The sequence below is a fragment of the Gilvimarinus gilvus genome, from assembly GCF_030518155.1.
In the GTDB taxonomy this organism is placed as follows: domain Bacteria; phylum Pseudomonadota; class Gammaproteobacteria; order Pseudomonadales; family Cellvibrionaceae; genus Gilvimarinus; species Gilvimarinus gilvus.
This window is the reverse complement of record NZ_JAULRU010000256.1, coordinates 1-57,671: the sequence shown is the minus strand read 5'-3', so window position 1 is coordinate 57,671 and position 57,671 is coordinate 1. Positions and strand designations below refer to the sequence as shown.

At 51.8% G+C, this 57,671-nt stretch carries 45 protein-coding genes (1 of these 45 running past the window's edge); 30 read left to right on the top strand and 15 right to left on the bottom strand.

Annotated features, from left to right (window positions below; translation table 11 throughout):
* Nucleotides 1-684: the start of an amidohydrolase family protein gene (locus QWI17_RS03545; RefSeq protein ID WP_302721127.1), read on the bottom strand. The gene continues 891 nt to the left of window position 1, outside the view; only the first 684 of its 1,575 coding nucleotides appear in the window; it begins with the start codon at nucleotides 682-684; the stop codon falls past the left edge of the window.
* A gap of 96 nt (nucleotides 685-780) precedes the next feature.
* On the opposite strand from QWI17_RS03545, the gene QWI17_RS03540 reads away from it, so the two are divergent.
* Nucleotides 781-1,185: a YibL family ribosome-associated protein gene (locus QWI17_RS03540; protein ID WP_302721126.1), complete on the top strand. Its 405-nt coding sequence runs from the start codon at nucleotides 781-783 to the stop codon at nucleotides 1,183-1,185.
* 473 nt (nucleotides 1,186-1,658) lie between these two features.
* On the opposite strand, the gene QWI17_RS03535 is transcribed toward QWI17_RS03540, so the two are convergent.
* Nucleotides 1,659-2,504 carry an alpha/beta hydrolase gene (locus tag QWI17_RS03535; protein WP_302721125.1) on the bottom strand — a complete coding sequence of 282 codons (846 nt, stop codon included), beginning with the start codon at nucleotides 2,502-2,504 and terminating at the stop codon, nucleotides 1,659-1,661.
* Nucleotides 2,505-2,939: 435 nt separating this feature from the next.
* On the opposite strand from QWI17_RS03535, the gene QWI17_RS03530 reads away from it, so the two are divergent.
* A complete protein-coding gene (locus QWI17_RS03530; RefSeq protein ID WP_302721124.1) occupies nucleotides 2,940-3,485 on the top strand; it encodes an RNA polymerase sigma factor in 546 nt (181 codons plus the stop codon).
* The gene (locus QWI17_RS03525; RefSeq protein ID WP_302721122.1) at nucleotides 3,482-5,443 is read left to right on the top strand and encodes a vWA domain-containing protein; all 1,962 of its coding nucleotides are present in this window, start codon (nucleotides 3,482-3,484) and stop codon (nucleotides 5,441-5,443) included. The genes QWI17_RS03530 and QWI17_RS03525 overlap by 4 nt, the downstream gene beginning before the upstream one ends.
* Nucleotides 5,444-5,521: 78 nt before the next feature.
* Here the strand turns inward: QWI17_RS03525 and QWI17_RS03520 are convergent, their stop codons facing one another.
* A complete protein-coding gene (locus tag QWI17_RS03520; RefSeq protein ID WP_302721121.1) occupies nucleotides 5,522-9,166 on the bottom strand; it encodes a ThuA domain-containing protein in 3,645 nt (1,214 codons plus the stop codon).
* 347 nt (nucleotides 9,167-9,513) lie between these two features.
* Between QWI17_RS03520 and QWI17_RS03515 the strand changes: the two genes are divergently transcribed.
* Nucleotides 9,514-11,070 carry a phospholipase D family protein gene (locus tag QWI17_RS03515; RefSeq protein ID WP_302721119.1) on the top strand — a complete coding sequence of 519 codons (1,557 nt, stop codon included), beginning with the start codon at nucleotides 9,514-9,516 and terminating at the stop codon, nucleotides 11,068-11,070.
* Between the two features lie 4 nt (nucleotides 11,071-11,074).
* Here the strand turns inward: QWI17_RS03515 and QWI17_RS03510 are convergent, their stop codons facing one another.
* A complete protein-coding gene (locus QWI17_RS03510; protein ID WP_302721118.1) occupies nucleotides 11,075-11,692 on the bottom strand; it encodes a hypothetical protein in 618 nt (205 codons plus the stop codon).
* Between the two features lie 125 nt (nucleotides 11,693-11,817).
* On the opposite strand from QWI17_RS03510, the gene cls reads away from it, so the two are divergent.
* Complete coding sequence (gene cls, locus QWI17_RS03505) at nucleotides 11,818-13,266, top strand: cardiolipin synthase (RefSeq protein WP_302721117.1); 1,449 nt, start codon at nucleotides 11,818-11,820, stop codon at nucleotides 13,264-13,266.
* 204 nt (nucleotides 13,267-13,470) lie between these two features.
* On the opposite strand, the gene QWI17_RS03500 is transcribed toward cls, so the two are convergent.
* Complete coding sequence (locus QWI17_RS03500; RefSeq protein ID WP_302721116.1) at nucleotides 13,471-14,100, bottom strand: SDR family oxidoreductase; 630 nt, start codon at nucleotides 14,098-14,100, stop codon at nucleotides 13,471-13,473.
* A 99-nt stretch (nucleotides 14,101-14,199) separates the two neighbouring features.
* Here QWI17_RS03500 and QWI17_RS03495 point away from each other — a divergent pair, with 99 nt between their 5' ends.
* Both QWI17_RS03495 and QWI17_RS03490 read left to right on the top strand, forming a co-directional pair.
* Nucleotides 14,200-14,859: an SDR family oxidoreductase gene (locus QWI17_RS03495; protein ID WP_302721115.1), complete on the top strand. Its 660-nt coding sequence runs from the start codon at nucleotides 14,200-14,202 to the stop codon at nucleotides 14,857-14,859.
* Nucleotides 14,853-15,365 carry a DUF6942 family protein gene (locus tag QWI17_RS03490; RefSeq protein WP_302721114.1) on the top strand — a complete coding sequence of 171 codons (513 nt, stop codon included), beginning with the start codon at nucleotides 14,853-14,855 and terminating at the stop codon, nucleotides 15,363-15,365. Before QWI17_RS03495 ends, QWI17_RS03490 begins: the two co-directional genes overlap by 7 nt.
* A 40-nt stretch (nucleotides 15,366-15,405) precedes the next feature.
* Here QWI17_RS03490 and QWI17_RS03485 read toward each other — a convergent pair whose 3' ends face one another.
* Complete coding sequence (locus tag QWI17_RS03485) at nucleotides 15,406-16,122, bottom strand: DUF599 domain-containing protein (protein ID WP_302721113.1); 717 nt, start codon at nucleotides 16,120-16,122, stop codon at nucleotides 15,406-15,408.
* Nucleotides 16,123-16,682: 560 nt separating this feature from the next.
* Between QWI17_RS03485 and QWI17_RS03480 the strand changes: the two genes are divergently transcribed.
* The gene (locus QWI17_RS03480; protein WP_302721112.1) at nucleotides 16,683-19,019 is read left to right on the top strand and encodes a hybrid sensor histidine kinase/response regulator; all 2,337 of its coding nucleotides are present in this window, start codon (nucleotides 16,683-16,685) and stop codon (nucleotides 19,017-19,019) included.
* 11 nt (nucleotides 19,020-19,030) lie between these two features.
* On the top strand, nucleotides 19,031-20,998 hold the full coding sequence (locus tag QWI17_RS03475) for an EAL domain-containing protein (RefSeq protein WP_302721111.1): 1,968 nt from the start codon (nucleotides 19,031-19,033) through the stop codon (nucleotides 20,996-20,998).
* 155 nt (nucleotides 20,999-21,153) lie between these two features.
* On the opposite strand, the gene QWI17_RS03470 is transcribed toward QWI17_RS03475, so the two are convergent.
* The 3 genes from QWI17_RS03470 to QWI17_RS03460 form a co-directional block, all read right to left on the bottom strand.
* Nucleotides 21,154-21,432 carry a YebG family protein gene (locus QWI17_RS03470; protein WP_302721110.1) on the bottom strand — a complete coding sequence of 93 codons (279 nt, stop codon included), beginning with the start codon at nucleotides 21,430-21,432 and terminating at the stop codon, nucleotides 21,154-21,156.
* 73 nt (nucleotides 21,433-21,505) lie between these two features.
* Nucleotides 21,506-22,684, bottom strand: coding sequence for a PepSY-associated TM helix domain-containing protein (locus QWI17_RS03465; protein WP_302721109.1), 1,179 nt, complete (start codon nucleotides 22,682-22,684; stop codon nucleotides 21,506-21,508).
* A 10-nt stretch (nucleotides 22,685-22,694) separates the two neighbouring features.
* Nucleotides 22,695-24,827, bottom strand: coding sequence for a TonB-dependent siderophore receptor (locus tag QWI17_RS03460; protein ID WP_302721108.1), 2,133 nt, complete (start codon nucleotides 24,825-24,827; stop codon nucleotides 22,695-22,697).
* 93 nt (nucleotides 24,828-24,920) lie between these two features.
* Here QWI17_RS03460 and murJ point away from each other — a divergent pair, with 93 nt between their 5' ends.
* The 6 genes from murJ (at nucleotide 24,921) to ispH (ending at nucleotide 32,446) form a co-directional block, all read left to right on the top strand.
* Nucleotides 24,921-26,537 carry a murein biosynthesis integral membrane protein MurJ gene (gene murJ, locus QWI17_RS03455; RefSeq protein WP_370659602.1) on the top strand — a complete coding sequence of 539 codons (1,617 nt, stop codon included), beginning with the start codon at nucleotides 24,921-24,923 and terminating at the stop codon, nucleotides 26,535-26,537.
* A gap of 123 nt (nucleotides 26,538-26,660) precedes the next feature.
* Nucleotides 26,661-27,605 (top strand): bifunctional riboflavin kinase/FAD synthetase, encoded by a 945-nt coding sequence (ribF, locus tag QWI17_RS03450; RefSeq protein ID WP_302721106.1) that lies wholly within the window; start codon nucleotides 26,661-26,663, stop codon nucleotides 27,603-27,605.
* 15 nt (nucleotides 27,606-27,620) lie between these two features.
* Nucleotides 27,621-30,422, top strand: coding sequence for an isoleucine--tRNA ligase (gene ileS / locus QWI17_RS03445; RefSeq protein ID WP_302721105.1), 2,802 nt, complete (start codon nucleotides 27,621-27,623; stop codon nucleotides 30,420-30,422).
* A 10-nt stretch (nucleotides 30,423-30,432) separates the two neighbouring features.
* The gene (gene lspA / locus QWI17_RS03440; protein ID WP_302721104.1) at nucleotides 30,433-30,945 is read left to right on the top strand and encodes a signal peptidase II; all 513 of its coding nucleotides are present in this window, start codon (nucleotides 30,433-30,435) and stop codon (nucleotides 30,943-30,945) included.
* Nucleotides 30,938-31,387 carry an FKBP-type peptidyl-prolyl cis-trans isomerase gene (locus QWI17_RS03435; RefSeq protein ID WP_302721103.1) on the top strand — a complete coding sequence of 150 codons (450 nt, stop codon included), beginning with the start codon at nucleotides 30,938-30,940 and terminating at the stop codon, nucleotides 31,385-31,387. The genes lspA and QWI17_RS03435 overlap by 8 nt, the downstream gene beginning before the upstream one ends.
* A 126-nt stretch (nucleotides 31,388-31,513) precedes the next feature.
* A complete protein-coding gene (gene ispH / locus QWI17_RS03430; protein ID WP_302721102.1) occupies nucleotides 31,514-32,446 on the top strand; it encodes a 4-hydroxy-3-methylbut-2-enyl diphosphate reductase in 933 nt (310 codons plus the stop codon).
* Between the two features lie 4 nt (nucleotides 32,447-32,450).
* Here the strand turns inward: ispH and QWI17_RS03425 are convergent, their stop codons facing one another.
* Nucleotides 32,451-32,966: a GspH/FimT family pseudopilin gene (locus QWI17_RS03425; protein WP_302721101.1), complete on the bottom strand. Its 516-nt coding sequence runs from the start codon at nucleotides 32,964-32,966 to the stop codon at nucleotides 32,451-32,453.
* A gap of 161 nt (nucleotides 32,967-33,127) precedes the next feature.
* Here QWI17_RS03425 and QWI17_RS03420 point away from each other — a divergent pair, with 161 nt between their 5' ends.
* The 6 genes from QWI17_RS03420 to QWI17_RS03395 are packed head-to-tail and all read left to right on the top strand — an operon-like array spanning nucleotide 33,128 to nucleotide 40,380.
* The gene (locus tag QWI17_RS03420) at nucleotides 33,128-33,721 is read left to right on the top strand and encodes a GspH/FimT family pseudopilin (protein WP_302721100.1); all 594 of its coding nucleotides are present in this window, start codon (nucleotides 33,128-33,130) and stop codon (nucleotides 33,719-33,721) included.
* A 3-nt stretch (nucleotides 33,722-33,724) separates the two neighbouring features.
* The gene (pilV, locus tag QWI17_RS03415; RefSeq protein WP_302721099.1) at nucleotides 33,725-34,114 is read left to right on the top strand and encodes a type IV pilus modification protein PilV; all 390 of its coding nucleotides are present in this window, start codon (nucleotides 33,725-33,727) and stop codon (nucleotides 34,112-34,114) included.
* A complete protein-coding gene (locus QWI17_RS03410) occupies nucleotides 34,092-35,168 on the top strand; it encodes a PilW family protein (RefSeq protein ID WP_302721098.1) in 1,077 nt (358 codons plus the stop codon). Before pilV ends, QWI17_RS03410 begins: the two co-directional genes overlap by 23 nt.
* A gap of 18 nt (nucleotides 35,169-35,186) precedes the next feature.
* Nucleotides 35,187-35,732 carry a pilus assembly PilX family protein gene (locus QWI17_RS03405; RefSeq protein WP_302721097.1) on the top strand — a complete coding sequence of 182 codons (546 nt, stop codon included), beginning with the start codon at nucleotides 35,187-35,189 and terminating at the stop codon, nucleotides 35,730-35,732.
* Between the two features lie 33 nt (nucleotides 35,733-35,765).
* Complete coding sequence (locus QWI17_RS03400; RefSeq protein ID WP_302721096.1) at nucleotides 35,766-39,983, top strand: pilus assembly protein; 4,218 nt, start codon at nucleotides 35,766-35,768, stop codon at nucleotides 39,981-39,983.
* A gap of 10 nt (nucleotides 39,984-39,993) precedes the next feature.
* Nucleotides 39,994-40,380 carry a type IV pilin protein gene (locus QWI17_RS03395; RefSeq protein WP_302721095.1) on the top strand — a complete coding sequence of 129 codons (387 nt, stop codon included), beginning with the start codon at nucleotides 39,994-39,996 and terminating at the stop codon, nucleotides 40,378-40,380.
* 21 nt (nucleotides 40,381-40,401) lie between these two features.
* Here the strand turns inward: QWI17_RS03395 and QWI17_RS03390 are convergent, their stop codons facing one another.
* Nucleotides 40,402-41,793, bottom strand: a complete 1,392-nt coding sequence (locus QWI17_RS03390) for a sigma-54-dependent transcriptional regulator (protein ID WP_302721094.1) — start codon at nucleotides 41,791-41,793, stop codon at nucleotides 40,402-40,404.
* Nucleotides 41,790-43,400 (bottom strand): sensor histidine kinase, encoded by a 1,611-nt coding sequence (locus tag QWI17_RS03385; RefSeq protein WP_302721093.1) that lies wholly within the window; start codon nucleotides 43,398-43,400, stop codon nucleotides 41,790-41,792. The genes QWI17_RS03390 and QWI17_RS03385 overlap by 4 nt, the downstream gene beginning before the upstream one ends.
* A gap of 131 nt (nucleotides 43,401-43,531) precedes the next feature.
* Here QWI17_RS03385 and QWI17_RS03380 point away from each other — a divergent pair, with 131 nt between their 5' ends.
* A complete protein-coding gene (locus tag QWI17_RS03380; RefSeq protein WP_302721092.1) occupies nucleotides 43,532-45,163 on the top strand; it encodes an NAD+ synthase in 1,632 nt (543 codons plus the stop codon).
* A 66-nt stretch (nucleotides 45,164-45,229) separates the two neighbouring features.
* Here QWI17_RS03380 and QWI17_RS03375 read toward each other — a convergent pair whose 3' ends face one another.
* Nucleotides 45,230-46,129 carry an outer membrane protein assembly factor BamD gene (locus QWI17_RS03375; RefSeq protein ID WP_302721091.1) on the bottom strand — a complete coding sequence of 300 codons (900 nt, stop codon included), beginning with the start codon at nucleotides 46,127-46,129 and terminating at the stop codon, nucleotides 45,230-45,232.
* Nucleotides 46,130-46,273: 144 nt separating this feature from the next.
* Here QWI17_RS03375 and rluD point away from each other — a divergent pair, with 144 nt between their 5' ends.
* The 3 genes from rluD to clpB all read left to right on the top strand — a co-directional run bounded on the left by rluD (nucleotide 46,274) and on the right by clpB (nucleotide 51,094).
* Entirely contained in the window at nucleotides 46,274-47,236 is a 963-nt protein-coding gene (gene rluD, locus QWI17_RS03370; RefSeq protein ID WP_302721090.1) for a 23S rRNA pseudouridine(1911/1915/1917) synthase RluD, read from the top strand.
* A complete protein-coding gene (gene pgeF / locus QWI17_RS03365) occupies nucleotides 47,220-47,996 on the top strand; it encodes a peptidoglycan editing factor PgeF (RefSeq protein WP_302721089.1) in 777 nt (258 codons plus the stop codon). The genes rluD and pgeF overlap by 17 nt, the downstream gene beginning before the upstream one ends.
* Nucleotides 47,997-48,445: 449 nt before the next feature.
* Complete coding sequence (gene clpB, locus QWI17_RS03360) at nucleotides 48,446-51,094, top strand: ATP-dependent chaperone ClpB (protein ID WP_302721088.1); 2,649 nt, start codon at nucleotides 48,446-48,448, stop codon at nucleotides 51,092-51,094.
* 68 nt (nucleotides 51,095-51,162) lie between these two features.
* On the opposite strand, the gene QWI17_RS03355 is transcribed toward clpB, so the two are convergent.
* Entirely contained in the window at nucleotides 51,163-51,597 is a 435-nt protein-coding gene (locus tag QWI17_RS03355) for a DUF4124 domain-containing protein (RefSeq protein WP_302721087.1), read from the bottom strand.
* 120 nt (nucleotides 51,598-51,717) lie between these two features.
* Between QWI17_RS03355 and QWI17_RS03350 the strand changes: the two genes are divergently transcribed.
* The 3 genes from QWI17_RS03350 to ilvN all read left to right on the top strand — a co-directional run bounded on the left by QWI17_RS03350 (nucleotide 51,718) and on the right by ilvN (nucleotide 54,256).
* Nucleotides 51,718-51,930 (top strand): hypothetical protein, encoded by a 213-nt coding sequence (locus QWI17_RS03350; protein ID WP_302721086.1) that lies wholly within the window; start codon nucleotides 51,718-51,720, stop codon nucleotides 51,928-51,930.
* A gap of 96 nt (nucleotides 51,931-52,026) precedes the next feature.
* On the top strand, nucleotides 52,027-53,763 hold the full coding sequence (locus tag QWI17_RS03345; RefSeq protein ID WP_302721085.1) for an acetolactate synthase 3 large subunit: 1,737 nt from the start codon (nucleotides 52,027-52,029) through the stop codon (nucleotides 53,761-53,763).
* A 1-nt stretch (nucleotide 53,764) separates the two neighbouring features.
* The gene (gene ilvN / locus QWI17_RS03340; RefSeq protein WP_302721084.1) at nucleotides 53,765-54,256 is read left to right on the top strand and encodes an acetolactate synthase small subunit; all 492 of its coding nucleotides are present in this window, start codon (nucleotides 53,765-53,767) and stop codon (nucleotides 54,254-54,256) included.
* A 73-nt stretch (nucleotides 54,257-54,329) separates the two neighbouring features.
* On the opposite strand, the gene ilvY is transcribed toward ilvN, so the two are convergent.
* Nucleotides 54,330-55,190: an HTH-type transcriptional activator IlvY gene (ilvY, locus tag QWI17_RS03335; protein WP_441294579.1), complete on the bottom strand. Its 861-nt coding sequence runs from the start codon at nucleotides 55,188-55,190 to the stop codon at nucleotides 54,330-54,332.
* Nucleotides 55,191-55,314: 124 nt separating this feature from the next.
* Here ilvY and ilvC point away from each other — a divergent pair, with 124 nt between their 5' ends.
* Together ilvC and pssA are read left to right on the top strand one after the other, a co-directional pair.
* Nucleotides 55,315-56,331 carry a ketol-acid reductoisomerase gene (gene ilvC, locus QWI17_RS03330; RefSeq protein WP_302721082.1) on the top strand — a complete coding sequence of 339 codons (1,017 nt, stop codon included), beginning with the start codon at nucleotides 55,315-55,317 and terminating at the stop codon, nucleotides 56,329-56,331.
* 111 nt (nucleotides 56,332-56,442) lie between these two features.
* Nucleotides 56,443-57,321 (top strand): CDP-diacylglycerol--serine O-phosphatidyltransferase, encoded by an 879-nt coding sequence (pssA, locus tag QWI17_RS03325; RefSeq protein WP_302721081.1) that lies wholly within the window; start codon nucleotides 56,443-56,445, stop codon nucleotides 57,319-57,321.
* The last annotated feature ends 350 nt before the right edge of the window (nucleotides 57,322-57,671 follow it).

The following is a 57,671-nucleotide window of genomic DNA, read 5'->3' as shown; positions in this document are numbered from 1 at the left end:
CTTTACCCAGTTGTAATTTTTTATAAAGAAGGGGCGCAGTGATTCCGGCAGGCTTGCGTAGTAATCCACCAGCGTTTCGGCTTGCTCTAAGCTGTCGGCGCCGTGCCAGGTTGGCGAGTCCGGGTGCTGGTGGTCAGCTCCGTTTACGGGAAAGGTACCGGACCCGCGAATGCGAGGGCCGATCAGTTGCCCCTGAGCTACTCGCTGGTTCCACTGTTGCTTTTGGGCAAAACACGGGTAGAGCGAAACCCGGTCTTGGTGTGGGCAGGTTAAGTTGCTGCGGATGGAGGTCACACCGTGCGCGATAAACAGTGGGTAGTCCAGCTCGGGCGACAGTCGCGTCAGTACCGTATGCATGTCCCACAGCCCTGGCATTAGGTATTTACCACGCCCATCAATGCGACGCAGGTTTGGGTGTGATGGCGGGTTCAGCTTATGAGTGTCCCAAGCGCTGATTTGAACAATGCGACCGTCGTCGACGGTGACAAAGCGGTTGGTGAGTAACTTCTGATTGACGACATCGATCAGGGTGACCTGCTCAATAATATACCGATCAACAGGCGTTGGTGCGGGAACCTTCTGGTAATAGCTACAGGCACTGACCAAGAGGGTCACGGCCGCAAGGCTAAGAATCAACAGCAGTGTTTTGTACAGCACTGCCTTAAGCGGGGTTGAATTGGGCATATCGGCTTTCCTCCGTTAGGGGAAAGCATGCATCAGAACCGGTGAAATTCAGGTAAAATATGGTCAATGTAGCCAGGCAGGGGGTGTAGCTCAGATATGACCGCCCAGGCGTGCTACACTCCCAATTTCGATAGGTACTCCCCCTTGAATCTCCAGCAGTCTATACAGAACCTCAACAACCAACTCGATAAAGCACGCCGAAAACTAGCCGCCGCTAAGGGGCGGGGAGATGACGTGATGGCTAAGCAGTTGCAAAACGACATTCGCAAGCTCGAAAGCGAGCTGGCCGCCAATAAAGAGATTAAAACCCGCGAGGCCGACAAGGCCGCTCAGGATGTTAAAAGCATGGCCTTTAATCGTGCCTTAACCAAGCAGGAGCAGGCGGATATGGGCAAGCTTAAAAAATCCGTGAAAGGTTTGGTGGTGGTTCACCCTTTAACGGCCGTGGGTAAGAAAATGGGCGTAAAAGTTGTTACCGGTTTTGCGCCTAAAGAGTTTTAAACGATTTTATTGTGTAAGCCATATTCTGCCCTTCGGTTAACCTCGGGGGTGTTGACTTTTGACTCGTCGGCATTGCCTCTTTCCCCTCGCATTAGCGCACATCTGCTGCGCTTTGCCTCTAGGGAGCCTCTGATTAAGTCCTCAGTGGCCTCTGGCTTACAGAGCTTTTCGAGAGGTCAAGGCGGCGATCCGATGGCGTGCCGATGGCTCGGTGAGGGGAGCCAACACAGAGATCGGAAAGCTCTGCAAGCCCCGAAGGGCGCGGCCAAAACGTCCATCCGCTGTGTTACACCTCTTGCCAAGGACTATGGCCATTGCCTGCGAAGCGCGCCTTGCCGAGTGAACGTTTTGACTCGCGCAGAGTCCACTGGAGACTTGATCAGAGGCTCCCTAGCAAAGGGAACCACCCTGTCCGTCGAGACAAGACACAACATCTGCACGCTTCAGGCTACGCTGAGCATGCATGGGTTTTTTCAACAGCCTGCTAGTTCGGTATCAATGTCTTGTAGCGTTGGCGCCAAAAAATGCAGTGGCCAGGCCATGGCAGCCATGATGCGTACATGCCCCACGCCTGAGTATATTTTCTTTGTTGCGGAAACGTTAACCGCAGCGAGTTTGCGCTGCAGCGAGTGCGCCGAGTTGGGGGTGACGGTGTCATCATCCGCGCCGTGCAGAATAAGCGTACGCGGGTTGTTTGCGTGTATATGCTCCACGGTTAAAGCGGAGCGTTGCTGGTCTGCTGCCTCACCGAAGATGCTCACCCAGCGCGGCTTGTCGCTTGGTAGAAAATAATCGTGGGGCCCGGCGAGACTGATGTATCCGTCAATGACGGACTTGTCTAAACCTTGAGAGCGCAAGTAACGGTCATCGTAGCTAATCAGGCCGGCAATCATGGCGCCGGCGGAATGGCCGATGAGTATCAAAGGCCGTTCGTTGCGCAATTCGCTGACTTTTTCACTGGCGATGGCAAGTGAGACGTCTTCGACAAATGTTGGGTACGCAACATCTGGGTACAGTCGGTAGTCGGGTATAACAACGGTGTGTCCGCGCTTGGCGAGCTGCGCTCCCACAAAACCATATTGCTCTTTGCGGCCAGAATCCCAACCCCCACCGTAAACAAATACCACCAGGCAGCTGGCTGATGTAGCATCGGGTTGGCGCGGTTGATAGACGTCCAGCGTTTGGCGCGGCTGCTGCCCATAAGTCAGGCTGGTATGCGTGCGGTAATGCTCCGCCCGGTTTAACGTATTCAGCACATCGGTGCTCGAGCATGCGCTCAGGGTAGCCAGGCCGGTGATAATGCCAAATAGTTTTGTCATTGTAGCTCTTTTTTTCACAGTCTTGATCAGAGGTTCCTAAGTCAATGGGATTGTCTGATATGTTACGTAAGCTACGCATGATTGGACCAGCAGGCTGCTGAAAAACCCCTTACGTACTCAGACTCTCAGGCTGGTTCGTAATCTAGGCGCCACTTTGACGGTGTGTGCCCACCCATCGAAAAGTGGCAACGACGAGTACGGGCAAGCCTGAAAGTCCCGCAGGGCTGGCCGGGCAGGTGGGTCGTATTATTCCACTACGCCCTCGCCGGAGTAACTGGCGGCGTTGCTGGAGCCATTGCTTACCTCTTGCCGCACTGTAGAATACAATTAGCTTGTCGTGCGGTTATGCCGACAGCCTGCTAGAGCCGGTGCATTACCCTACAAAGTTGTTAACTATTTCCAAGGATTTTCACGCCTTAGGCGTCCTAAGGAACGATGACCGACCATCTGACCACAGCGAAAACAGATCAGCTGATACGCGACGCCCAGTCGGGGGATGCGGATGCCTTTGAGGCGTTGCTTGAGCATTACTACGATGCTATGTACCGCTTTGCCTATCGCTGGTGCGGTGATCAAGGAGCGGCCGAAGACGTCGCTCAGAATAGTTGCATGAAAGTCGCGGGCGCTATCAGCCAATACCGGTTTGAGGCGAGCTTTAGCTCTTGGTTGTATCGTTTGGTGATCAACTGCGCGAAAGACTGGCAGCGCCGTGAAAATCGCCACAATGGCGAGGAATACAGCGAAGGTGACGTCGCCAGTTTAGGCGGCAATGCCGAGTCACAGATTTATCTCAGTCAGCTGATGGTACGTATCGACCGCTGGGGCAAAGGCTACAAAGAAACGGCTCTATTGGTGCTGTTCGAGGGGCTGAGTCATGCCGAGGCCGGAGCCGCACTGAGTGTGTCCGAGGCCACCATATCCTGGCGGATTCACGATATTCGCAAACATCTGGCACAGCTCGAACGAGAGCAACTCTCATGAAAGATTTTGACCGACATATCGAGCAAACAACGCCTACCCCCGATCCTTCGGCGCGGAGAAAGGCTATTGCTTTGGCACGCGAAAAGTTTGAACAAGAGGCTGCGCAACAGCAGCACTCGCAGTCGAGTGAAAAAAATTCCCAAGGATTATTCTCCCGCTTGCGTCTTATGGCAACAAACACACTCGGGAGAGTTGCCATGATTATTGAAAATCGTACATTGTTGGGCGGTGTTGCCAGCGCAGGCTTATTGCTGGTGGGCGTTGCATTGGTGTTGCCGACCTTTTTGAACCGAGATGTCGCTAACGAACCCGTAATGTTGGAAGACATTGCTATGGAGGAGGCGGTGATCTACACCGAGCCTCAGGCAATCGAAGTTCGCTATGCAGCGGAGAAGGACGTTGCCGCGCTGGTCATGGACGCCGCACCAGCTCCTGTAAGCTCCCCACCAGTACTGGGTAAAAGACTCGAACGCAAGGTGAATCCCGCGAGGCTATCACTGGCAGATTCCATGTCCTACGAACTTCACCATGGTAAAAAGTTAGAAAATAGAGACGAATTCGAAGAAATTAAACACAATAACGTTAAGTTGACCCAAGAGCAGCCGGTGTCAACGTTTTCAATTGATGTAGATACCGCCTCCTACAGTTTTGTGCGCCGCAGTTTGAACGAAGGTCGTTTACCTCCGGCCGATGCTGTTCGCGCTGAGGAGATGATTAATTATTTTGATTATCGTTACCCGTCGGCAGAGTCAACGGAGCAACCCTTCCGTCCATTAATTCACGTGGTTGATTCACCCTGGGCGCCAGGCAAAAAGTTGGTGCATGTGGGTATTAAAGGCTATGAGCCTTCAGCCATTATTAATAAACGCACCAATCTGGTGTTCTTGCTGGACGTGTCTGGTTCAATGAATGAGCCAGATAAATTACCTCTACTTGTGCAGTCAATGGAGCTGTTGGTCGAGCAGCTGAGCCCGGAGGATACACTTTCCATCGTGGTGTACGCAGGCGCAGCCGGCACTGTACTTGAGCCTACCGCCATTAAAGATAAAACCAAAATTCTTAACGCGCTGCGTCAACTGCGCGCGGGTGGCTCTACTGCCGGCGCTGAGGGTATTGAACTGGCTTACCAACTCGCAGAGCAAAATTTTGATAAAGAAGCTGTTAACCGGATTATCCTCGCCACCGACGGTGATTTTAACGTGGGCATTAATGATACCGAGCAGCTGAAGAGCTTTGTGAAAAGAAAGCGCGAAACCGGAGTTTATTTAAGTGTACTTGGTTTTGGTAGCGGTAATTACAACGATCATCTGATGCAAACGTTGGCGCAAAATGGTAACGGTATTGCCGCCTATATCGATTCGCTTAATGAGGCGCGCAAAGTGTTGGTGGATCAGGCTAATTCGTCCCTGTTCCCGATTGCCAATGATGTAAAAATACAAATTGAGTTCAACCCCGCTCAGGTGAAAGAGTATCGCCTGATTGGTTATGAAACCCGTTTGTTGGACCGCGCCGACTTCAACAACGATAAAGTCGATGCGGGTGACATTGGCGCCGGACACAGTGTGACTGCTTTGTATGAAATTGTTCCCACCGGCTCTGACTTGGCAACCATTGACCCGCTGCGTTATGGTGTTCAGGATGAGCAAGCAGCCGGCAATAAAACCAAAGAGTTTGGGTTCTTTAAATTGCGCTACAAGCTGCCAGAGCAGAGCGAATCACGAAAAATTACCGCATCGATAATTGAGAACTCCATCGCGCCGAGTTTGCGCCAAGAAATAGATTTCTCCATCGCGGTAGCTGCGTTTGCCCAGTACTTAAGTGGCGGTGAGTACATTGGTCAGTATTCACTGGATGATATTATTGCACTGGCGCAGGCTAATAAAGGGTCAGACCCGTTTGGTTATCGGACTGAATTCGTGCAATTGGTGCGTGCCGCAAAACTGGCGAAAGATATATAAATTTTTAGTTTGCGTGTAAAAAGGGGGCACCGTTCGGCGCCCCCTTTTTTTGCAAGTGACGACAGTGCTCCAAGTAAACTACGGCGTTTCTAACTGGTTAATCCAGGTCTCCAATAAGTGTAGGTAGTCCTCATCGGGCAGGTTGCGCCCTAGCGGTGGCATTCGATCGCCAACGTCTGCACTTTTGTCGCGAATGTATAAAATGGAATTGTCTGGACTTCCCGGGCTAACGACGGCGGGATTTGCCAGCCCGTACTCGGTTAGATAGTCGCGCTGGTTGGCCAGCGCACCGTTGACAATGCCTTGTTCGTCCAGTGGTGTCGTCATGCGTGCATCCCACAGGCTGGCAATGCCCTGTACACCATGGCAGTTGGCGCAGTTGACATCCCAGTAACTGCGAACTCGCAACTCAAGGCTCGCGGTGTTGTCATTTACCGCGGCATGGGCTGGCAGGCTTGTTAAGTCGGCTGCGGTTAACACAGTATCAAGTGCGCCCAAATGACTGAGTGTTAACAGCTGATGGTCGGTAACACCGGATGGGTATTGCCATGTGCTGTTTAGCGCAGCCGTTTTAACACCGAGCACACCCTGTGCGTCGATGTTGTGACACGCCAGGCAATCTTCGGGGCCTGGGTACGTCCACGTTTGTTGCCGTTCACCATTGGCTGGGGCAATGGTGATGGTTTCATTTAAAGCGTCGTTGAGCAGGTCGGCGTCAGAGTTGTCGTCGCGCCATTTATAGGTGGCGCCATACACACTGCCGGCAGCCCCGACTACCAGCAGCCGCGTTTCCAGTCGTTGCCTTGCACTGGTGTCGCTTTCGTCGATCGGTAAAGTGAAGTGTTTTACGAAAACGGTGCCCGCTGGCCACTGCCATTTCTCGTTTTCGTTCCAGCCGATGGTGGTGCCTGTTGGCAAAGAAAACCATCGGTCTTTTTGCGCGCCGTCAGACCACAAAGGCGCGATAACCGAGTACGGAATTAAGCTTTGCGCCGGGGTTAAAGTGGCCGTGTCGGCAAACGCGCCGGTTTGCGACAAGAGCGCAGGCAGGTTGCTGAAATCGGTGGCCGGCACCTCGGGCATATTCAGATAGGCGGGGGCGTCGGTTCGACAGGCAATGCCCCGAGACTCATCGAGCGTGCACGCTTGCGCGGCATTCAAGTCAAAGATCTGTAAGTTGCCTACCGTATTGGCATTAGCAGACAAAAATAGATCACTGCTGCCAGCCAGACTCACGTATTGGCATAGCCCCGAGGACTTTAACGCATAGCTGCCGTCTTGATTTTGCTGCAGTTCAAAGGCTTCGGCTTGTGCGGTGTTTGTGGCATCGAGCACCAAAGTGCCGGCGTCATCCAGACGAATGTATAGCCCTGTGGATACTGACTGTAAATAGACATGGTTGCCTGTTGCGCTTTCTAACGAAAAGATACTGGCATTGCCGGCCGGAGCATCGGCAAGGGCCAAATTGTTATTGCCAAGGGCCGTTAGTATTTTGCCATCGATACTAAAGGTTACGCTGTCACCTGCGGTATATGTTGGCGTTGTCGGTGACGGCGTTTCGGGCCCACTACCCGTGTAACGAACTTCTGCCAACATGCCGGAGTTGGCCGGTGAGTCGCAGCAGTTGCCCCCGTAACCGAGTAAGTACAAACGGTGATTTTGCGGTGATATTTTTGCATCAATAATGCCGGCGAGCCGTGAGGTATCGAGCCAAGTGCGGAAGCTGCCCGCATCGTCATCGACGTGCACTTCATACATACGGTCATTGTTAAAATTCCAGAACAGTAGGCGCCCGTCAAAATAGCTGGGCAGCTTGTACTCATCGGCAATGCTGTTGGACCAGCGGTAAACGTCGCCGACCATAAGGGCGCGGTGACTCATGCTTATCCATGCGGGTTGAGCGGGTGGTAGTTCGATGCTTCCAGTATTGTTAACGGACAAATTGCGCAGAGCATGGGCGCTGAATAAGGCACCAGATTGACCCGTGGCAAAGTCGTAATCGTAGTAGGCGATGTTGTTACCGGCCAGATAAGGCCAGCCAAAATTGCCTGCTTGGTATGTTTTATTAATCTCGTCAATACCGCCGGGGCCGCGGGTTGGATTGGAGCCGCCGGCATCGGGGCCGATGTCACCCCAAAACAATTGGTCGGTGAGAGAGTCGAGGGCGGTTCGATAGGGGTTGCGGAGCCCCATAGAAAATATTTCGCCACGGTGTTGATTGTCAGCCACGAACAGATTGCGGTCGGGAATTGTGTAACCGCCATCGGCATTGGGTTTTATGCGCAGAATGCTGCCACGCACGTCGGCGCTGTTGGCTGAGGTGCGCTGGGCGTCGAAGACGTTGCGCCCCGGCCGCTCGTCAATAGGAGCGTAGCCATCGGAGGCGAATGGGTTGGTGTTATCGCCGATGGCAATGTACAAATTATTTAACGAGTCGAAGGCCAGGTCACCCGCTACATGGCAGCACTCAAAGTCTACGGGATATTCGAGCACAACCACTTCAGAGCTTAAATCCAGTGAGTGATCACCTTTGATCGTGATGCGTGAGACTTTCTGTGTGGCTGAATCCGGCGCTGTGTAATGAAAATAAGCGTGACGGGTTTGAGTGAAATCAGGGGCTAAAGTAAAACCAATAAGGCCACCTTCGTGAACACTGTTGGTGGCAATTGTATCGGTTTGCGTCAATTGGTTGTTGCGCATTGCATAGAAGGCGCCACGCCGACCGATAACATACATTTCCCCCTGCTTGGAAATTTCCATAACAACGGGTAAATCCACACCACTGGCAATGACCGTCGTGGAGAAGTCGGTGTCGGGCGGGGCTGCGCCCTGCCAGTCGGGAGTTGAGCTGCTTAGCCTTCCCGCCCAACGCAGTGCGCCCAAGATGTGATTTTGAAAATCTGCGTCCGCGTAGGCTTGTTCGGTGTGACCGAGGCCGGTGTAAAACGCGCGGCCCAGGCCAACGGTGTGGTACCAGGCAATGGGGTGATCCCCCATGGCGCCTTCACCTGGGTCGTAGCTGGTTTCATCCAAACTAAGCACAACCTCAACGCCTTCACGCGGGTTGTTCCTATAGTTGTACCACTCGTCATAGTGCTGCCAGATATCGCCCAGGTGCTGGCTTGCTGGATGTTGAGCATTTTCTACGTGCACAGTGGCCGTTTGATTTTGTGGATGCGAGTGAAAATAGGCTCCGACCAGGTCACCGTACCAAGGCCAACTGTATTCGGTGTCTGCCGCAGCGTGAATGCCCAGATAGCCACCACCGTGCTCGATATATTCTTCAAAGGCCTGTTGCTGAGCGCTGTTAAGTACGTCGCCGGTGGTACTGAGCCAAACCACGGTGTTGTAGTGGTTGAGATTGTCCAATCGAAAGTCGGTGGCGTCTTCGGTGATATCCACGGTCCAGTCGTTAGCTTGTGCGATCGATTCCAGCATTTGCTGGCCTACTTCAATGCTCGAATGCCGAAAGCCTGCTGTTTTAGAGAAGACCAGTATGCGAGCGCTGTTTTCAGGCTTGGTATAGCCGGGCCATAACCGGGTCTTTTGATTTGCAGGGCATGAGCCCGAGGGCGAGGATACGCTCGAAGAGCTAGAGGAGGCTATTGAGGAGCCCGAGCCGCCTGTGTTACCGGAATCGCTGGTACCTGATCCGCCGCCACACGCTGTAAGTATTGTACAAATAGCAAAAAGTATTAAGGTGTTACTCTGTATATTGGCCATGGTCGTCTCAGCATTATTATTGGTGGTTGCTGTGCACCAGAGTTTACTCGCCACTGGCTGAAATATCACTAATGCTGCAGCCAGTGGGCGCTATTGTGACTCAGGGCAGGGTGAGGTTATACGGGCTGGCCGCCGGCATATTGCCGAGCATTGGGCTTTTGTCAGAGCCCGATGTCATGGCTGAGGTTTCTGGCGCCGGTTTGAGCTGGCGTTTCAATGGCAATCTGAACCTGACAAAGCACTACTTGCCTTGGCTTGTAAGGCGTGGATATTTGTGTCGCAATCACAGACTAATGTTTGTCATATCCGCAATTGTACAATGGCCGGAATAGGTACAGGAATACGGTATGAATAAAGGCTCCGGGTGGATTAGGCGTTTGCCGGATGCGAAATGGGTGCTGCTGAGTTGTGCCTTTATGTTGGGCTGTGCCTCGGCGCCCGAGCGAAGTGGTATCAATGCCCATTACGTGGCTGGCACATCTCCGGCGGGATACTTTAAAGATCTCGATGTTGAATTGAGAGCCACTGGGGATCGCCTTGGTACCGGCGTTCGTCTGCTGGCAAGTGGTGTCGATGCGGTAGCTGCGCGTGTTGATCTTATCCGTAAGGCGCAACATACCCTAGACGTGCAATATTACCTATTTCACGGTGACGCCACCGGAATACTTTTGTTTCGCGAGCTATGGATGGCGGCCGAGCGCGGAGTAAAAGTGCGCTTGTTACTGGATGATCTTGAGCAGCGCGCGGGTGATTACCCCCTGAATATTTTGAATAGCCATGCCAATATTGAGGTTCGTCTTTACAACCCGTTTTATTGGCGCCGTGCACGCGCCTGGCAGTTGCTCGGAGAGTTTAGTCGGTTAAATCACCGCATGCACAACAAGTCGCTTACCGCAGACAATCTGGCCAGCGTCGTCGGCGGGCGCAATGTTGGAGACGAATATTTTAGCGCAAACCAGAGCGTGAACTTTGGCGATGCCGATGTGTTTTTAATAGGCGATTCGGTGCCTGCAGTGACCGGTCAGTTTGACGATTATTGGAACAGCGACCTGGTATATCCCTTGAGCGTGTTAAACAGCGAGCCACCCGCACCGGATTTAATAAAGCGTGCGGGCGCGGAAATTGACGCAGCCGTGGCTCAACTGAATGCCATTGAATATCTGCAAGTTGTCAATGCACAAGACTGGCTAGGAAGTATTCGCCGGGGTGAAAGAGCACTTTATTGGGCGCCGGTTGATGTTTGGTCTGACACCCCCGATTTGCAACTGTTCAAACAAAAAGACTCATCTAATGCTTTGGTGGTTAACCGGCTTTGGCAACTTTTCGAAAATGCCGAAAGTGAGCTTTTTCTAATCTCACCTTATTTTGTACCAGCACAAGCGGGTACTCAATTGTTGACCGGGCGCGCACAAGAAGGTGTTACCGTTAGCGTGGTAACCAACGCGTTGGCGGCCACAGATGTGGTTGCCGTCCACAGTGGTTACGCGCAAAGCCGGGAGGCTCTGTTGGCGGCAGGCACCGAGATTTTTGAAATAAAGCGCACTCCTAATACCGAGCGTAAGGTCTGGAGTGTTTCCTCAACATCAAGTTTGCATGCCAAGGTTTTTGTGGTCGATAGACGCTGGGTGTTTGTCGGGTCGTTTAATTTAGATCCGCGTTCGGCTTGGCTAAATACCGAAATGGGGGTGTTGATAGACTCCCCGGAGCTGGCAGAAGCCGTTTTGACTGGGACGCGTCAGCTGCTCAATGATACGTCATACCAGGTGTCGCTGAATGATGAGGGGGAGCTGTACTGGCGAGATCTACACTCGGGTCAGACTTTTAGTAAAGAGCCCAACGCCAGCTGGTGGCGCAGGGCGATGAGCTCGATCCTGTCTTTTTTGCCGATTGAATCCCAACTCTAGAGGGTCAGGGAGCTGAGCGGCTCCAGCCGTCCGCGCTATTACAGAACTCATAAATACCCTTGCTGCGGGAGGTGGTATTGCTAATGACGATAGACATGACGCGGCATTTGCCACGGTCATTGGCAGTGGTTGACAGTGGGGTAATGGCGGCGGAGATGTCTCCGATCACTTGTGTATTGGTTTTGCCGTCTGGGTTTGTTGCTATAACGCGGTTGAACTGCTCATGCAGCGTTTGCCACTGAGCATGGCTAAAATCGCTGGCTTCAGTTTTTTGTAATTCCCATTTGTCCCCGTTTTGGCAGACATTAAAGTGAAAAAAGTCGCGGCGCCCGTCCCGCCCCCGAATATCCAGTATCGCTTTGCGGCACAATATTTCGTTGTGGCGATAGCTGTACTTGATTTTAACCCGACCTTTGGTATCCGCGTCGGGTGATTGCCAGTGTAAAGTCACCAAGTCAGGTGAGTCGTTCAGTGCACTGCTTACGGTGTGAACGAACGACTCCAGCTCTTTTGGGGACAGCTCACTGGAAATACTGCGCCCCATAAAATTGAGATTTGCCGCCGTTGCGGAGCCTGCCAATAGGGTGCACCCGATAAAGGTGGTGAATGTACGAAATAGCATACGATCTCCTTGTAAAATCTGCTGCGTGGTACACTGACGTAGCGCTAAGTTGTACATAATACCTGTTTTGTAACGGCTCGGGGACTGCCTTTGACAAAGTCTGGAGCGGCCCATTAGGAGACTATGTGAACGGATTGTTAACGCTGATTCAACAACTGCTGATCTGGGGCCACCTGATACTGGTGGTGGCAATGGCGGTGCGGGTGATTATGCGTCGCCTCCCGGTAGGGGCAACGCTGGCCTGGATACTCGTGCTGATGGTATTCCCTTATTTTGGCGTGGCGCTTTACTTACTGTTTGGCGAGCGTTTTCTTGGTGTGAAACGGGCGCAGCGCGAGGCTCGGCTACGGTTTGTTTTTCGCGATGCCCCCGTCAGTCCCCCGTCAGCTGTGGCCATTGACTGGAGTGACTACCATGCGTCGGCGGAACCGCTGTCGCGCCTGGAGGCGTTTATATCAGGTATACCTCCAGTCGCTGGCAACAACGTCGAGTTTTTACAGTCTGCCCCTCATATTATTGACTCACTGGCTGCGGATATCAAAAGCGCTGAGTCTTTTTGCCATATGGAGTTTTACATTTGGCAGCCCGGCGGCGAGACCGATAAGGTGGTGGCGGCTATTGAGCAGGCTGCGGCGCGCGGAGTGGTGTTTCGTATCATGCTCGACGCCGTTGGCAGCTCAGCGTTCTTTGGCTCCGAAGCTCATAAACGCCTAAAGGACATAGGCGCTTCAGTGGTTAAGGCTTGCCCGATTGGTATCATTCCGTGGCAGTTGGCGCGCTATGATTTACGTAACCATCGCAAAACCGTGATCATTGATCAGCGCGTGGCTTATATGGGCAGCTTCAATTTAGTTGATCCTAAACTGTTTAAAGTTGATGCCGGTGTCGGCGAATGGATTGACGTTATGGCAAGAGTGTCGGGCCCGGCGGTGCCGCAATTCGATGCAGTATTTCGTTGGTACTGGAGTATTGAACGCAGCGAGCCTTTACTGAAAATGTCGGGACAACCGGTAGTGGTGGTGGGGGAGGCTCTGGTGCAGGTCGCTCCTTCGGGGCCGGATGTCGCCAAAGAGAGTATTCTCAATGCATTGCTGCAGGCGATCTATGGTGCGAAATATTCTGTGGATATTGTCACCCCCTACTTTGTGCCCGGTGAGGCATTGGAGCACGCACTAAAAATAGCGGCGCGACGAGGTGTACAGGTGCGGTTGTTAGTGCCAGAAAAAGTAGATTCGTTTTTGGTTCGTCACGCTAGTCACTCTTATTTTTCGTCTTTGATGGAGGCAGGCGTATCCATAGCGACCTATGGTAAGGGCTTATTGCATACTAAAGCTGTTGTTGTCGATAACAGCTTAGCCTTTTTCGGTACGGTAAATATGGACTTGCGCTCACTGTGGTTAAACTTTGAAATGACCATGATTATTTACGATGTGGCCACGGTAAGAAGTTTAGCGGAAATTATAGAGTCTTACCGTCATGACTCGGAAGTTGTTGAGCTGGCACAGTGGCGACAGCGCCGCGCTGTTTCGCGCTTTTTTGAAAATATCACTCATTTGGTTAGTCCGCTGATTTAGGGAATCTTCGATTAAGTCTCCCGCGGCCTCTGTAAGCCCCGAAAGGCGCGGCCAAAACACTCCTTGGTTGGCGTTTTTTTTCTTGCCAGGGGCTACGGCCATTACCTGCGAAAAACGCCTTACGTACGGAGCATTTTGGATTCGTGCAGACGACTGGAGGTTTAATCAGAGGCTCCTTAGATGTTTGTACGTTGGCCCGGCCGCTTAGGTCAATAGTGCATCACTTAAAGTATTCTCGCCGTTTACTAGCGGATAAATTCTGTTCGCCGCCTGTGTGTTTTGCAAACAAAAAGCAGTGGTGGCGGCCACATCGGCTCTAGTTATAACCTGTTGTTCTGGTGCGTTGGGCATGGTGGTGCTAATTCTCCCCGTTTCTGGGCTGTCTACTAAGCGCCCAGGGCGTAGAATGGTATAAGGCACTGTGCTGCGCATTAGGTGGTCATCGGCTAATTTCTTACAGACCGAATAGTGTTTGATGGCGACCGGCCCCAGGTCTGGATTGTCGGCGCCGCGACTGCTAACCATCACAAAGTGTTCAACGCCCGCGTCGGCCGCATAATCAATGGCTTTCATCGCACCCCATAGATCCACCAATATGGTTTTATCGGCTCCAGTCTTTGCGCCAGATCCCGCGGTGAAAACAACCTTTGCACAGCCATCAATGGCTGTTCTGAAATCTTGTTCTAGATCACCGATGAACAGTTCGGCTCCCATTGCGGCCAAGTTTTGATTGTGCGAGCGCACCATGGCACGGACCGGCTCGCCGGCCTGGCGTAGGTTTGCAGCAATCATTTGGCCTATTTGTCCACCTGCTCCAATAATTAATGTGCTCATCCATCGTCTCCGGTGTAAGTATGAATCGGAGCTATGTTAACCTAAACGGTAAGTATTGCGGCGACTGACGGCCATAAAACACTTTAAGGAGTTTGATGTATGAACGTTGTAATTACGGGTGCGAATCGCGGAATAGGCTTGTCTTTTGTAAAGCATTATCTGGCAAACGGCGCAAAGGTATTTGCGGCTTGTCGCGAAGCCTCGCCCGAGCTTGGGCAATCTGGTGCGCAGATTATTGAAGACGTTGATGTCAGCACGGATCAAGGGATCGAAACATTAAGCGGCGCGTTGCAGGGCGTTAATATTGATGTGCTGATCAACAATGCTGGCATTTTGCGGGACGAACAACTGGGCAATTTGAATATCGAGACTATTCGGGATCAATTTGAAATCAATGCTCTTGCCCCCCTGCGTGTGACAGAGGCCTTGGCAAACAATCTGGGCGACAACGCCAAGGTGGCGTTAGTTACCAGCCGCATGGGTTCAATCAGTGACAACACCAGCGGTGGTCGATATGGCTATCGTATGTCCAAAGCGGCCTTAAATGCCGCCGGCATGTCATTGGCACAGGATTTAAAAGGTCGCGGTGTGGCGGTTGCGATATTGCATCCAGGTTTGGTAGGTACCGACATGATAGGTGGCTATGGTGACATTACCCCGGATCAAGCTGCCGAGCGTTTAATAGCTCGCATCAATGAGTTAAATCTGGCAAATACCGGTACCTTTTGGCATTCCAACGGAGAGGTTTTGCCTTGGTAGCTGGCATAGGTGAAGCGGATTACGGCATCGCCTTTTGTATCGCCAACCGGCCCCCTTTGGATGACTATTCCCGCCGGCGCTGTTTGGTGCCTTTACTGCCTGGCGAGCTTCATCATATCGTGTCCAATAGCAGTAACCATTGGCGCAAATTGTTTAATGTGTACGCCAAGTTTATCTATTCCCTGGCGCCAGAGCTAATCGTTGCTAATAGCTCGCCCCCGACATGGCAAGAATATCGCGATCAACAATTGTTGCAGGCAGGTTCGCGCTTGGCATTGCTTTTTACGGCACCTCCTTGGAAAGACGATGCTTTGCACATAATAGCGGGAAAGGGGTATGCCGCGACTTTAAACATTCCAAAGTTGCAATGGCTCGATGCACATTTTGCAATTGCACCTGCTCAACGGGTAATTGTTTCGCCTTATCTCGATTATCGTCAATTGTCGAATGAGCGCATAGAGCGGTTGGTTAAAATTATTCGTCAGTACTCACTGCTGTCCTTCTAATGCATTTTGAGCACGGTGAGGACGGGGTGTTACACATACGCTAGCTCGAGGCTTCATCTCTTAGTTTTAGATCTCGAACCAAGGCTCTAAGCGTTGTAGAGTGAAACTCCCGGCGATACAACACACCGACCACGGCTGCCACTGCGGCGATAAATATCCAAGTGTTAAAAAACCAAGGCAATATTGCCAGTGAAAAATAGTATGCGCGCAAGCCGTAGTTATAGCTGTGGCCAGCTTGATCAATAATTTTTGCAGTACTGGATGCGTAGCGTGCTTTTTCTTCAGCGGAGATGTTGGCATCGTGAGCGGGAGCGGCACCAAACAAAATGGCGCAAAATCCATACTGGCGCATAGCCCAGGTCAGAGTAAAAAACGCGTAGACATAAATCATTAACAGCAAGATAACTTTTAGCTGCATGTGACGTGGTGTCATGGTCTCATTGGCAAAAGGCAGGGCGCTTAGGGTTACGTATACCTTGTCGATAGATGCCATTATGGTCACCAAACCGGCAATTATCAGGATGGATGTTGATGCCAGGAAGGATACGTTGCGCTCCAGGCTGGCCACCAATGCCGTATCGGCAATGCGGTTCTCGCGGTTGAGTAATTCCATCATCCAGGTTTTACGGTGAATTTGCAGGACGGACGCCAGGCAGTGATCAGTGCGGGCCCTTTTACGGGCAAAGCGGGCATACCCCATCCAGGCCACGAAGAGCCAAAGGGTGGCGCTGAGGTTTATCCAGTCAGTTAAAGTCACGCGTTTCTCCTGTATCGCCTGGGGTATTCTACCCTAATCACAAGGTGCTTCGGTGCTCTCGCCGGGGAAAATAGTACACGTATTGCTTTTATTGAGGTGCGCTGTCGTTGATAAATTAGCCAATTTGGACTTGTTTTTTGACGCCACGGGCGTATTCGCCTATAGATTAGTAGGCTAGCAGGCTGTTGAAAAAACCCTACGTACTCAGACTCTCAGGCTGGTTCGTAATCTAGGCGCTACTTTGACGGTGTGTGCCCACCTATCGAAAAGTGGCAACGACGAGTACGGGCCAGCCTGGAAGTCCCGCAGGGCGAGGCCAGAAGCGCACATGTGCCGCTCCTTGCCTCTAGGAAAGGGAACCACCCTGTCCGTCGAGACAAGGCACGACATCTGCACGCATCGGGCCTCGCTGAGCATGCAAGGGTTTTTTCAACAGCCTGCTAGGGCACTCTGGATCGGGAACTTGGTGCCCCAGAACCATAATATCTACCAGGGATGATTTCGATGGTCTCATTAAGGTTGCCCGTAAATTGCCAATTCTCGTGTGATTTGGTAAGACAATGAAGGATAATACCCCTGCAATAACACATTTTCCGGCGGCTGCGGATGTCAGTACCGGACTTGAGTGGATTCAATGGAAAGTTGATGAGGCCGCCGCTGTCGCCGGTAACTGTGCCAGCGTCTTTTTTTATCGACACAATGACTGCGCTCTTGAGCCTTTGGCTTATAGTGGACTCGATTCAGAAGACTTGTGCCTGGAGTGTTTGCTGGCGGCTAACGCTCAGGCGCAATCATCTTTACGCGCGGTGTGCGTCGAATGGACCCACACGACCGCAGCCGCCTCCCCTCTTTACTATCATGCGTTGCCGTTGTTTGACACCAATGCGGGCGATGCAATGGTCGGTGTGTGGGGTATCGTTTCATCGGCCACTTTTCTTGCGGGTGATTACTGCACCGAGCGGATACTCTGCCGTGCCGGCCACGAAGTGGGGCACGAGTCGGAATTGATTGCCCTGCGTCGCGGTAATGCGCAACTTACCCGTCAACTTGAAAACTCTCCTCTAGGCGCGATTGAGCTCGATCATGCACGCAAGATTACGGCGTGGAATCCTGCTGCTGCTCGAATCTTTGCGATTTCAGCGGATGACGCCATTGGTGCGAACGCGGACACACTATTGTGGGCCGAAGTGACTGAGCAGGAACGTCGAGAGCTGTTTGATCCGCGGGTACGCCACACCCGGCGCAACATTTATCATCGCCTGGGTACCGGAAAAATGATTATTGCCGAGTGGAATATTACACCGCTTGGCGACAATGGGGGGGAGGGCTACATTGCCTTGGTGGGGGATGTAACGCGCCAACGAGAGGCGCTATCAGCGCTGGCCCGCCGCGAGCAGGAACAGTCCGATATTCTCAATGCCATGGCTGATGCAGCGATTACCATTAATGATCGCGGTGTCATTTTGACGTTTAACCAAGCGGCGGTTCATATGTTTGGCTACCAGCAACGTGAGGCTATCGGGAAGAAGGTGAACATGCTGATGCCCAAGGGCATTGCCGATGCTCATGACGGCTATATAAGCAATTACCTGCAAACCGGGCAGGCCAAAGTGATTGGTTTAGGACGTGAATTGGAGGGGCTGCATAAAAATGGAAGCCATTTCCCTCTGCGATTGTCGGTTGCGGAATTACCCAGATCCGACCAGGGAGGTCGCCGTTTTCTTGGCACCTGCCATGACTTAACGGAAGTCAAAGAGCAGGAGCGGCGATTATTTCACAGTCAAAAAATGGAGGCTTTAGGCAAGCTAACGGGGGGCATTGCCCACGATTTTAATAACATTCTGGGAGTGATCGCTGGCTACGCGAACCTGCTGGAAGACGAGGTTGACGAAGATGAGCCCGCTTTTCGCTATATTCGCGAAATAGATCGCGCCGCTGAGCGCGGTGGCAAGCTAACGAAACGCCTGTTGTACCTGTCCAAACATCGAAAAATGGAAACATCTAAGGTCAATCTCGGTGAAATCGTTGAAGCTATGCAATACGTGTTGAGTCGTACCATGACACCGAGCATAACAGTGCACCTGGATATTGATGATACTGGTTATCTTGCCAATATAAATGCTGATTTTTTAGAAGATGCCATCTTGAATCTAAGTATCAACGCTATGCATGCCATGGAGGGCGGCGGCAATTTGTGGATCAGTACGCGAGCTTGCATTGAAGTTCCAGAATCTATGGCCAAATTCTACGATGTCACTCCTGGGGAGTACCTAGCCATTTCGGTTAAAGATGATGGTTGTGGTATTCCCAGTGACATATTAGATAAGGTGTTTGATCCGTTTTTCTCAACCAAGGGCGATAAAGGCACAGGCTTAGGGTTAAGTCAGGTGTATGGCTATATGCGTCAGATGGGTGGTTTTATAAGGCTGAAGTCAAAAGCAGACGTTGGCACCACGTTCATCTTATATATACCTCAGTTGGCTGAAACCGTAACGGTAGCGCCGCAAGCAGTTGAAGTGGAGGCGGCTGTCGGGGGGAGTGAAACGATATTGGTGGTCGATGATGAAAAGGCTCTGATTGAAACTTGCTCTAAAACCTTGCAAAAAGCCGGCTACACTGTATTTACGGCCAACGGTGTGGCCGCTGCGACAACAATATTGGAAACTCAAAGTCTGGACCTATTGCTCTCGGATGTCATTATGCCCGATGGCAACGGTTTTGATCTGGCTGAGCTAGCTTACAAGATTGCCCCAGATATAAAAATTCGGTTGGTCAGCGGTTACGCTGATGTCGCCAATAATACCGTTAATGAGGATTTAGCGGCAAATATACTGCATAAACCCTACAGCCAAATTGAGCTGTTAAATGCTGTTCGCGTAACCTTGGATGTGGATTAGTGGAGCGATGTATGGAGTCAGTCAGTGGTATCAGTAAAGAAATATCCAGTGATGATGTAGAAAAAGCGTTCGCAGAAGATTGGTTTACAGTGGTTTATCAGCCACAGTTTTCCCTGTCTCGCGACACAGGGTTTACCGGTGCCGAAGCGTTTGTGCGGCTCAAACATCCAGAGCATGGCTTGATGATACCTGGCGCCTTTCTTCCTATGGTGGATTCCATGCACAAGATGCGAGAATTGACCGAACGGGTGGTGGCACTAGTGGCAAACGACTGGATTGCCCTATCTGAACAAGGCACCGATATTAATGTCGCGATTAACGTTGATCGTAGCCTGTTACACATTGACGGATTTGGTAAAGCTCTAGGTAAGACGCTTAAACAACATAAAGTTCCACGACAAAAAATCACCTTAGAATTTACTGGTTTGCTGGAGCCGGACTTTCTTTCTGAGACTGTGCGCAAGTCTTTGATGGAGTTACATCTAAAAGGGTTTTGTATTTCTCTCGATGGATTTTCGGTTGCGGAATCAAGCCAGTCGTTGCCGGATGATGTGGTGATCGATGAAATAAAACTCGACCGCGATTTGGTGAAAAGCTTGTTAACCAAAGAGCGATGTAAGGACGCGATGCGCAGTGCGATGCACAACGCGAATAGGTTCAGCATGCGAGTCGTGGCGGTTGGCATTGAAGATGAGGAAACCGCCGATTTTCTGGCGCGCAACGGCTGTGATCGGGGGCAGGGTTACTATTTTGGCACACCAGAGGAATTTAGCACTCTGCGCGATACATACGTAGAGGGGGCGGACGAGCGACACAGTGGCGCCGAACGGGCAAATATTCTGATTGTCGAAGACGATGTACAGTACCTGAACTTGCTCAACGAAAGTTTGAGTGATAATTACAATGTGCGTACGACTGATTGTTTGAGGGGGGCGCGCGAAGCGTTACAAGATTTTTCTCCCGATATTGTCATTATCGACCTGAACTTACCTGATGGTCGCGGCGTTGACCTGTCGGGCAGTGGCGAGCTCGGTGATAACGTCAGTACTATTTTTATTTCTGGCGCGAAGGAGTTTGCCAGTCGGCTGGAGGCTTACGAGGCTGGCGGCATGGACTTCATTGAGAAGCCCTTTTCGATCAGGGAGCTGATGGCAAAAATTCGTCAGATGGCCACTTATCAGTTGCGCAGTCGCGATATGTCTGACCGCAACAAAGAATCGCAGCAAATGGTGATGCGCTCGTTACAGCAGACTGCGTATTACGGGGACATTGTTCAGTTTTTTAAAAACATTCTGGTGTGTACTGACGAAGAGCAATTGTCCCGGGAATTTTTTCGCTTTAGCGCCGGGAAAGGGTTGCGCACGGCGATTGAGTTTAGGAGCAAGAATACGGTCAGTAGTTACGATCAGGATATGGGGGTGTGTAGCCCTACCGAAGTTAATATATTTGAGGTTTTGAAAGAGAAAGGGCGTCTGTACGAGTTTGCCCAGCGCATGATGGTCAATGATGATCACGTATCTTTTTTGGTGAAAAATGTTCCTGTGGATTCTGTCGAGAAAGGTGAGTTGCGTGACTATGTCGCTGTACTGGTAGAGGCGCTGGAGGCGCGCTACCGAGAGATATTAAGGCAACGTATTGTCAACGAGGCGACAGAGGTTATGCAGGAATTAGTTCAGCAGTTGCTAAGCTTGGTGAATGTTGACAGTGGTGAGAAGAAAGAGCTTTTGGATGATTATTCAATGGAGCTGAAAATGAGTTTCCACGTACTGCAGTTGACGCTTGAACAGGAAAATTATCTGACGGACATTATTGAAAAAATGCTTAATCATAACGAAGCGGCTGAGAAGAGTACCGTGGAAATTAGCAACACGGTGGAGTATATTCTCAAGCAAATGGCCACTGATTTAGCTGAGCTTGAGGTGAAAGCCCCTGCTGCGGAAGAAGAATCGGCAGGTGGAAGCACCGTCGAGTTGTTCTAAGGTTCCCTAATACTAAAAAGCCGCCGCACCGTTGAGGGGAGTGCGGCGGTAAAAGCAGCGGTGATGCGTTGTGGAAGCGGTGCACCACCGCGAGCGCCGTGTGGAGTGACGGCGTGGTGGTGCCGTCCGGCGCAGGGGTGAATCCAGCGGGTAAACTATTGATTGGCCACAAGCGGAGTAACGCTGTCGTCACTGGCCTCTTCGAGCAGTAGTTCGGGCTTGCCCTTACAGGCTTTGGCCAGCACTTCACTCTTACCTGCCAGCAGCAGGCCAATGGCTTCGCTGTGTTCCTCGCTAATGCCTTTAACCGAATTTTCAATTAAATCGGTAATATTGGCCGCCAACTCCAGCATTTTGTCGTGAGCTTCAGCGGCTTTTTTATCATCAAACATCTTTCCATCCCGGTCACATTTCCAGACGGCAACTACAGCCATGGTTTACCTCCATTGCGATACTGTTTAAATGTACAGTATCTGTTGTGGGCGTATGTGTCAACCAGAAAATTATTCAGAATATGGCCATTAGGGCAAGTGCGAGGCTGGCGGCCACTAATCCCATTTGTGGCCAGCGGCTCCAGCCCATGTGTTGCCAGGCCTTACCCAATTTTGGCCCGCTGCGGCGTGTGCCGAGTCTGAGGGCGCAGAGCCAAAACCCGCTGGCGCATAGGGCCGTCATCATGGCGCCAAATAAAAACCAGATAAATTTTGTCAAGTAGCCGGCAAAGGTGCCAAAGTGTAGAGGGTCTGCCATTTCAGCTATGCGCTGGTGGACCGTGAGCGACTCGCCTTGCCGCTTCGTTAACGTGGTTGCGGTGTTGGCATCCACAGCCAAAGTGTTGGCCCGGTCGCGCACCAGCCAGGCGCTCGCTTGCCCTTGCAGTAGTAATGGCTTGTTGGGCTGCACAATTATGCCCTTCAATACAAAGTCGGGCCAATTGTTTAGTGCTTGGTCAATGGCGGCATTTAGTTTGACGGCATTGTGGGGCTGGTTGAGGGTCGCCAAATCAGCCAATGGTTTGGTGGCAGAAGGTGCGGCGCCACCCCAGCGTTCGATGAGGTACCACAGCCCGGTAATGGCTATAAGTGCAATGAAAGGCACGCACCATAAGCCAATGAGTCGGTGCAGGTCGCCCCACCAGCGCCTTGGTGGAGTGTTAGGTTTGGGCCGCTTAGCGAAGCCCTGCCACCACTTTTTGTATATCGGAAATGCGGAGGCAAGTGAAAGCAATAGTGGAAGGCTGAGCAAGCACACTATGGTTAGGCCCCACTTGAGTGGCAACATGAGATGGCGATGGGTTTGACGTAAAAATCGGTGGGCGTTAAACCATGGCTGTATCGCTATAACTTTAGCGGTATAGGGGTCGATGTAAATTCGGTTTAGCTCGCCACTGGCCGTTCGCAAAATGGCTTCACTGGCCATAAACGGAGGTAGCAACCGAAGCGAGCTTACCTGCCCATCTTTAGCGGCCGAGTGCGCGGCTGCCAACAACGTGCCTGCGGGCAGTGGAGCCCGGCCTTCGGCACTGACGCGCAGCTCGGGTGTAATCAACCAATCAATTTCATAGGCGAATACCGCTAAAGTGCCGGTTAGCGAAACAAAAAACAGCAGCAAGGCGAAACTCGCGCCGGCAAAACTGTGCAGGCGAAACCATTGCTGTCGAGTTATTGTTTTCCCAGGTTGGCGCACAGAATGTAACTTAGAACGTGCGGCTTAGGGTGGCGACAACGCGGCGAGGCTCGCCGGGAAAGTGGCCAGTGCGATGAATAAACCCGCTCTCTGCGTATTCCTTATTGAACAAATTGCTTACGTTGAGTTGTAGCTTCCACAAGTCCCATTCGCTTTGCCAGCTGGCGTCGAAAGTGGTGTAAGGCTTCACATAATCACCTTGAATGCTGATTTGATCCGATTTGTAATCTGCCCCGAAAGCAATCGCCGAGCTAATGGAGGGAAAATCGTAGCGGGTCCAGAGACCGATTTGATGTTCAGGCGTGTTGGCAAACTTGTCACCAGTGGCGTTGGTAATGCCTGTGGTCGCCTCCAGTACGCGGGTGCGGTTGTAGCCATAGTTTAAAGTCATGGTCCACAGCGGCTGCAAGTCAGCACTGAGGTCGAACTCAAAACCACGGCTGCGCACTTTGCCGATAGCTACTAAGTCATCGACGCCATCGCCGTCTACATCGCCCTCGGGGTTGCCTTGTAGTACATTGCGTTTTTCAGTTTCATAAATCGCCAGATTAAGGCGTGCACGCCCGTCCCACAGGTTGAGTTTTGCGCCCAGCTCCATATTTTCGCTTTCTTCTGGCGCGAATGGCCCGCCTTTGTCGGTGTCTTGGTTTGCGGCCGACTGTGGTTCAAAACCTTCGCTGTAACTGAGGTAAGTGTTTAGATTCTCAGTGATGTGATACACGCCACCTAAGCGATAGGTAGTAGCAGAGTCGCTGTCGGTTACGCCGTTACTGTCACTTTCAAAATCATTGAAGCGAAGGCTGGCGAGTATGTCGAAGCGCTCGGAGACGCGAACCAAGTCCTGAATGTAGAGGCCCGATTGCGTGAGGCTTGAGGTGGTATCGCTCTCCCAGCCACGCAGGTCTAAACCGTATTGCGCGCGCGAGGTTTGGCCATACAGTGGGTCGTACAGGCTTAACGGTGGCACAACACCGCCGGATTCAATTGGGCTGCCCCGCTTGGCCTTGAAGTCACTGTCTTCGTTGTAGTATTCAAGCCCTGTTAGTAGCTGATGCTCGATACTGCCGGTGGCAAACTCAAACACCAAGTTGGCGTAAGCACTGGTGCCTTCACTATTGCGAATCTGATCGCGGAATTGGCGCGCCATCATATCGTCCACACCGTCGCCGTTGGAATCATAAAGGCCGCGTGGTTCATGGTAGTTTTGTTTTTCCTGATTGTCGTAATAGCGCATTGCGACATCAAGACGAATACCATCGGAAAAGCTATGTTCGATTCGAGAGTAAACCGAGTTTGCGCGCAAGGTGAGAAAGTCGGTGGGCTCATTGTGGTTCCAGCTTGGCGCTACCAGAAAGTTGCCGTCTTCGTCGGCCGGCACGCCTCGTAGTCGGTTTGCGCCCAGTGTTTGGTCAACAAAGGAGTACTTTACCTTGATGCTGGTTTTGTCAGAGGGCAGCCAGATAAAGCCCAAATCACCCTGATCATTGTCGTTGGAGCTGTGCTCGCGAAACGGTTGTTCGGTTTCTTTGAGCATGGCCACGCGATAGCCAAAATCCGAATCGCCTATTTGACCGGTGGCGGCTACGTTCACGCCGGTTAAATCAAAATTACCGGCGACCAGTTGCGCGCGTCCATAGTTTTCGAGTGTGGCCTGACTGGTAGCGTAGTTGATGAGTCCGCCGGGGGCGCCTGCGCCATAAAGAGCGCCACTGGGGCCTTTCAGAACCTCTACCTGATCGACGCCAAATAGGCGCGGGACAGTGAAGCCCGCGTATGGGTCGCCGCGCAGACCGTCGTAAAGCACCTCGTCCTGGCGAAAGCCGCGAAAGGTCACGCCCGAATAACTAAAGACACTGACGCCACTGATGGCGCGGTATAAGTCGCGGGCATCGCGAGCTCCTTGATCCTCAATAAGGTCGGCGTTAATGATCTGAACCGATGCAGGTATACGAGTCAGGTCGGCGTTAATGCGGGTGGATACAGACGTTTCATCGACACGATAGAGCGATTGCGCGCGGCCGGTCACCAGCATGGTTTCTACCCTTTGATCGGCCTTGGTGTCCGCCTTAGAGTCGGCAAGTGTTGCATGGGGTAGAGCGATAGTGACGGCCAAAGCCAGAGTCATTCGTTTGGGGGGGGTCATGTGTCCTCCTGTAATTTGATAGTAATGATAAGTATTATCATTTGTATTTGCAAGTAAAGTTGACGCTGTTCAAGAGGTGGTGGGGTATGGATAATGGCGCTACCAACTATCAGTGCAGGACGAAACGTGTCGACAGCCCCCGTTAAACCTAAGCCCGGCTTGCTGAGATCCAGCTCCAAAGTAGGGGTGATGACCATGGCCTCGCGCGTGTTGGGTTTACTACGCGACGTGGTATTTGCTCACACCATCGGGGCCGGTGGCGGCGCCGACGTGTTTATCGTGGCCTTTAAAATCCCTAACTTTATGCGCCGGCTTTTCGCAGAGGGCGCCTTTGCGCAGGCGTTTGTACCGGTGTTGTCTGAGTACCGGCAAAAAGGCCCGCACGCCGCCGTGCAGGCGCTGGTAGATCGTGTTGCTGGTGCTTTGGGTTTGGTATTGCTGGTTGTGACTGCCTTGGCGGTTGCAGGTGCTCCTTTGGTAGCGACGGTATTCGCACCGGGTTTTCGGGTAGATAGCCCGGAGAAGTTCGCTCTGGCTACAGACATGATTCGCATCACCTTCCCCTATTTGATGTTGATTTCGCTCAGCGGATTTGTCGGCGCTATCCTCAACAGTTACGACCGTTTCGCAATACCTGCTTTTACGCCGGTGCTGTTGAATATCACCCTAATTGCCGCCGCTCTTATCATTTCGCCTATGTTTGAAGCGCCAGCCATGGGGTTGGCCTGGGGGGTACTTGCTGCGGGTGTGCTGCAGTTTCTGTTTCAGCTGCCGTTTCTCAAGCCTCTGAATATTACCCCGGTGCCTAAATTGGATTGGCAAGACCCCGGGGTAAAGCGCATTCTTGCTCTGATGGTGCCGGCGCTGTTTGGCGTTTCGGTCAGCCAGATAAATTTAATGCTGGATACCATTATCGCCTCGCTGTTACCCGATGGCAGCCCCTCTTGGTTGTACTACTCGGAGCGCTTGGCCGATTTGCCTTTGGGGGTTTTTGCGGTGGCGATTGCCACGGTTATATTGCCCAATCTGTCGCGCCAGTACAGTGCCAGTAACCCCGAAGCTTTCTCGCGCACGCTGGATTGGGCCATTCGCATCGTGGTCTTGATTGCCGCGCCTGCCGTTGTCGCCTTGGTTATTATGGCGGAGCCCATTTTGACCACATTATTCCAGTACGGTGAGATGACGCCGCGTGATACCTTGATGGCGAGCATGAGTTTGCGAGCGTACGCGCTGGGCCTGATGGCCTTCATGTTGATTAAGGTATTGGCGCCTGGGTTCTATGCGCGCCAGGATATGAAAACACCGGTGCGAATTGGTGTTGTTGCCATGGCGGCCAATATGCTTCTCAACCTTGTGTTTGTGCTGCCGCTTCACAGCTATTATCAGCTGGGCTTTGTGGGCCTAGCGCTGGCGACGAGTCTGGCCGCTTACATCAATGTGGCGCTGCTTTATCACGGCTTGCAAAAGAGGGGCGTATACATCAGGGCCCCGGGTTGGTCGCCGTTTTTGGTGCGGGTGTTGACAGCCAATATTGCCATGGCGGCACTGCTGCTTTGGGGGCTTAGTGTGTGGCCACAGTGGGGCGACTGGAGCGCGCTTGCGCGGGTTTGGCGTCTCGCGGCACTGTGCCTTGCCGGGGCCGCGGTTTACGGCTTTACCCTACTGGCCACAGGCCTGCGTCCGCGAGATTTCCGTCAGGCTTCTTTTTAGTCTGAAAAGCACAGCAAAGCCGCTGCCTGTCTCGCGTACAACCTGCCTGTGCTGTATACTCTCGCGCCGGGATCGGCAGCTTTGGCGGCCGCAGAGGACGAACAAATGAGTTACGACACCTGAGTGCAATTAATACGCGGTTTACATAATCTGCGACCCGATCATCGAGGTTCGGTAGCAACCATTGGTACCTTTGATGGTGTGCACCTAGGGCATCAGGCCATATTGCGCCAGCTTGACGACGCCGCCCGCGACATGGGTTTGCCATCGGTGGTGATCCTGTTTGAGCCCCAGCCGCACGAGTATTTCGCGCGTGATAAAGCGCCGGCGCGTTTAATGCGGTTGCGCGAAAAGCTTCAGGCGTTGGCGGCTGCGGGTGTTGAGCGGGTATTGTGCCTGAACTTTAACGAAGATTTGCGCAGTTTAACCGCCGAACAGTTTGTCAATCGTATCTTGGTAGATGGGTTGGGCATTCAGCACTTAGTTGTCGGCGATGACTTTCGCTTTGGCTGTGACCGCGCCGGGGATTTCCGGCTGCTGCAAGCGATGGGCCTTGAGCAGGGTTTTTCCGTCACCGATACCTGCACGCTTATGATGGGGCCGGAGCGTATTAGCAGCACCCGCATACGCGAGCTGCTGGCCAGTGGTGATTTTGTCAAAGCTGAAGCCTGTTTAGGGCAGCCGTTCTGTATAGCCGGAAGAGTGGGCCATGGTAGAAAGCTCGGCCGGGAGATCGGCGTGCCTACAGCCAATATACGCCTGCAGCGCTACTGCTCACCGTTATCCGGGGTGTTTGTGATCAGCGCCGACATCGCCGGCGAGACGTTCGCAGGTGTCGCCAACGTGGGCATTAAGCCTACCGTGGGGGGTGAACCGGAGCCTTTGCTTGAGGTCCATCTGTTTGACTTTGAGCGCGATATTTATGGCGTTGCAGTGATAATACGTTTTCACGCAAAGTTGCGTGATGAGCACAAGTTTGCATCTCTCGATGCGTTAAAAGCACAGTTACAAGACGATATTCATCGGGGGCGGGCGTTTATTGCCGGCGTCGACATTAACACCGATTAGGTAAGACTAACGACCATGAGTGACTATAAATCGACCTTGAATTTGCCTCACACGCCCTTTGCCATGAAGGCAAATTTGGCGCAGCGCGAACCCCAGATGTTAAAGGCCTGGGATAAGGCGGGGCTGTATCAGGAAATTCGCAACGCCCGTAAAGGCCGCGATACCTATATTCTGCATGACGGCCCTCCCTACGCCAACGGCGATATTCATATTGGTCATGCGGTTAATAAGGTCCTCAAGGACATCATTGTTAAAAGCAAAACCCTAAGCGGTTTTGATGCGCCTTATGTTCCCGGTTGGGACTGTCACGGCCTGCCGATTGAGCATAATGTTGAGAAAAAACACGGCAAGGCCGGCGTCAAGCTCGACGTCAAAGCCTTTCGTGAAAAGTGTCGCGCCTATGCCGCGCGCCAGGTTGATGGTCAGAAAAAAGATTTTGTCCGGCTCGGTGTATTGGGGGAGTGGAACAACCCTTACCTCACCATGGATTTCAAGTTCGAGGCGGACATTATTCGCGCGCTCGGCAAAATCGTAGAAAATGGCCACCTGCAGCGAGGCTTCAAACCCGTTTACTGGTCAGTAGTGGGGGGCTCGGCGTTGGCTGAAGCCGAAGTTGAGTACCAGGATAAAACCTCGTTTAGCATCGACGTTAAGTTTGCCTTTGCCGACCAATCTAAGGCCGCTGGCGCCTTTAGCGAATTGCAGGGTGAGGGTGAGCTTTCGGTTGTTATCTGGACCACGACGCCCTGGACTCTTCCCGCCAATCAGGCGGTGAGCGTGAACCCCGAGCTGGATTACGTTGCCGTACAAGTGGGCGATGAGCGCTTAGTGATCGCCGAAGGTTTGCTGGAGTCTGTAATGGCGCGCGCTGATATCGCCGATTACAAGGTGGTAGGAACAGTTGCGGGTAAAGCCCTTGAGGGCATGGTGTTGCAGCATCCGTTTTACGATCGTCAGGTGCCCGTTTTATTAGGTGATCACGTGACCCTTGATGCTGGTACCGGCTGCGTTCATACCGCGCCCGATCACGGCATGGACGACTTTATTGTCGGCCAGAAGTACGACATAGAAACGCTTAACTATATCGATGATAATGGCCTGTACCGCGATCATGTGCCGGTATTTGCCGGAGATCACGTCTACAAAGTGGACCAAAAAGTTGTCGATTTACTGCAAGAAAAACAAGCGTTGTTTTGCGAAGGTAAAATCACCCACAGCTTTCCCCATTGCTGGCGCACCAAAACGCCATTGATTTTCCGTGCTACGCCGCAGTGGTTTGTAAGCATGAGTAAAAATGATTTGCGCGGCCAGGTTGCCGAGGCGGTCGAAAGTGTTCATTGGGTGCCCAATTGGGGGCGCGCCCGTATCGACTCCATGCTTGAGTCCAGCCCGGATTGGTGTATTTCTCGCCAGCGTACCTGGGGCGTTCCTATTGCGTTCTTTGTGCACAAAGAAACCGGTGATTTGCACCCCGATACGCCAGCGCTAATTGAGCAAGTGGCTAAGGCGGTAGAGGCCGAAGGTATGGATGCCTGGTACGAACTGGATGCCGCGCCCTTGTTGGGGGATGATGCGGATCAATACCAAAAAGTCACCGATACACTGGATGTATGGTTTGACTCGGGCGTGACCCACTACGCGGTGCTGGAGCAGCGCGAAGGTTTGCGTTACCCCGCCGACTTGTACCTTGAAGGGTCGGATCAGCACCGCGGTTGGTTTCAGTCGTCATTGAAAACTGCCATGGCCATGAACGGCACTGCGCCCTATAAAACGGTATTGACGCACGGTTTTACCGTGGATGCCGAAGGTCGCAAAATGTCAAAGTCCATTGGCAATACCGTCTCGCCACAAAAAGTGGTGAACGAGTTGGGCGCCGACGTGCTGCGCCTGTGGGTAGCGGCGACCGACTTCAGCTCAGAGATGAGCGTGAGCGATGAAATTCTAAAACGTACTGCAGATTCTTACCGCAGAATTCGCAACACGGCGCGCTTTATGTTGGCCAACCTCAACGGCTTTGATCCGGCCACTGATATTGTCACTAGTGATAACATGATGGCGCTGGACCGCTGGATTGTGCGCCGTGCCGAGGCGTTGCAGCAAGAAATTATCAGCGCCTACGACAATTTTCAATTGCACCAAATTTATCAGAAGTTGCACAACTTTTGTGTGGTAGAGCTGGGCGGTTTTTATCTGGATATTATTAAAGATCGCCAGTACACCACCAAGGCCGATTCGCGCCCGCGTTTGTCTGCGCAAACGGCGCTGTATTACTTATCGGAAGCGCTGGTGCGCTGGATTGCCCCGATTTTGAGCTTTACCGCAGATGAAATGTGGCAGCAGGTACCGGGCGACCGGGATGGCAACGTTTTTATTGCCGAGTGGTACGAGCTGCCGGCTATGGCCGACGACGAGTTCGGTGATGCTTTCTGGCAGCAGGTGGCGCAAGTGAAAACTGCCGTAAACCGCGTCATGGAAACGGCTCGTGGCGAAGGCGCGCTGGGTGCATCCCTCACCGCCGAACTAACGCTTTACTGCGATGACAATTTAAAGTCGGTATTGAGTAAAGTGGCGGATGAGCTGCGCTTTATTTTAATCAGCTCCACGGCGGCTCTTGCGGATATTGCCGATGCGCCGGCCAGCGCTGTAGCGACCGAGGTTTCAGGCTTGAAAGTTGGGCTGGCTAAGTCAGAACACGCCAAGTGCGAGCGCTGCTGGCACCACCGCGCTGATGTGGGTGCGGTGGCGGCGCATCCGACGATTTGTCAGCGCTGCGTTGATAACATCGATGGTGCCGGCGAAACCCGCCATTACGCATAAGGGGCTGGCAATGAAAAAATATCTGCACCCTTGGGGCTGGTACCTGCTGGCATTGGTGGTCGTTGGGCTCGATCAGTGGAGTAAGGTGATTGCCGTGGAGTCCCTCAGCTACGGGCAGCCGGTTGCCGTTACCCGTTTTTTTGATTGGACGTTACTGCATAACCGCGGCGCGGCATTCAGCTTTTTAAGTGACGCCGGGGGTTGGCAGCGCTGGTTTTTTACCGCCATCGCCTGTGGCATGAGTGTGTTTATTACGGTCTGGCTGTTTCGCATTGCGCGCGAGCGCTGGCTCGAAAGTATGGCGCTCGGCTTTGTATTGGGTGGCGCCATTGGTAATTTGTACGACCGGGTTACTCTGGGCTACGTGGTCGATTTTATTTCGGTGCACTACCAGGATAAATATTTTCCCGCTTTCAACGTGGCGGACGCGGCCATCTGTTTTGGTGCATTTTTAATGATTGTGCATATGTTATTTTTTTCTGAAGAAAGCAAAGTGAAGCGTAAGGAGTCTGGTCGTGCGTGAGTTATCCGTCGGTCCCGGCACTACTGTGACGTTACATTTTTCCCTCGCACTAACCGATGGTGAGCTGGTGGATTCTAACTTCGACAGTGACCCCGCTGAGTTTACAGTCGGTGATGGCAAGCTGCTCAAGGGCTTTGAGCAGGCGTTGTTGGGGTTGCGAGAAGGCGCTGAAGAGGAATTTGTAATCGGCCCTGAGGGAGGCTTTGGTGCCCATAACCCCAATAACGTTCAGGTGTTGGACCGCTCCGAATTCGAAGCTAATATTGAGCTGGAGGAGGGCTTAATGTTGTCCTTTGCCGATGCGCAAAACACAGAGTTACCCGGTGTTGTCGTTGATTTTAACGATGACGAGGTTACCGTGGACTTTAATCACCCGTTGGCTGGACGTGACATTGTTTTCAAAGTGGCTATTTTGGAAATAAAGCCGGCAACGGTACACTGACTTATTGGGAGACGGGAGACGGGAGACGGGAGAGTGGCGCCGGCTCGACTCATAATCTGACAACCCGTAACCCGTAACCCGTAACCCGTAACCCGTAACCCGTAACCCGTAACCCTAGGCTTATCTATGCAAATTAAGCTCGCCAATCCCAGAGGCTTTTGTGCCGGCGTTGATCGTGCGATTGATATCGTTAATCGCGCTCTCGACGTATTTGGCTCGCCGATTTACGTGCGTCACGAGGTGGTGCATAACCGCTTTGTGGTGGATGGTCTGCGCGAGCGCGGCGCGGTGTTTGTGGAAGAACTCAGCGAAGTGCCGGACGATGTTATTGTTATTTTCAGTGCTCACGGTGTCTCTCAGGCGGTGCGCAATGAGGCCGATCGTCGCCAGCTTAAAGTGTTTGACGCCACCTGCCCGCTGGTGACCAAAGTACATATGGAGGTGACGCGCTATTCACGCGAGGGGCGTGAATGTGTGCTTATTGGCCATGAAGGACACCCTGAGGTTGAGGGCACAATGGGGCAGTACGACGCCTCAAATGGCGGGTGTATATACCTTGTGGAAGATGAGGATGATGTGGCGACCCTTGAGGTGAAAGATCCCTCACAACTGGCCTATGTTACCCAAACCACGCTCTCTATGGATGACACCGCTAAAATCATTGAGGCGTTACGGGCTAAGTTCTCGGATATTGAGGGTCCGCGAAAAGACGATATTTGCTATGCCACCACCAACCGGCAAGATGCTGTACGTCAGCTGGCTTTGGAGTGTGATTTAGTCCTGGTGGTGGGTTCGCCCAATAGCTCTAATTCCAACAGGCTGCGGGAACTGGCCGAGCGTTGCGGAGCCGAGGCTTATTTGGTCGACTGCCCAGAGCAAATTGATAACGCCTGGCTGGCAGGTAAGCGTCAGGTGGGTATTACCGCCGGTGCATCCGCGCCCGAGGCCCTGGTGCAGCGGGTTATTGCGCGGCTGGTAGAGCAGGGGGCTAGATCGCCGCAAGAGGTAGAGGGTATACCCGAAAATATCCGGTTCTCGCTGCCTAAAGAGCTGCGTTAGCAACTTAGCACTCTTCTGGCTTTAACTTCTCTTTGCGCAGCCGGCCCCCTCGGGCCAGCACCAGTTCATAGCCAGGCCCGTCTTCTTTCGGGCAAACAGTCAAGGTACCGGCCTGAAACCCGCCACCTTTGCGGCCGCTGGCCCAGCGGCTCTCGCCTGTGCCCAGGTAAGAGATATAGTCCGCTACGGGCCGGTTGCCCTCCACCCTTACGCTTTCGTGTAACTCTGGCGCCTCGTAAAGTGCCACTTCACCCGCATCCAAAACGCCATTGTGGTTGTCGTCGTAAAATATCTGCCAGCCCTCCTCCCATGAGGCGTTGGCTCTCATGCTGGCCCGACGGTTGGCCTTGATAGCGTAGGAGCGCGTAAGTTGGGTGGCTTCGATCAGGTTCCACATGGTGGTCTCAACCCGCAGACGCTGCAGCAGCCGCTGTAGCGGGGGAGCCGCTAGCGAGCAAAGAATTGCGAGTACAAGCAGGGTAGAAATAGCTTCAATGAGGGTAAATCCCTTTGGTTTCATATCGCCCTCCGTGGCGTATGTATTGGAATGTTGCTCCGTTCAGTCGGAACTGTGAACCGTATATCCTACCGATCGTTCACCAATCGCATCCTTATGTTACTTTAAACAACATAGTAATGGGAAAAATGTTTGTCAATTGCACCTAAGCTGGAGATAAGCTTTTGAATTGGATCGCTCTCACTAAACCTAAACAAATACATGGTCTCAGACAATTTTCGGGCTTTACCTTGCTCGAATTAGTGCTGACGATGCTAACGGTGGGTGTATTGGTAGCCATTGCGACGCCAAGCATGGTCACATTGATAAAAAACAATCGTTCTGATGCACTAGCCGAAGAACTGTCGGTAGCATTGCAAATTGCGCGCACAGAGGCAATTAAGCGAGGTGAAAGAGTTAGCTTATGTGGCGCCAATGCAGCGATGACAGACTGCGGTGGTAATTGGACCGACGGGTGGCTCGTGGTTACTGATAATGCCACAACAGACGGCGCGGCAGCGGTTGTTGTCGGTGAGGTTATTGCGCAATTTGGTGAGCCTCACGAGGATAGTGTGATCAGTGCCGATAACAATGGTGCTGTGTCTTTCGTTAGATATACCAGTCTTGGTGAATTGGCCCGAATTGGTGGTCTTAACAATACCGCCCCGATCGTATTTACGGCGTACATGGAAGGGTGTACAGGCGCAAGGCAACGACAGATAACGGTTGGCGTGGCTGGGATGATGAACGTCAGCAAATCGGAATGTCCGGGATATTAGTGTATGAATAATCTCAAAAAGCAGTGCGGAGTAGGCATGATCGAGGTGTTGATAACGGCCCTGATTCTCTCAACGGGTCTTATGGCTATCGCGGCACTGCAGACACGCTCTATTCAATACAACAGCAGCGCCTATTTGCGTTCGCAAGCCAATATTATTGCCTACGATATCCTGGATCAGTTGCGGGCAGGGTCAGCATCAGAGTGGGACGGTGGTGCAATTGTCGAACCCGACAATGTCGATGATTTGGTCTCTATTCTTCCCGACGGGGAAGGAGCAATAGAGTGCGTCACCAGAGTGTGTACTGTGTCCATCACCTGGACTGAGCCTGTTGAAGGCGGCGTAGAGGGTGAAGGCGAGGAGGCAACCTTTGAATACACTTCGCGAATTTAAAGAGGTTGGAATGAAGCAGCAAAAAGGTTTCTCTTTGGTTGAACTGATGATTGCCATTACGGTCGGGATTGTTCTGATGACGGGTGTGGTGCAAATGTTCCTGTCCAGTAAAACTGTTTTCACCACTCAGCAAGGTATGTCTCGGTTGCAGGAAACAGGACGACTGGCTGTAGACTATATTTCGCGTGATATACGTCAGGCGGGATACTTTGGCTGCGCAAATATAACGTCATGGAACCTTAAAAATAATCTGGCCAATCAAGCGCAGTACGGCAGTAATTTTAGTCTTGATAACTTGGTTCGTGTTTACACAGCTGAAACTTTGCCTGTCGGTTTAGATCTGGATCCTGCTCCGGTCGCTCAGTCACAAGTGTTGATTGTGCAGAGCGCCAATGAGAGGTCTGTAGCGGTTACCAAAGAAAATACAGCCGACAGTGTGTTCGTGGACCTGACGACGGCTGAGGATGCAGACTGCCCTAGCGATATTTGTGCCGGCGATGTCGTTGCCGTGGCTGATTGTGATAAAGCTATTATTTTCCAGGCAACTGGTGTGGCGGGCTCCGAAGCCAGTGGAGAGGTCACTATTACTCATGAAGCTGGTGCGGATCCAGGTAATAGTCGGCTCACCTGGGGAGGTGGTGAAGCCCGTGTTGATATCGTCGACACGGGTGCGGAGTTGTTCGGATTGAGCAATGTCGTGTACTACGTCGCACAACCTGATGCGGACGAGCCGCCAGGGCTATATCAGAAAGTGCAGTTCAATCCTGCCTACGAGTTATTGCAGGGTGTAGAGGCTATTAATTACTTTGTCGGTGAGGATGTTAACGCGGACCGATCAGTGGATGCGTTTGAGGAAGTCGCCGCCGACACTAATTGGTCTAATATTGCGGCGTTGCGAATGGACATATTGGTACAAACACCAGACGACAATGTATCGAGTGACAAGCAAACCTATGAGTTTTCTGGAGCGGGTGCCGAAGCGGTAACGGCTGACGATAATCGCATTCGCCAGGTATTTTCCACCACTGTTGGCATTCGGCCACGTTTGAATTAATAATTGGAGCAGTGTGACATGCAAAGCGTAACTTACTACCAGCAGCGCGGTGCCACAATTATTGTGGGACTCATAATGTTACTGGCTCTGACTATAGTAGGGCTATCTGCAATACGGGGCACGGCGTTGCAGGAACAAATGGCCGGCAATATGCGTGACCGACAGCTCGCGTTTCAGGCATCAGAGGCCGCACTGCGTGAAGCAGAGGCTGAGCTTATTGGTGGGGTGGCTGCTGTCAATTTGAATGCCGTGGGCTTTCAGGAAATGTTTGAGCTGCAAGACACCCCCGTGCTGACCAGTACGGCATTCTGGGAGGATTTTGATACCCATTGGAAGGCACAAACGGCCGCCTACTCAGAAGATATCCCCAGCGTGAGTGAGAAACCACGTTATTTGGTTGAAGAAATTAGTTTCTATGGTTCTGGGCTTGATGGTAATGCCAACGACTTTGCCAGTTTAATGAAGGCGGGTATGGATATTCGCTATCGGGTAACGTCTCGCTCTGTGGGCGGCTCGACGGATGCACAAGTTATTGTGCAGTCTACTTATCGAAATGAAATTTAATCTACTCCCGTAATGCTCTACGGAGGAATCACTATGCGCTTATTTGCTAATGTTAAAACATGTTTTGAACGCCCTCGCTGGTTGGTTGCATTGGCAACGGGTGTGTTAACTCTCGGGACTGTACACAGTGTGTCTTCTGCCGAAATAGATCTGGCACAAATGCCCCTGTTTTTAGCAGAGCCGGTACGGCCGATTGTTATGTTGAATATGTCAAACGACCATCAGTTGTACTTTAAAGCGTATGATGATTACTCCGATTTAGATGGCGACGGCCTGGTAGATACCACATATAAGAACAGCTATGATTACTACGGATATTTTGATAGCGAAAAGTGTTACAAGCATGACGGGGCTATGTTCAAAGTATCGAGCTCAGCGAGCAATCATAAGTGCTCTGGTGAATGGAGCGGTAACTTCTTGAACTGGGCGACCATGACGCGAATCGATTCCGTGCGAAAAATTCTGTACGGCGGCAAACGCGCTAAGAATGGTGATAGTGCTTCACAAACTGTTCTGGAGCGAGCGTTCTTGCCACAAGATGCACACTCGTTTGCTAAGTATTACAACGGCACCGACATGGCTGATTACACGCCCTACAGTTGGGGGGGGGCGGGGATAAATGACGGTATTACAATGTGTAATACAACTCTTCCGAGTGTCCGTTCTCAGCAATCACAAAATGTAACTGACCCGCCAGTGGTGCATGTCAAAAAAGGCAACTATTCGCTCTGGGCAAGCAATGAGCGGTGGCAGTGTGTTGTCGGAAAGGCGCCTCACAATAGCAGCACGGTTTCCAACGGCAACGATAGTACCAAATCAGGCATCAATGCACACAGTAGTAATCCAGACACTGTTGATGCCACTCTTATTGTCCGTGTTGAAGTATGTGCGAATGGCATTAGTGCCACCAATAATGAGAAATGTGAAGTATACGGAGCTGATGGCAATGGCTTAAAGCCTGCGGGTTTGTTGCAAAAATACGGTCAGGATGACTCGATTTGGTTTGGCCTGATGACAGGTTCGTACTTGAAAAGTAAATCAGGCGGTGTGCTGCGTAAAAACGTTTCCAGCATGGCGGACGAAATCGATGAAGACGGCACTTTTAAGACGCCGACCGACAGTATTATCGGCACCTTGGACAAATTGCGCATCGCCCGTTACGCATCCAGTGATGGGCGCTATAACTCCAGTGACAACTGCGCCTGGGGTAAGGGTAGTTTTAACAATGGTCAATGCACTAACTGGGGTAATCCGCAGTCCGAAATTTATTTGGAGTCTTTGCGCTATTTGGCGCGAGACGTCACAACACCAGCATTTGCGGTAAATGATAGTACTATTATATCGGGTTTAAATACGGCAACCTGGGAAGCGCCTATTGGGGAGGACAATTATTGCGCACCTACAGCGATTCTGCAGTTTAATGCTTCCACCAGCTCTTATGATGGTGATGAGCTGGGCAAGTTTTCTGATGTGCAAAATGGCGCTGGAACTTTAGACTCCATAACCAACACTGTGGGCGCCGCTGAGCTCAGCGCATCAAGTTATTTTGTCGGCGAAACAGCGGGTGATGATAACCAACTGTGTACGGCCAAAAGTGTTGGAAGTCTTTCGGATGTTAGAGGTACCTGCCCTGACGCGCCTAGGTTGGAGGGTAGCTATGCAATAGCCGGCTTAGCGTACCACGCGCGCATTAATGGCGTGAGCGCCAACCAAGAAACGATACAAACCTTTGGGGTTGCCTTGGCACCGGCAGTTCCGAGTGTAAGCATCCCCGCGACTGCCGATTCAGTTGTGACCATATTGCCTGCGTGTCGAAATGATGAAATGGATGGAAACTGTGCCATTGTTGACTTCAAAGTTGTGAAGCAGGATCACTCAAGTGGCACAAAAACCGGCACTCTCTATGTGAACTGGGAAGACAGTGAGCAAGGCGGGGACTTTGACCAAGACATGTGGGGAATCATTGAATATGAGGTAAACAGTACTACGGTCAAAATAACAACGGATGTGATTGCCCAGTCTACGCCTAATGTTATGGGGTTCGGGTATGTTATAGCCGGTACCAATATGGACGGGTTTCATGTCCACAGTGGTATTAACAATTTCGATTATACCAATGATATTGACGGCGCCCTGGACTGCGTTGACTGTCAAACAGGCAATGGTGCAACCACGCAAGAGTTTTCGGTGGCTTCATCCGGCGCGAGTCCTTTACCTCAGCCTTTGTATTTTGCCTCCAAATGGGGAGGGTTTGATCCAGACGAACTTGGTGATGATGGTAATCCTCGTACGACACCACCAGCTGGCGCAGAAGCTCCAACCTATTTCTACGCGACAGATCCACGCGAATTAGAAGCGTCACTAGAAGACGCGCTGGAAACCTTTGCTGAGGGTGCGGGTGCGGCCAGTGCTGTTGCGACTAACTCTACCCGCTTGGGAACCGATTCTGTCGCTTATCAAGCTACCTTTAATACCTCCAGTTGGAGTGGGGATTTAATAGCTGCACCTTTGAATGATGTAGGGTTGGGTGCGACCAATTGGTCTGCTGCCAATATGCTGGCTGCAGCCGGAAGTCGGGAAATCTGGACTCACAATGGCTCGACGGCTGTTGAGTTCAAGTGGGGTGGCACACCTGGCTTGAGCGACGAGCAAAAAGATATTCTTAATGCCCACGATGATAGGGGGGAGGACCGCGTTAGCTGGACTCGTGGGAATGAGGTGACAGGCTTTAACGAACGGGAAAGCCACCAACGGTTAGGTGATATCGTTAACTCTAACCCGCAGCTAGCGAGTACTGACAATTATGGCTACGGTCGCACCGCTGCAGTAGGGGCGAGCTCGTATAATGCTTTTGCCTCGGGTAAAACGGCCAAAACAGTATTTGTGGGATCAAACGATGGCATGCTACACGCCTTTGATGCCACAACAGGTGCCGAGCGCTTTGCCTACATTCCCGCCGGGGTTTACGAGCAGCTGGTAACTCGTACCCATCCTAACTATGGGTCTTCGTTTATGCCCCACCAGTTTTCGGTAGATGGGCAGGTTTTTATTGGCGATGCTTACTTTGACGGCCAGTGGCGAACTATTTTAGTCGGAGCGCTCGGTGCCGGCGGCAAAGGTATTTTCGGTTTGGATATTACGAGCGATATCGGCACTGATTCCATCTCCTTTTCTGCTGACAACGTATTGTTTGACTATACGGTTAGCAATGATAGCTCGTCTAAAATGGGTAACGTAATGGGAGCGCCGGTTATTGCCCCAATGCCCGATGGCAGCTGGGCGATCCTTATGGGTAATGGCTATAACAGCACAGGAGAAGAGGCGCGCTTAGTGATAATTCCGCTCGATGGTGACTTTGTTCCGGAGTACATTGCAACGGGCAAGACGGGCTCCAATGCTTTGAGCGAACCTTCGTTATCGGTAGGGGCTGGCTTTTTGCCAAACTTTGCCTATGCTGGCGACCGACAAGGTAATATGTATAAGTTTGACCTTAAAAATAAAAACTTAGAATATTTACTTTTCGAAGCTACCGACTCTTCTAATGGAGAAAATGCTCAACCCATAACGTCTGCACCTGTGCTAGGTGTAAACCCTTTTCGCAAATTCAGTGATGGAAGCGACGGGGTGATGGTGTATTTTGGTACTGGCAGTTATGTAACGCGCGGCGATCTAAGTAATACCTCTGAGCAGAGTTTTTATGGTATCGCCGATACCGGTGAAACTGTTACGCGTGACCAGCTATTCCAAAAGAGAATTTTGCAAGCGGACGGAGCCACTACGCGCAATGTAGATGAAGGAGCGGTGGACGAGACTGAGGATGAGTTCCCCTGGGATGAGAGCGCTGGCTGGTATATGGACTTTGACACAGTTACCGGAGAGCGCGTGGTTGACAAGCCTATTTTGTTGTACGATCGCGTGATTTTCCCAACCGTAGTGCCAACTGACAGTCCTTGTGATTACGGGGGTAAGAGCTGGATTATGGCTTTGATTGGTGTCGGACAGCTTTACACTTCGTACTCACCTTTCTCTGAAGGTGAATCCGATACGGACCCTGTAGAAGGTGTTGAGAGTGATACGCTAACCAAGCTCTCCCCTCCGAATGATGCGGGGCCAAAAGAACCAGGAGTCCCTGTCCCCTGTGATGGCGGCACCTTTATTATTCAACAAAATAGTGATGGCAGTGTAGAGTTTATTTGCACCGGTGAACCAGATGTCATTCGTGGCCGTCAATCTTGGCGACAGATCCAATAAGGGGAGCGCTATGCATAAGAACAAAGGCTTTACCATGATTGAGATATTGATCGTTGTAGCGATTTTGGGGATTATTTCAGCTATTGCGTATCCCTCTTATATGGAAAGTGTTAGGAAAAGCAACCGAGCTGATGCTAAGGCAACACTAAATCACGTATCTCAGCAGTTGCACCGTTGCTACAGCCGCGACTTTAAATATTCGGGTTGCGCGGCCGCATCGAGTACAACGCAATCGGGAGAAGAGTTTTATTCGATAAACGTAGCGACGACTGACAGCACGTTTACTGTGACAGCGACTGCGACAGGAGCACCACAAGATAAAGACACAGACTGCTTAACGTTTACTATTGACCACTTGGGAGCCAAAACCTCGACGACAGATGGTGTGTGCTGGTAACCGATACTGGGCTGGTTTGGCCTAGTCTTGGTCCAGTCCTAGTTTTTGCAGGCGGTATCGTAGGGATCGGAAGCTGATGCCGAGCTTTTTGGCCGTTTGTGTTTTGTTCCAGCGACAGTTCTCAAGGGTGGCGCAAAGAATTTCTTTTTCTACCTCCTCTAGATATTCGTCTAGCGACGTGTATTCTTGGCAGCGCTGGTAGTAGCCACCCCTTTCTGTATTTTCGCTCGGAGTTGTACTAGAAATTTGCAGTGAGGGCGACCCTAAATCTTCTGGCAGCTGTAAGTCTTCTGCATCGATGGTGATACCTTCACATAGGGTGAAAGCCCGTTCTAGAATATTTTCCAGTTCTCGTACATTTCCCGGAAAGGAGTATTGGCTAAGAGCTTGCATTGCTTGATTTGATAATGCGGGTGGGGCCTCGTCGTTAGATTGGGCGATTTTTTCTAGCAGTTGCGCAGCTAGTTGGGGGATATCTTCGCACCTGTTGCGAAGTGCGGGTACGGTCAGTTGTATAACGTTGAGCCTGTAAAATAAATCTTGCCGAAAGGTGCCCTTGGCAACTTCTTCTTCCAGACTTTTGTGTGTGGCGCACAATATGCGTACGTTTGTTTTGATCTCGCTGGAAGCGCCTACAGGCCGCACCGACTTTTCCTGAATGGCGCGCAAGAGCTTGACCTGCATGTCGAGCGGCAAGTCTGCCACCTCATCAAAAAAAAGCGTACCTCCCTCGGCTGCTCTGAATAATCCAGGTTTGTCCTGATGAGCGCCGGTAAAACTGCCCTTTACATGACCGAATAGCTCACTTTCTAAGAGCTCTCTGGGGATTGCCCCGCAGTTGACGGCAACGAAGGGTTTGTTTTGCCTTGGGCTTTCGTCGTGAATGGAGCGGGCTACGAGTTCTTTACCCGAGCCAGACTCGCCGCTGATATATACCGGTGCCTGCGAGCGAGCGAGCTTAGTTACGCTATGCAATAGTGTGCGCATGCAGGAGGACTCACCGGTTAGCATCCCGGGGCTTTTTTCCAGCTTTTGATCGAGCTTTGTTGTCTCTATTGCGGTATTCACCAAATTGCGAAGCGTAGCTAAGTCGACAGGTTTTGAAATGAAATCAAATGCACCGGCCTTCATGGATTCAATTGCGATGTCTACATTTCCGTGAGCCGTGATAACCGCCACAGGAAGGTCCGGTTGATGCTGCTGAATATACTCAACGACCTCCAGGCCATTGCCGTCTGGCAAGCGCATGTCTGTGAGGCAAAGCGAGAATTCCCGTTGCTCTAGTAAGCGTTTCGCTTGGCTAACATTCTCTACGCTAAAGGTATCAATGTGCATGCGCCCTAACGTGATCTCCAATAGCTCTCGAATATCGGGTTCGTCATCGACAATAAGGGCGCTTTTGCGTTTGCTCATTTTTGTACCTTTTGAGGGTGTGCAAATTGTATTGTGAATTCGCTACCATTGGCTTCGCTGTAATGATAGTCAATGTAGGCCTGATTGGCCTCGCAAAGTTCCTTGCATATAAATAGCCCCAGGCCAGAGCCGTTGTTCTCTGTCGTGAAGAAGGGCTCAAAAATATTTTTTTGGTTTTCTTTAGGGATGCCAGGGCCATTGTCGGTGATCTTTAGGTATGGCGTGCCGCGTTCTTTTAGTTCACCGGTGGTAATTTCAACGGGTGGCCGTGTTGCGTGATCGATATCGGCATAGCGTAATGCGTTGTCGATTAGATTTGTCATAACTTGATGTAATTGCGATGGGTCGAACGGTGCCAGAATACCTTGTTTCTCGTGGGCCGTTTTAATTCTTACTGATGATTTTCCGAACTCGTTAACATATTTTTCAGTCCAAGCAGTCAAGTCAAGGTTGGTGGGCGATGCTGCTCGGCGTCTTGAGACTTGCAGAATGTTCTCAATGATTTGGTTGACGCGCAATGTGTGAGATTTAATGATTTCCAGTAGGCGTTTGTCGGCTCCATCGATATGATCTGACTCATCAAGTAACTCACTGGCATGAGATATTGCGCTTAATGGGTTGCGAATCTCGTGCGCGATGCTGGCTGTTAGGCGTCCAAGAGACGCTAGCTTCAGTTGTTGAGCTTGTTGGGTTATGGCTCGGTTATCTTCCACGAACACCAATGTGTCTTCGTCTTTGCCTAATTCGAGGTGTGCTAAGCTGATTTTTAATTCATGGAGTGGATTGTCACTTTGTACAATGGTGCTGCCTGAAGGTGAGTTGGGCGTGTTGCGCCAGTTTTCTAATTGTTTTTTTATGGCAGGTATGTTCTCAAGCGTTAGTGTTAGTTCACCAGCGCTTTTCAGACCTAAGAGTGACCGTGCGGAGTTGTTGATTAGCTCAATCTTATTGTCTTTATTCAGTACTACAATGCCGGTGCGCATTCGTTCCACAATCAGTCGGGCCAGTTTTTGCAGGTGTGCGACATGCTCGGTTTGGGCTTTTAACTCGGCGGTGCTGCGTCGAATTTTCCCCGTGACGTATTGAAAAGCGATGGCCGTAAGGAAGATGAGCGCACCCAGCGAACCTGCTGAAAAAAGCGATTTGGTGTCGATACCCGAGATAATATGATGGACTATGCTCTCCCCAATTAAGGCAATCGTCGCTAAAGCGGCGATAAATATTGCCATTTGTGCCGGAAGCAGCATGCCCGCGGCGGCGACCGACACAATCATCAGGTAGCCTAATCCGCTCGTGGCGCCACCACTGGAATACATCATCAGAGTGATAGCGACGATATCTGTTAACAGTGCAAACACACGGTTTTGTATCGAAGGTTGGTGTTTATTGCGCCATAAGTGCAACAGCGAGGTTAAACTGATGATGGTGTATACCCAGCAGGTAACGGAAAACACCGCACCATCTTCGCTGCCCAGTACATTGGTCAAAGTGTGGCTGCTATAAATGAGCAGCATTAAACAGCCTAGTAATACACGGTAGTAGGTGAACACCCTTAACAGCTGGTAGGGGTCGTATCCCTGCTCAATAATGGACTGGTGCTTTTGCATAATGGGGAGAGTGAGTCCTGACGGTGGCTAATGGCTTTAGCGTTATGTGCTGCATTGTACAGTATCGCTTTGTTTTGCTTAATGGGCGTAATTCTAGGAAAATAGCGCCGTTTTCCAGACGGGGAGTAAACATGGACAATTTGACAATTGCCCTGGGGCAAATAAATACCTTGGTGGGTGACATCCCAGGCAATACCGAGCGGGTGTTGGAGGTGGCGAATCGCGCTCTGCAGGAGCGTGCAGCTGATGTCATATTGTTTCCGGAGTTAACGCTCACCGGCTATCCCCCTGAGGATCTGTTGCTGCGACCGAGCTTGCAGCTGCGGGTCGACAAAGCGCTGGCAGAACTTACAGGTGCCAGATTACCGCTGGCGATTGTCGTTGGCTACCCTAAGGTTGTGAGCGGCCGTGTCTTTAATATGGCCGGTGTTATCGCAGACGGCGTATTAGTCGCAGAGTATGCCAAACAGCACTTGCCAAACTACCAGGTTTTTGACGAAGTAAGGTACTTCGTTGCTGGTGACTTACCGTGCGTGTTTGATTTAAAAGGTATACCCACAGCGCTTACAATCTGTGAAGACATTTGGCAAACCGAGCCCATGACCCAAGCTCGCGCTGCGGGCGCCAAATTAATGCTCAACCTGAATGCCTCTCCCTATCACCAAGGTAAGTCTGGTGAAAGAGAAGCGCTGCTGGCCACGCGTGCGCAGGAGGGCGATATGCCGATTGTTTACACCAATCTAGTCGGTGGTCAAGACGAACTGGTGTTTGATGGTGGCTCAATGGTGGTTTCGCAAAGCGGTCAAGTGTGTCTGCGCTCCGCGGCATTTGCCGAGGCGCTTGATTATTGCGTCATCACCCGCACAAGTAATGCAATAGCGATTGCCCCGCAAGAGCCGATCGAGCCACACATGAGTCATCTCAGCGCTGTTTATCAGGCTTTGGTGTTAGGGCTTCAGGATTATGTAGAAAAAAATGGTTTTAGGGGCGTTGTTCTTGGGTTGTCCGGCGGAATTGATTCTGCACTGACGCTGGCCATTGCCGTCGATGCGTTAGGCTCAGATCGGGTCGAAGCGGTGATGATGCCGTTCCGTTACACCTCAGATATGAGCAAGGATGATGCAGCCGATGAGGCAACGCGCCTAGGGGTTCGCTACCAGTCTATCAGTATTGAACCTATGTACGATACATTTATGGCGGCGCTGGCGGACGAATTTGCCGGTACCGACATTGATACCACCGAGCAAAATTTGCAGGCTCGCTGCCGAGGCGTGGTGCTAATGGCTCTTTCTAATAAGAAGGGGCTTCTGGTATTGACCACAGGCAATAAGAGTGAGTTGGCGGTGGGCTATTCCACTTTGTACGGGGATATGGCCGGCGGCTTTGATGTGTTAAAGGATGTGCCTAAAACGCAGGTATTTGCTCTGGCCAGATACCGCAATGATGTTGCTCCGGTTATTCCTGAGAATGTGATTACGCGCCCGCCATCGGCAGAGTTGGCACCAGATCAAAAAGATGAGGACTCGCTGCCACCCTACGACGTGCTTGATCAGATTTTAGCGATGTATATCGAGCGAGATTACAGCGCGCAGCAAATTGTGGCACAGGGATTTGCAGAAGAAGCGGTTAACAAGGTTATTCGGCTGGTTGATATCAATGAATATAAGCGACGTCAGAGTCCAATTGGGCCGCGGATCACGACGCGTGGATTTGGGCGAGATAGACGCTATCCGATAACATCAGGCTGGAAGGCTGGCGAGTAGAGAAATTCGTTGGTAGAACCCCAAAGGCTCCAGGGGAGCCTTTGGGGTGGGGGATATATTTTTGCGTTATTGAGCGGCGCGTGGAGCATCCTGATATTGTGGATCGTAGGTGCGGCGAGAATCGAAGCCGCGCGGGTCGCGTTTATCGAACAGACCAAAAGTCACCTTACTGACCCAGCTGCGATCTTCGATATCGCCGTGTTGGAAGTTAAACTCACCGTTGCGGTCAAACGCCGGGTGATCTGGGTAATTCAGGCGCAGTACGGCAAGAGTCCGATCAGACAACTCATCCATGTCCAGCAAATGATAACCCTGTACGATCACCGCAAGTGCATCGGGCACCGCTGGGGTTTCCTGAAAGTTTTCCAACACATACTGCCCGCGGTTAACGGATGCTAAGTAGGCACCGCGCTTGAAGTAGTAGTTGGCGACATGAATCTCGTAGCGCGCTAGACGATTGCGTAAATACAGCATGCGCTTTTTCGCATCCTGTGCGTAGGTGCTGTCAGGGTAACGGTTGAGCAGTTGCGTAAAGTGGGCCAGAGATTCGCGCGCAGCACCCGGATCGCGCTGGGTTTGGTCCAGCGGTATGATTGAGGCCAAAAAATTCTCGTCCTTACTGTAGGTGCTTAATCCCTTCATGTAGTACGCGTAGTCAACATTGCGGTGCTGAGGGTGCAGGCGAATGAAACGGTCGGCGGCAGCGATGGCGGCATCCGGGTCGCCAGATTTGTAGTAAGCGAAAATGAGCTCCAGCTGCGCTTGCTCGGCGTACTTGCCAAAGGGAAAGTGCTCTTCAATCAGCTGTAAAGAGCGGATGGCACTGTCCCAGCGGCTGCGTTCTAGCTGCTCAATGGCTTTGTCGTAAAGATCGGCCTCTGAGGTGAAGTCTTGACGGTCACCGGTGGAAGAGCAGGCGCTGAGTAGCAATAAAGCTCCACTCAGAAAAAAAACTAGAGCTCGCATAGGGTTACAACTCACAATTCGTTATCATTCAACCTTACGGTCGGTTATTCGACGCGCTCAGACATAGGTGTATGGGCGCCAACCCGCTATTTAAACACAGACAGAGGCCAAGCCAAAGCGGCCTCCGCCACAGAGATTGCCTGAATGACAACAACCATAGAGCTTACCGCGCAAGTTCCAGTCGAATGTCGGGGTCAGCGCTTTGACCAAATTGCGGCCAGCTTGTTCCCCGATTATTCCCGGGCCAGACTGCAAGAGTGGATTAAAAACGGCGATTTGACGGTTAACGAGGCTGTTTTAAAGCCTAAGGATAAGCTTATTGGTGGTGAAACCTTGTCTGTGAATGTGCACTTGCAAAGTGAGGAAACCTGGCAAGCCGAGGCCATAGACATTGATATTGTCTATGAAGATGAGCAAATTATGGTGGTTAACAAGCCCGCGGGTTTGGTGGTGCACCCCGCGGCGGGCAACTATACCGGTACGCTGGTGAATGCACTACTGTATCACCTCCCGCAGATGGCTGAGCTGCCGCGAGCGGGCATTGTGCACCGGCTTGATAAAGAAACGACGGGTTTGATGGTGGTTGCTAAAACGTTGGCCGCGCATCATAGCCTGGTTAATCAGCTGCAGGCGCGCACGGTAAGTCGCCAGTATGAGGCTGTCGCAATCGGTCAGTTTACCGGGCCGGGCAAGGTTAATGCACCCATTGGCCGCCATCCTAAACAGCGCAAACAAATGGCTGTCGTTCTGCACAGTGGCAAACCTGCCGTGACTCACTACAGTGTGTTAAAGCGGTTTCCCCGGCATGCGCATTTGCGTTTAAAGCTAGAGACGGGGCGGACGCACCAAATTCGGGTACATATGGCGCATATTAATCATCCGTTAGTGGGCGATCCTGTTTACGGTGGTCGATTCAAGCGGCCCGCAGGTATCGGCAGTCAGCTGGCCGAAACACTTAAGCAGTTTCCTCGTCAGGCGTTACATGCTATTGAGCTTGGACTGGAGCATCCGGCCAGTGGTGAATATATGCAGTGGGATGTACCTTTACCAAGTGATATGCAAAATCTGTTGTCTGCACTGGAGCGCGAAGATGAGTATGGATCATAGGTTTGCGGTGCCCGATTGGCCTGCCCCGGCCAATGTGCATGCTTTCACCACGACTCGTGTCGGTGGTGCCAGTACTGACGGGTTTGCGGCGAATAATCTGGCGCTGCACGTTGGCGATGTTGCAAGTGCGGTAATGCGAAATCGGCAGGCGTTAGTGGCTGATGCCGGGCTGCCTTGTCAGCCGCAATGGCTAGAGCAAGTGCATGGCGTGAAAGTTGTGGAGGCGCAGTCAGGGGGGCGACTGCAAACAGCCGATGCCTGTTTTACTCGGACCTCAGAATTGCCTTGCGCTGTATTGACGGCCGACTGCTTACCCCTATTGCTGTGTGATACAGAGGGGGCTCAGGTTGCTGCGGTTCACGCCGGTTGGCGTTCGCTCGCCGCTGGCGTTGTTCGCAACAGCCTCAAGAGGTTCGCCGAAGGTGGGCGGGCGAGTAGAGATCAGGTTATGGCCTGGCTGGGCCCGGCCATTGGGCCTAATCACTTTGAAGTGGGCGTGGATGTTCTCGAAGCATTCTTTGCAAATGCCATAAATGATCAGCATGCGGATGCTATTGCTGGCGCCTTTAAGCCAGGTGAGAAACCCATGCGTTTTATGGCAGATTTGTATGCTCTGACTAAAGCGGAGTTATACGCCGCCGGGGTAACGCAGATTTTCGGTGGCGAATTCTGTACGTATGAGCAGGCTGACACCTTTTACTCTTTTCGCCGTGACGGACGGTACACCGGCCGTATGGCAAGTGTTATTTGGATGGACTAGCTGTTGAAAAACCCCTTGCATGTTCAGCGTAGCCTGAAGCGTGCAGATGTCGTGCCTTGTCTCGAGAGACAGGGTGGTTCCCTTTGCTAGAGGCAACGCGCAGCAGACGTGCGTTTCAGGCCACGCCCTGCGGGGCTATCAGGCTGGCCCCGCACTCGTCGTTGCCCTTTTTCGATGGGTGGACACACACCTTCAAAAGGCCGCCTGGATTACGAGCCAGCCTGAAAGCCTGAGTACGCTTGGGGTTTTTCAACAGCCTGCTAGGTACGCTTCTTTGCGCGTCACACAGCTCAAGCCTGTCCCTCAGCGTTTATTTGTTACAAAAAAGTCATCTGGCGCTACCTTGTATTATTACTGGTCGCCCCTATTTATATATCAGTACGTTTTGTAAGGAATTAGGTGTCGTGCCATGGTATGCGCCTACCCTGACTTTAGTGTGAGGAATCGCTATGCGGATAGACCGTTTTACCAATCAGTTACAGTTGGCGCTGTCGGATGCGCAATCAACGGCCGTCGGTCGTGATCACAGCCAGCTTGAGCCGGTGCACCTGATGTTGGCGATGCTGGATCAGCAAGGCGGTACCGTGCAGCCACTGCTAATGCAGGCAGGGTTTGATGTTAAAGGGTTGCGAAACGAGCTTAATAAATCACTGGATCGTCTGGCCCGGGTGCAAGCACCTGATGGCGATGTGCGTATGTCGCAGGATTTAGCGCGGTTGCTTAATCTGGCCGACCGCCATGCGCAAAAAGCGGGCGACAAATTCGTTTCCAGTGAATCCCTGTTGTTATCCGCGATGGAAGATGCTGCCAGCGAGCTGGGTACACTGCTCAATAAGTTTGGCAATACTGAGCGTTTAAAGCAGGCGGTTGAATCAGTGCGCGGCGGAGAGACTGTAGATGATGCCGACGCCGAAGGGAACCGTCAGTCGCTGGACAAGTTCACCGTTGATTTAACGGCGCGCGCTGAAGCGGGAAAGCTCGACCCGGTGATTGGCCGCGATGACGAAATACGCCGCACCGTTCAGGTATTGCAGCGCCGCACAAAAAACAACCCAGTATTGATTGGCGAGCCCGGGGTGGGGAAAACCGCAATTGTTGAAGGTTTGGCTCAGCGGATTGTAAATGGTGAAGTTCCTGAAGGTCTTAAGAATAAACGCTTGCTATCGCTTGATTTAGGCTCTTTATTGGCCGGTGCAAAATTTCGCGGTGACTTTGAAGAACGTTTAAAGTCAGTGTTGAATGAGCTCGCTAAACAGGAAGGTCGTGTCATTTTGTTCGTCGACGAGCTGCACACTATGGTGGGCGCGGGTAAAGCCGAAGGCGCGATGGATGCCGGCAATATGCTTAAACCTGCGTTGGCTCGCGGCGAGCTACACTGTGTCGGTGCCACCACCTTGGATGAGTACCGTAAGTTCATTGAAAAAGATGCGGCATTAGAGCGTCGTTTTCAAAAAGTATTGGTGGATGAGCCTTCGGAAACTGACACGATTGCCATCTTACGAGGCTTGAAAGAACGTTACGAGCTGCATCATGGTGTCGATATCACCGATTCCGCCATTATCGCGGCCGCCAAGTTGTCCCAGCGCTACATTACCGATCGTCAGCTACCGGATAAGGCCATCGATTTAATCGATGAAGCCGCGAGTCGTATTCGAATGGAGATTGACTCTAAACCCGAAGAAATGGATCGGCTTGAACGGCGTCTAATACAGCTTAAAATTGAACGTGAGGCGGTTAAAAAAGATGACGATGAGTCCAGCCGCAAGCGCTTGGTTAAAATTGATGCAGATATTGATGACTTGGAGCGTAAGTACGCGGAACTTGAGGAAATTTGGCGCAGCGAGAAAGCTGCGTTGCTCGGCTCGCAAGAAATTAAAAGTAACTTAGAGCAGGCGCGTCTCGATTTAGACGCAGCTCGTCGCGCCGGCGATTTAGGGCGAATGTCTGAGTTGCAGTACGGCATTATTCCCGAGCTGGAAAAGCAACTGGATATGGCCAGCCAAGTCGACATGATGGAAATGAAATTGTTGCGCAACCGCGTTGGCGAAGAAGAAATCGCCGAGGTGGTTTCGAAATGGACCGGCATACCGATAGCTAAAATGCTCGAAGGTGAGCGCGAAAAACTTCTGCAAATGGAGGCGGCGCTACACAAACGTGTGATAGGGCAGGAGGAGGCCGTGGTGGCCGTCTCAAATGCTGTTCGCCGCTCGCGGGCAGGTTTATCCGATGCTAACCGGCCCAACGGGTCTTTCCTGTTTTTGGGGCCAACCGGTGTGGGTAAAACCGAGCTGTGTAAAGCGCTTGCGTCTTTTTTGTTTGATACCGAAGATGCCATGGTGCGCATAGACATGTCTGAGTTTATGGAAAAGCACTCAGTGGCCAGGCTTATCGGGGCGCCTCCAGGTTATGTTGGTTACGAAGAGGGCGGTTACCTGACTGAGGCGGTGCGGCGCCGGCCTTATTCGGTACTTTTGCTCGATGAAATTGAAAAGGCCCACCCCGATGTTTTTAATATTTTGCTGCAGGTGCTGGACGATGGCCGTTTGACCGACGGCCAGGGCAGAACGGTGGATTTTCGCAATACCGTGATTGTAATGACCTCTAATTTGGGCTCAGATCGTATTCAAGACCTGACTGAAGATAGGTCCTTCGATACGGTGAGCTTTGATGCCGAAGGCGAACTGGCTGATTCTACCAATAATGAGAATCGCTATGCGGCTATGAAAGAGGCCGTTATGGAGGTGGTTAGTCAGCATTTTCGTCCGGAGTTTATTAATCGGGTCGATGAGGCGGTGGTGTTCCATCCGCTGGCGAAAGATCAAATTCGCGGCATTACCGATATCCAGATCGCTCAGCTGGCCAAGCGCTTGGCGGAGATGGAGATGTCTTTGGAGTTGAGTGACAAAGTGTTGGCTAGGTTGGCCGAAGCAGGCTACGACCCGGTATACGGTGCCCGACCTTTGAAACGGGCTATTCAGCAACAAATTGAAAATCCGCTGGCACAGGAAATTTTAGCGGGCAAGTTTGCGCCGGGTGATATTATCGAAGCTGAGTTAGGCGGAGAGCGAATTGAGTTTAGTGCAAAGCTGCGGCATTAATTGCGCGATCAGGCTAATGGCAGCGTGCCGGGGGCGCAGTTTTGCGTCCCCTTAAGTTTGGCTAAGGGTTAGCAGGCTTCGGCTATCGCTTTCTGAGCTGCTTCAAGCCGCTTCTGTTTCTCTTCTTCCTCTAAAAATCTGAAGCTGCCGTCGTCAGTGCTTTCCCGTACCCGGCCGCCACGGCTCAGTATGTCTGCATTTTTTCTGGCCGCCGCACAGCGCTCAGGATCTTTTTTGGATTCAGCTTCGCCGTCGTTGCCAGCTGACTGCGGCTGCGATGCGTCGTCCGCGTTGGCAGATGTGTGTTTATAGTTGACCGGTTCGCTGTGACCTGTCTTAGGCGTAATTGCGGTGCTTTCAACGCCATTGGGAGGGCGGGTGCCATAGTGCGTGGTCCCGCTTTCATCCACCCATTTGTAAACCGTGTCTGCGGCTTGCACTGAGCCTGCGCTCAGGACCAAGAGCGCGCAGGCCAGCCCAAAGCGCCAATCGAGTTTTCGCATGTGATTACCCTGTTATGCCTTATCAGTGCATTCACTATAACGTTAATTTCAGATCGACGCGAAAGTTTGATGGGGATTCTGTGATATAGATGGGCTCGAGGGCGCGAAATAGGTGGATAAATGCGGTCAAATCTTGACTTTAAGGCATATATTGCGACAATACACGGTCTCGCTAGATGGAGTGTAGAACCGGCCGACAACCTCGGCGCCTATTGCTACGCCCAGCAAGTCACCCACTTGTTGAACCATCCGCACCGCGTAGGCGCATCCACCGATGATGCCTGCCCAAGGAACCGCAAGAGCTACAAGCGCGTCACTTGGGGAATCCAGTAAATTCAATAGCTTCAGTGATCCGGTCCTGATAACCAAAAGGGTCGGGGCAGGTCATTGGGGCTCAGATTGAGACGAGCAGTTTAAAGGGGAAGTGACGTGGAAATGCTATCAGGCGGCGATATGTTAATTCGCGCACTGCGTGACGAAGGCGTTGAGTACGTTTTCGGTTATCCAGGCGGCGCGGCGTTGCATATATACGACGCAATTTTCAGACAGCAAGATGTACAACATATATTAGTTCGCCATGAGCAGGCGGCCACTCACGCCGCGGATGCCTATTCGCGTGCGACAGGTCAGGTGGGCACCGTTTTGGTGACCTCAGGCCCAGGGGCAACCAATGCCATTACCGGCATTGCGACCGCTTACATGGACTCTATTCCCATGGTGGTAATTTCGGGGCAGGTGGTTTCTGAGCGCATTGGCGAAGATGCCTTTCAGGAAACCGATATGGTGGGTGTCTCGCGTCCAATCGTAAAGCACAGCTTTATGGTGCGCGATGCGCGTGAAATCCCAGAGGTGGTGAAAAAGGCGTACTACATTGCTGCGACCGGGCGCCCCGGACCTGTGGTTATCGACGTGCCTAAAGATATCACCAGCCCATTTGAAACCTTTCCGTACGAGTATCCGGAGAAGGTGAAGATCCGCTCCTACACGCCGGCAACACGTGGCCACGCGGGGCAAATTAAGAAAGCTGTGCAGCTGTTGCTCGAAGCCAAACGCCCGGTCATATACGCCGGCGGCGGCGTGGTACAGGGCAATGGGTCTGAGTTGTTGACAGAGCTTGCGCGCAAGCTGAATTACCCGGTGACTAATACATTGATGGGGCTGGGGGCATACCCGGGTACCGATCGACAGTTTTTGGGCATGCTGGGTATGCATGGCACCTATGAGGCCAACATGGCAATGCACCATGCCGACGCCATTTTGGCCGTTGGGGCGCGTTTTGATGATCGTGTTACCAATGCGGTGAACAAGTTTTGTCCCAATGCCAAAATTATCCACATCGATGTAGACCCGGCGTCCATTTCAAAAACGGTGACGGCTGATATTCCTATTGTTGGTGCGGTGGATAGCGTATTGACGGATATGTTGGCACTGGCGAAAGAAAGTGAAGAAACGCCTGATGCCGCAGCCATTAAAAATTGGTGGCAACAAATCGATGAGTGGCGTGACAACCACGGTATTTACATCGCACCGCGTTATAAACAGGCTGACTCTGGCAAAATAATGCCGCAAGACGTCATCAAAACTCTGCATGAGGTGACCAAAGGCGAGGCTTATGTGACGTCGGATGTGGGCCAGCATCAGATGTTCGCAGCACAGTACTATTTGTTCGACAAGCCGCGTCGTTGGATTAACTCCGGTGGCCTGGGCACCATGGGGTTTGGTTTGCCTGCCGCCATGGGGGCACAGATGGCGGACCGTGACGCTGTGGTGGCTTGTGTGACCGGGGAGGGGAGCATCCAAATGTGTATTCAGGAGCTCTCCACCTGCACTCAGTACAACTTGCCGATCAAGATTATTTGCTTAAACAACCAGGCTCTGGGCATGGTGAAGCAGTGGCAAGATATGCAGTATGGTAGCCGTTACTCCGAGAGCTTGTACGAAGATTCGCTGCCCGACTTTGTCAAATTGGCTGAGGCGTACGGTCATGTGGGTATGCGTGTTACTGAGAAGGATGATCTCAAAGCCAAGATGGAAGAGTGCTTTGCAATTAAAGATCGCGTGGTATTTATGGATATTGCAGTGGATAACTCCGAGCACGTTTACCCCATGCAGATTGCGGGCGCTTCTATGCGCGATATGTGGCTAAGCAAAACGGAGCGCACTTAATATGAGACGAATTATTTCTGTATTGATGGAGAATGCGCCGGGCTCGCTGTCGCGTGTCGTTGGTTTGTTTTCACAGCGCGGCTACAACATTGAGTCATTGACCGTGGCGCCGACAGAAGATGAAACTCTGTCACGCCTGACGCTGACAACGATTGGCGATGACCACAAGATCGAGCAGATTACTAAGCATCTCAATAAATTGATTGATGTGGTTAAATTAGTCGATTTGACCGAGGGAGCGCACATTGAGCGCGAAGTGATGCTGATTAAGGTTAAAGCCGCTGGAGCTCAGCGCGCGGAAATCAAACGCTGTGTAGACATTTTTCGCGGTCAGATCGTCGATGTAACGGCAAGTTTGTACATTGTGCAAATTACCGGTACGAGCGATAAGCTCGATGCTTTTTTACACGCAGTGGGGGACGCTTCTATTCTGGAGGTGGTTCGTTCCGGCGTGTCGGGTATTGCCCGTGGTGAGAAGGTATTGAGCCTCTAGAGGTTGATTGAAAGCGGGGCAGTTCAGGCTGTCCCCGTTCTCCGTTCTCCGTTCTCCGTTCTCCGTTCTCCGTTCAGGCAATTTCCGCCCAAAGCGCCGAAACTATGGGGCTTTTAAGGCGCTTATCCAAAACACATATCCCGGTTTCAAACGGACCTAGATCCGGCTGATCGGCCAGAAGCCGGACCCGGTCCTGCAGTGGGCTGTTTTCAAGCACAATATGCGGCACCAATCCTACCCCAAATCCTAAGCTAACCATGCTGACAATGGCCTCATTGCCTTTCACTTCTGCGTAAATGTTGGGGGTGAATCCCTGTTGTTGGCACCATTGGTTAAACCGTTCGCGGGCCAGCCCCTCCTCTGAGATGATCATCGGCAGCGATTGCCAGTGACTGGCTTTCGGGACGGGCAGCAGGGACGAGTCTTTCGGGGCAATAAAACGCAGCGGTGAACTGGCGATAGCCTTAAAGTTTAAGCCCGCCGGCAGTGTGGCTGGTCTGGCGGCGATGGCAATATCTTCAAAGCCGCGGGTTACTCGCTCGATTGCCTGCGCGGGATCTCCAGTATGGAGCTTAATATTTATACCGGGGTGGCGGGTGCGAAACTCGGCCAATATTTCATAAAGAAAGCTGTAGCTCGCCGTCACTGAGCAATAAATGCTGAGCTGGCCACGCAGGGTGTTGGCATCGGCCAAAATGGAATCCTGAAAGGTTTCCCACTGCTGTAACGTTTCGCGGGCAAACTGTAAAAATCGATGCCCCGAATCTGTCAGTGCAACGGATCGGTTGTCTCGCTCCATCAGTGAGGTGTTTAGCTCTTGCTCCAATTGCTTCAAGTTACGGCTCATGGTGGATGGGCTAACGTGGCACTGGGCAGCCGCCTTGCCAAAGTGTCCGGTAGAGGCCAGTGAGATAAACAGTTTGAGCTTGTGCATGTCCATGCGCCTATTATTGCATAAAGTGCAACATAAGGTTTCAAATATATCATTTTACGTAATGAGGATTATTGACTAAACTGCGCGGGATTCCCATTCATTCACTTATTCTAAGGAGTCTGCAATGCAGGTTTATTACGATAAAGATTGTGATCTTTCGATCATCCAGGGCAAAAAAGTGGCCATCATCGGTTACGGTTCTCAGGGCCACGCCCACGCATGTAATCTGAACGATTCTGGTGTAGACGTGACCGTTGGTCTGCGCAAGAGCTCTTCGTCTGTTGCTAAGGCTCAAGCTCATGGCCTGAAAGTCGCTGAAGTGGCCGACGCTGTTGCCGGTGCGGAAGTTGTTATGATCTTGACTCCGGACGAGTTTCAGTCGCAGCTGTATAAAGAAGAGATTGAGCCTAACCTGAAAGACGGTGCTACTTTGGCGTTCGCTCACGGCTTCGCGATCCATTACAACCAGATCGTTCCGCGCAAAGATTTGGACGTGATCATGGTTGCTCCTAAAGCGCCGGGCCACACTGTGCGGACTGAGTTCACCAAAGGTGGCGGTATTCCAGATTTGATCGCTATTTTCCAGGACGCCTCAGGCAAGGCAAAAGATGTTGCGTTGTCTTACGCCTCAGGTGTAGGTGGTGGCCGTACCGGTATTATTGAAACTACCTTTAAAGACGAAACCGAAACTGACCTGTTTGGTGAGCAAGCGGTATTGTGTGGCGGCGCCGTTGAGTTGGTGAAAATGGGTTTTGAAACTCTGACCGAAGCGGGCTACGCTCCAGAAATGGCGTACTTTGAGTGTTTGCACGAGCTCAAGCTGATTGTAGATCTTATGTACGAAGGCGGTATCGCCAACATGAACTACTCCATCTCCAACAATGCAGAGTACGGTGAGTACGTAACCGGCCCAGAGGTGATTAACGCCGAATCACGCGAGGCCATGCGCAATGCGCTCAAGCGTATCCAAAATGGCGAGTACGCCAAAATGTTCATCGCTGAGGGTGCACACAACTACCCTTCAATGACGGCCAATCGTCGCAACAACGCCGCACACCCAATTGAGCAAGTGGGTGATAAGCTGCGCGCCATGATGCCCTGGATTCAGGCTAACAAGATTGTCGATAAAGACAAAAACTAAGTCCAGCTTAGTGTTGGTTTGAGACTTAGTCTCAGCGCACAAACCCTCGCTTCGGCGGGGGTTTGTTGTATTTATGTTAGGCTATGGTTTTTCAGCCCTGAGTGAGAGTGTATGACCGACGACATTGACAAGCATCCCGACAATGAGACAGATGACAGCCTGCTGCCCTTTGACGAGCATGTTGAAGAGGTTCAGGTGGGGGATAAGAAAGTTCGACACAAAGGCGTGTACTTGTTGCCGAACTTGTTTACCACTACGGCACTGTTTAGCGGCTTCTATGCCATCATAACGGCGACGCAGGGCAAGTTCGAGGTGGCTGCTATCGCCATATTCGTGGCGATGCTGTTTGACGGTATGGATGGACGAGTGGCGCGCCTAACCAATACCTCCAGTGCTTTTGGTGAGCAATACGACAGCCTGTCGGATATGGTCTCTTTTGGTCTGGCTCCGGCGCTGGTCATCTTCAATTGGGCTCTGGCGGATTTGGGTAAGTTTGGCTGGGCTGCTGCTTTTGGGTTCGCGGCGTGTGCGGCCTTGCGGCTGGCTAGGTTTAATACTCAGATAGGCAAAGTGGACAAAGGTGAGTTTGTCGGGCTGGCAAGTCCCTCTGCCGCAGCCCTTATTGCGGCAACGGTCTGGTCTGGCTCTAATATCGAAATGAATCTCGGGTTGTCAATCTTGGCCGCATTGCTGACGGTAATTGCGGCACTGTTAATGGTGTCTAATGTCAGGTATAGCAGCTTTAAGAATATTGATTTCAAGGGGCGCGTACCCTTTGTCAAAATGTTGGCCGTGGTATTGATCTTTGTCGTCGTCAGTATTAATCCTCCCAATGTGCTTCTGGCAATGGCTCTTTTGTACGCATTTTCTGGCCCGGCTTTATGGGTGTGGCAGAGAAAGAGCATGTTGGCCCCAAAGCTGAATCGCTCGGCGGACTCCTCTGTCGGGGCTGAGACGGTTGACGAAGAGGCCGCTAAAAAATCTGAATAGCGCAGCGGTGTCCCAGTAACGTAAAAAGGCGGCCGCAGGCCGCCTTTTTTGTGGGCGTTTTGCTGGCAAAGTAAACACCTCGCGATTGATTTCAAAAATATGACAATTTAGGGGTTGTGCGATTCGAATCACTGCGTATAATGCGCGCCTCGTCCTTAGGGCGGAGCGGAAAACGGTGGTGATATTGATCGTTTTTCGGGCTTGTAAAATGACTTGAAATTAAGTGTTTACAAGCGCCAGTGGATGCGTATAATGCGCCTCCCCAACAAGGAGCCAGAGCGGCTTTGAGTTGTCTCGGTTAAGGCGGTTTGATGGCTTTGACCGGCGGCAAAAACTTTTATTAAAAAGTG

Coding starts and splice junctions, on each gene's coding strand:
- QWI17_RS03405 (WP_302721097.1), top strand. CDS start 35,187: ATGCAAAGCGTAACTTACTACCAGCAGCGCGGTGCCACAATTATTGTG.
- QWI17_RS03460 (WP_302721108.1), bottom strand. CDS start 24,827: ATGACCCCCCCCAAACGAATGACTCTGGCTTTGGCCGTCACTATCGCT.
- QWI17_RS03480 (WP_302721112.1), top strand. CDS start 16,683: ATGAAGGATAATACCCCTGCAATAACACATTTTCCGGCGGCTGCGGAT.
- QWI17_RS03515 (WP_302721119.1), top strand. CDS start 9,514: ATGAATAAAGGCTCCGGGTGGATTAGGCGTTTGCCGGATGCGAAATGG.
- lspA (WP_302721104.1), top strand. CDS start 30,433: ATGAAAAAATATCTGCACCCTTGGGGCTGGTACCTGCTGGCATTGGTG.
- QWI17_RS03510 (WP_302721118.1), bottom strand. CDS start 11,692: ATGCTATTTCGTACATTCACCACCTTTATCGGGTGCACCCTATTGGCA.
- QWI17_RS03470 (WP_302721110.1), bottom strand. CDS start 21,432: ATGGCTGTAGTTGCCGTCTGGAAATGTGACCGGGATGGAAAGATGTTT.
- QWI17_RS03425 (WP_302721101.1), bottom strand. CDS start 32,966: ATGAAACCAAAGGGATTTACCCTCATTGAAGCTATTTCTACCCTGCTT.
- pssA (WP_302721081.1), top strand. CDS start 56,443: ATGACCGACGACATTGACAAGCATCCCGACAATGAGACAGATGACAGC.
- QWI17_RS03355 (WP_302721087.1), bottom strand. CDS start 51,597: ATGCGAAAACTCGATTGGCGCTTTGGGCTGGCCTGCGCGCTCTTGGTC.
- pgeF (WP_302721089.1), top strand. CDS start 47,220: ATGAGTATGGATCATAGGTTTGCGGTGCCCGATTGGCCTGCCCCGGCC.
- murJ (WP_370659602.1), top strand. CDS start 24,921: ATGGCGCTACCAACTATCAGTGCAGGACGAAACGTGTCGACAGCCCCC.
- QWI17_RS03385 (WP_302721093.1), bottom strand. CDS start 43,400: ATGCAAAAGCACCAGTCCATTATTGAGCAGGGATACGACCCCTACCAG.
- QWI17_RS03495 (WP_302721115.1), top strand. CDS start 14,200: ATGAACGTTGTAATTACGGGTGCGAATCGCGGAATAGGCTTGTCTTTT.
- QWI17_RS03540 (WP_302721126.1), top strand. CDS start 781: ATGACCGCCCAGGCGTGCTACACTCCCAATTTCGATAGGTACTCCCCC.
- QWI17_RS03525 (WP_302721122.1), top strand. CDS start 3,482: ATGAAAGATTTTGACCGACATATCGAGCAAACAACGCCTACCCCCGAT.
- QWI17_RS03395 (WP_302721095.1), top strand. CDS start 39,994: ATGCATAAGAACAAAGGCTTTACCATGATTGAGATATTGATCGTTGTA.
- QWI17_RS03375 (WP_302721091.1), bottom strand. CDS start 46,129: ATGCGAGCTCTAGTTTTTTTTCTGAGTGGAGCTTTATTGCTACTCAGC.
- QWI17_RS03535 (WP_302721125.1), bottom strand. CDS start 2,504: ATGACAAAACTATTTGGCATTATCACCGGCCTGGCTACCCTGAGCGCA.
- ilvN (WP_302721084.1), top strand. CDS start 53,765: ATGAGACGAATTATTTCTGTATTGATGGAGAATGCGCCGGGCTCGCTG.
- ilvY (WP_441294579.1), bottom strand. CDS start 55,190: ATGCACAAGCTCAAACTGTTTATCTCACTGGCCTCTACCGGACACTTT.
- ilvC (WP_302721082.1), top strand. CDS start 55,315: ATGCAGGTTTATTACGATAAAGATTGTGATCTTTCGATCATCCAGGGC.
- QWI17_RS03350 (WP_302721086.1), top strand. CDS start 51,718: ATGCGGTCAAATCTTGACTTTAAGGCATATATTGCGACAATACACGGT.
- rluD (WP_302721090.1), top strand. CDS start 46,274: ATGACAACAACCATAGAGCTTACCGCGCAAGTTCCAGTCGAATGTCGG.
- ileS (WP_302721105.1), top strand. CDS start 27,621: ATGAGTGACTATAAATCGACCTTGAATTTGCCTCACACGCCCTTTGCC.
- QWI17_RS03400 (WP_302721096.1), top strand. CDS start 35,766: ATGCGCTTATTTGCTAATGTTAAAACATGTTTTGAACGCCCTCGCTGG.
- QWI17_RS03390 (WP_302721094.1), bottom strand. CDS start 41,793: ATGAGCAAACGCAAAAGCGCCCTTATTGTCGATGACGAACCCGATATT.
- QWI17_RS03475 (WP_302721111.1), top strand. CDS start 19,031: ATGGAGTCAGTCAGTGGTATCAGTAAAGAAATATCCAGTGATGATGTA.
- QWI17_RS03520 (WP_302721121.1), bottom strand. CDS start 9,166: ATGGCCAATATACAGAGTAACACCTTAATACTTTTTGCTATTTGTACA.
- clpB (WP_302721088.1), top strand. CDS start 48,446: ATGCGGATAGACCGTTTTACCAATCAGTTACAGTTGGCGCTGTCGGAT.
- ispH (WP_302721102.1), top strand. CDS start 31,514: ATGCAAATTAAGCTCGCCAATCCCAGAGGCTTTTGTGCCGGCGTTGAT.
- QWI17_RS03530 (WP_302721124.1), top strand. CDS start 2,940: ATGACCGACCATCTGACCACAGCGAAAACAGATCAGCTGATACGCGAC.
- QWI17_RS03500 (WP_302721116.1), bottom strand. CDS start 14,100: ATGAGCACATTAATTATTGGAGCAGGTGGACAAATAGGCCAAATGATT.
- QWI17_RS03380 (WP_302721092.1), top strand. CDS start 43,532: ATGGACAATTTGACAATTGCCCTGGGGCAAATAAATACCTTGGTGGGT.
- pilV (WP_302721099.1), top strand. CDS start 33,725: ATGAATAATCTCAAAAAGCAGTGCGGAGTAGGCATGATCGAGGTGTTG.